The sequence below is a fragment of the Alkaliphilus sp. B6464 genome (assembly GCF_018141165.1).
Lineage (GTDB): Bacteria > Bacillota > Clostridia > Peptostreptococcales > Natronincolaceae > Alkaliphilus_B.
Genome location: NZ_CP058558.1, coordinates 285,170 through 342,840, shown reverse-complemented (window position 1 = coordinate 342,840; position 57,671 = coordinate 285,170). Strand labels below are relative to the sequence as shown.

The window sequence follows — 57,671 nt, the reverse complement described above, 5'->3', positions numbered from 1 at the left end:
TACTACATTTTTACCTACTAGTTCATCATTTGTAATGCTATTTAGTATTTTACCAATAGATTCATACCCTGTGTTATCACTATTCTTTATTTTATTAGTTTTTATATTATTATTCTGTCTTTGATTAGTTTCTTCTAATTTATGTGAATTTAGACCATTGTTCGCATTATTTCTATTAACCAAAATAGTTTTATTCTCGTAAGTATCAGAGTTATTTCTAGTTTCATTATCTTTGTTTCCATTATTATTTTTTACAAGTCCCTCGTATTCATTATCCTTAAAACTTCCTTGATATTCAATTTCGCCTTGTTCATTATAAAGTGTTCCATATCCATCATATTTCCCGTCTTTAAAAGAACCCTGATATTTAATTTTTCCATTTTCATAATATAATGTTCCATATTTATCAAATTGGTTATCTTTAAAATCCCCTTCATAAGCCAATCTGCCTGTGTTTGGATTATATACTTTTCCATATTTGTCATAGTTCCCTTTTTTAAAATTGCCTTCATAAATTAGTTCTCCTGTGTCATTATACCATTTTCCAAATCCATCAAATTTTCCATTCTTAATATTACCCTCATAAATTTTAATCCCATCTTCATTATAGAGTTTATGCCATCCATCAGATACATCGAGTGTCATATTTGGAGGTAATATAATTCCACTATTTGTGTTCTCTGAAGGTTCTTTTATATCAGTATCGTTATCATCTGAAGGAGGGTCTTTACTATCCACTGGTGGCTTTTCTTTATCTGTAGGAGGCAATTCATTATCTATGTCAGTGTCTTCATCTGTTGGGTTAGTAGGAGTATTTATATCTTTATCTGGATCGGTATCAATTTGCTCGTTATCTCCAGAATCATCTCTTGTGTTATTAATATCATCAAGAAATTTTTTAATATCACTTAAATTGTTTTTTCCCATATCTATATCTAAATAATCTCCTGAATTGGGTCCAGTTTGAATTCTAAAACAATTTTGTTCAAATATTTTTATTCTATTGAATTCTGTATGCTCTATAGTATGACTTATTTCTTTTATAAGTTCATAAGCCTCATTTTTAATACTTTCTTTTTCTTCTGCATTTATGTTGTTTGACTGATATTTCGTTGCTAATTCTCTCAAGTTATTCCCTAATTCCTCGATTCTCTCCAATGAATTATCTGCTACTTGAATCATCGAGATACTGTCTTGGATATTCTTTTGTGCTTGCTGACTTCCCCTTATTTGAGATTCATATCTGCTAATTTTAAGAATATCTGGCGGACTATCTGCTGCTCTATTTACTTGTTTACCAGTTGATATCTTTTCCATACTAGAGGATATTTGTTTCCCCTGCACTTTCATATTGTATGAAAACATCATCGCAGTGTTTGTTAAATCTCCAATTCTCATATATACCACTCCTTTATGTATCACTGTCTTATTGTTGTTGCATATTAATGAAAGATATTTTTCTATGTCAAGTATTTTTTGATGGGTAAGATATTTTATAAAATAAAAATTCAGGAGCATTTCTCCTGAATTTCATAAATAAAACTATTTTTTTGGAATTAGAATAACTTGACCGGGATAGATATTTCCAGAACTTAGGTTATTGTCCTCCTTAATTCTATCAATAATGGCTCTAGTATCTAATTCATTTTGAAATGAAGTATTTGAAGCAATAGTCCAAAGGGTATCCCCTTTTTTTACACAATACTCAACAAGTTTAGCATTTTGAAATTCATTTTGGTTTGCACGAACTTCAAATGATCTAAATGAAATTGCTGATATAGATGCAATTGTTAAGACAAGTATAACTATCGCTCTAAAAAATTTAAATTTGTTATGTAGTTTTATCCTTTTTTTCATAAATAAAAACCTCCAGTATATGTTATGGAAGTATATTAAAGAATCATATAAATACATTTCAAGTTTTTTAATAAAAATAAGGAGGCTTAATTAAGCCCCCTTATTTTAAATTGCAAGTGAAAAAACATCATAATTTATATCAGGATTTGAATTTTTCAATTGTTTTAGTAGTTTGTAAACATTGTTATTTATTATCTTTTGTTTATTTATAGCAACTAAATAAACATTATATGCATCTGTATAAAAATTTGTTTTATTTACATCAACAGGTTTTATTTCTTCAAACCTCAATGCTCTAGCATCTTGAGAATATAACATTAAATCATTATAGCCCGCTCCTTGTACAGCAAAATCAAGATCGTATCTATTAATTATATCTTCCACCATTTTAATATAAAGTTTAGTTATCTGATCATTAAATCTTGTATAATTTAGATGTATTTCGACATTATCTAGCACAAGACAATTATATTCTTCATTAATCCAAAGTACAGAATTTCCAATTATCCTGTCCTTATAATAAACATTAAATATTCCAAATCCCTTTTCCAATGCATAAGTTTTAGCATTACTCTCTCCAAATGACATACAACAAACTGATGCATCTCCTGCAATGAGAAACTCAGGAGAACACTTTCTCTCTATCTTCGCATATAATTTATCTAACTGAAATAATTCTCTAGGAACCTCTATATTCCTTTGATAAACTTCATTTAATATTTTTTCTACATTTTCAGCAGGAATATTTCCTGCGATTATATCTTGAACATTTTGAATTTTATTAAGTGCAGTAAATAGTTTAAATGGATTTTTAGCAAGAGCATTTTTACCCCTATTACCTAAACATTTCTTTGCAAAAACGCCTATTTCACTTCTATCCATATCATAATAGGTTTCTTCAAACAATCCCAAAGAATTACCTTTAATCATATCAATTGTTTTATTTCCAAATGTATTAAATAATGTTGGAATATTGATATTGTCATTATATCTTCTCATCCTTTCAATAAATTCATTAAGTTTTTTGTGTAATTTAACAGAAATTTTCTTTCTTTTTAGCCATTTTGTTTCAGCATTAAATACTGCTTCATTAACGATTTCATCAATTGAAAGATCCTTTCTGATATTTTTACTAATTGTCTTTCTAAGGTAATCAATATCAATATCTTTTTTGTTTTCAACCATTAAACTTTTAATCTTAGCATTAATCTTATTAATCTGGTTAAGAGATTTTGTAAGAATTACTCTATATGCACCTTCAGTTAAAATTTGTCTTGAGAAATTATTAAATAATTCATCAATTGGATAATACCAATCGTGAATTGTTTGTATCATTTCATGTTTTTTTCGATTTAAATCTCCTTCACATTTTTGAGAAGCCTCTCTAGCCTTTTGAGATACCCTATGGAAAAAATCTAAAGCCTCTTTTTCTCCAATAAATTTCCTAATTTTAATAAGGCCTTTAAACATAAAACTATCTTTAGCAGTGTATTCATCGAAATCATACTCATTAATTCCCATTTCAATTATTTTAGTACAAAATTTATGTTTATTTACATATGAATCAAATAAATTACTATATACTCTCGGAATAGCCTCATAAACATTGCCATCAGCATATAATTCAAATACTTTATCCCCATATTTATCATAAACATACATTTCGGTAGCATTGCTTTGTTTTTCTTTATAATATTCAATAATGTGCTTTTTAAGGATATGTCTAAAAAATGTTATAGTATTATCATAATATTTATCGTCAAGAGTAATATGTCTATACCATCTAATATTAATTCTATCATTGGATCTTTCATCTTTTATAAACCCATAGGTCTCATGTAATTGCCTTGCATCTTCAAGTGAGTCAAATTGTTTCCAATAATTAGTACTATCATCAATTATTCGTCCTTTGTATCCTGTCTTTTCTAATGATTCTTTAAACTTTTTAGGTTTTTTTCCAAATAAGGTTTTCTCATATACAACCAAAACATTGTATTCTCTCCCTAATGTATTTAAGAACTCAAGATTTTTCTCATTAATCCTTCTTAGCATCATATTTTTATGTGAAACTATACTATCAATACAAAAACTTCTTTTTTCTTCCCATCTTCCATCTAAGAGAAGATCATAGAAGATTTTGCGTAAATTAGCACATTCTTTTGTTCCTTCATATATCTGCACCATAATTCTATACTTTATATCGTATGGATATTTTTGATCAGTCCTTATACATAAATCAACATACAAATCATATAATCTCGTTTTTTTATTAAATTGTGCATCTATCTTAGTAATCACAGGATTTATCTGTTCTTCTATTTTCAAGCAAAGTTTATAAAGTTTTTCATTTACAGCAAACTTGATCCCTTTATAATTACCTGATTCTTTAACCTTATATGGAAACATAAGCATTAAAATAAACAATGCTCTCTTTGTCTTACAAGCCATATGTTTAACAATTAAATCTCTTTTTCTTTTATAATAAGTCTTTTTTTCTTTTTCTTTGTTTTTGTCTCCATTTGCAATAATAAAACCAACTAATTCTTTATTGCTATAGACTCCAAATGAGCAATTATCTTTATTATTTAACATAGTTAAATATTCTTCTTCAGTAAATTGCATATTTCCTCCTGAAATTTCTCGTTCTAACTTTATAACCTCTTGTAATTGTTTTTCATTTATATGTCTTAAAAACATTCATATTCAACTCCTTCTAATTTATGTAATTTAAATACCTTAATATGTTTTGTGATATTTTAAGTAATGTATATAATGGTTTCAAGAAAAACTTCTTTTAACATAACATTTATATATAAAACAAACCTCCTGCAAAAGCGGAGGTTTACTTTATATTTAATAGAGATAAATTAAAACTCAAAGAGTGTTTGAAAATAAAACTCTTATATCTTTCAATATCCTTTTGTGTAAAATTATACATTTTTTTAAGGTTTGAAAAAATAGTATCATAAGTTACAAAATCATTATTCTCATATATACATGTAAGTATTTTATATTTAGGATTTGATATTTTTTTAAAATTTAATCTAAATAAAACATCGTACCCATCTTCACCATGATAATATTTTGGCATTTTAATATCCTTAATAAAATTAATAGCCTCCTTGAATTTTCTACTAATATTTTTTAATAACTTATAACTATTACTTCTTAATTCTGCTGCAAATATAGAATCAGAATCTATATTATTAAATGCTACTAATAGCAATGTCATAAGTTCTAAAGGCTTCATACAGACTAAATCTGATATATAATAAGAACTACCGTCCTTATAGATAATAACATACCCTATTAATTTGTTGTCCTTGAATACTCCACAAGAATAGTTTTCATAAGTTTTAAAATCATGTAGATAATCATAATATCCCAGACGAAATTCTTCAGGGTAGATTTCACTCTCAAGTTTTGAAACACTATTTAAATCTTTTATATTTAGTTTTCTAACTTTCATTAAATAACCTCCTTTAAAGCAAATAATATCCCTAAGATTTGAGTTATATTTTAAATAAATTATTTTGCATGTTTCAAGAATAAACTACATTAAAGTATTTCTATTTTAATATAACTGTCTATCCGGTTTCACAATGTATACAAGAGCCTCCACAACATCTTCTTCTTCAAGCATATAAAATTCATTTTTTATATCTTCAAGTGTCTTTTCGCTTATCTCTTGACCATTAGAAAGTATTTTAAGGATATTTTTAGACAATATAGACATATACCACTCTCTATCCGTAAATCGTTCTTTGATTTCGTTTATGGCATCCATAGCATCTAAGTGGTGATAGAATTCATCTTCTTCACCCACAACTTCCCCGTTATGATTTTTAACTATTTCTTCATATAAATCTTCTATACCTAATTTTTTAACTAATATAGAAAAATCAACATTTCTATAGACGATATAATAAGTTACTGATTTAGGTAATAAATCTAATTTTTCATCATAATAACTTCTTTCTGCATCTACTTCATAATTGAATAAATCTATATTCATATAGCATCACCTACCATTTCTTATTATAGGGTACACCTCTTAAGCCTAAATCACTAATAACTTTATTGACTATCATGCCAACATGCCCCACACTTTTTTTATTAAAACCGATACTGTCGGTTAATGTTTAAAGAAAAATTAAAAATAATTAAAGTTGCTTTATAATAATTTAACCTTAGTTATTTGATATTTCAAATTATAAACCTATATTTTATATTAAATAAAGAGTAACATCTAATAAAAATATAACACCTACTATTTAATATATATGTTTATAGTAGACTTGCTCTATGTGCTGAGTTTACAAGCATCACACTAATTTCTAAACGACAAAAATAATTTTCTTGATATATAATTAAATGATTTTTTAATATCTATCTATATTTATTAGCATTGATTTATTCAAGGAGGTATTTAGATGTTAGATAGAATTAAATTTTTTAGCAATGGTAACAGGATGTCAGTAAAGATATCTTCAGATAAAATTAAAGGTGGTTATAAATATAGACAAGGGAAAGGAAGAAAAGTGAACAGAAATAAAGGTAATGACAAAGATGAATACCCTATTATTGTTACTTTTGATTTTCTTGAAACATTTTTAGATTTAAACAACATAGATTCTAAAACTGTTGAGATAGATCCTGACAGTATAGATGAATTCTATGGATTTGATAATTGGGGTAAATTAGTCACATTTAGAACTCCTACCCCTAAATGGATTGACCTGTGGTGGGGCTATGATTGCCCCACTTTGTACCGTTTCACAGTGAATAAAGAAAGAAGAAAAAACTGGGTTGGATTAAATCTTATATGTTTTCAAAATCAACTTTTAGAATGGTCTTATACAGGGACTTATGTTGATGAAGATATTACAAAAAAAGAAGTAGAATTTTTCACTAAAGGTCATGAACAAACTCATATTTCAAATGAAATGTGGAAAGTAATAGAGGCCAAAGAATTAAAAAAATCTGAAATAGAATTTTTAAAAAAGGAAGTTGCTGCTTATGAAGAAAAAATACAAAAGGTTATAGATGACCATACAGGAGAAATCATAACCTATGTAGGAGGCTTAAATAATGGTTTGTTTGGTTGGCTTGATATTCATACTCAAAATAAACAATACAATGATCAAAAGGGCCTATTAAAGAACACAGAGCATAGTAAAAATAGAAGCCCACATTTGAATCTTAAACTTCCGATCAATAGCCCCATATTAAGTGTACAAGAAAAACAGTTTAAAATAATTAGAACTCTTGTTCAAAGAGAATTAGGAGAAGAATTGTATCACAGCACTATACTAGATTAATCATATGTTATGTTTAAAAGACCGAGGAGAACTTCGGTCTTTTGTAACTATTCAAAGAGTGAAAATATTTAATAAAGGAGGAGGATTAAAATATGAAAATGAATATTACTAAGTTAAATGATATTGAGTTAGGTGAGATTACCAATTCTTGTGATAATGGATATAAGCCTGTCTTTGGAGAAGTAAGGGGAAGTGAAGTAAAAATTCTATTAGACCAAAGTTTGCAATCTACCTCTACAAAAATCTCAATAATGAGTTTAAATAATAAATTAAAAGCATTGGAGTCTTTTAAAAAGTCAAAACATAATGTGTAATAGAAGAATTTGTTTTATATATTTTGTTAAGGTCAAAATTTCTTATTAATAATTTGATTTATATTTTCATCAAGTTATAATGCAGATATTAAATTAAAAGGAGGAATACTTATGAAAATAAATTCAACTCAAATGACATCAAATACATATCAAAGTCAAATGATTTCAAAGAAAATAGACAAAAATGGTGATGATGCTATGAAGCCAGAACAAAACAATGTATCTACTAAAAATTCTAATTCTAATATTAAACAATCAAAAATTCAATCTAACGACAATAAGGTACAAGCCCAAAGAGAACATATTCAACAAAAGGTGGTTGATAAAAAAATCCAAGAGCATGTGAACCCTATAGCATCAGATCAAGTTCAAACTACTAAATCACAACCTGCTACATATAATAGACAGGCTCAAACTAAACCTATAGAACAAAAAACCAGCACATCTATTGATGTAACAGTATAAAGACCACACTCCCTTTAAACCGGGAGTCTTTTACTATCGAGTAAGGGAGGGTTATGTATGAATATATTATGTATGGCCGATCTACATGCTCCGAATAAGAATCAAATAGAATCAATTTGTTCATTTTCTAGTAGCGTAGATATGGTTCTTTGGTTAGGTGATAACGATGAATTTGCTATTGAGGAGATTTCAAAAAAATTTCGAGACAAACTTCATGTTGGTATATTAGGCAATCATGACTTATATGATAATTTAGAACCTAATGGTATAATTAATGCTAACAAAAATCATATTCAAAAAAATGAAATAAGCATAATTGGGTTAGAAGGTTCTATAAAGTATAAAGAAATTGACAATGATTCTAAATTTCCTAGTTATTCCCAAGGGGAGTCCTTAATTCTGTCAGAAAGACTACCTTATGCAGATATAATAATATCTCACACAAGTCCTTATGGAATCCATGAAATTGATTCAGATGTTCATAGAGGATTATATGGTATACTTAATTTTATACAAAGACATAACCCTAAGTACAGCATACATGGCCATCAACACATAAATAAGGTTTCCATTATGGAGAATAATACTATAGTCATTGGAATATATGGAGCATCAATTTTAAAATATAGGACTGGCGAGTTAATAAAAATCGTTTAAAAAAGACGAATGAATCTGATTAAAATGGAGGGGTTGAAATGTCTTTTGGACCTATTATGTCAATATTTAAATGCAAAAAATGTGAAAATGAGTATGAGGCAGATGTTCAAACATTAGCACCTAAAACCCATAAATGCCCTAAATGCGGAGAAATAAATGGTAGAGAACAAAATACACGTAGGAATAAGTATGGGTGGGAGACTCCATCAAAATAAAAAGACAGGGAAACCTGTCTTTTTATCATGCTGTTTTTATTAAAATATTTAATTCTTTCCCTGTTATCTTCTTCATTTTATCTTTTAAATCATCTATATCTAAATTATTTTTTTCTGATGCCATAATTATAAAGGCATCTTTTTTTGTATATATCGTGGCATTAACAAGTGCTTTTATTTTGTCATCATCGTCATAAGATTTAATAAGGTCAATTTTGTTAATCAGATAATCATTGTGGTCTATCTCATCAATATTAATAGAACTCTCTTTTTTTACTTCGCTACTTATTTTTTTAGAACCTTCTTCTTTAGTTTTAGATGGTTCATCAGTAGTTACTTCAGCATTTATTATCTGCGATAACTGTAGAACTGCAACATCCATCAGTATCTTTTGATTATCGGAATTCATCATTGATTTCTGAAGATTTGATAATTCATTGATAGCAGTATAACAGTCTATAGGATTTAATTTAACTCCTTTTAATTGTGTGATATCAATATCAAATAATATATTATTATCTGTAGTTTGAAGAATCATAACGTTTCTCATTACTTGCAACATATCTATTGCAAGTTGAAGCATATCCTTCCCTTTGTTATACAGATCAGTTATAGTCTCCATTGCTTCAAGAGGTTTTTTATTAAAAATATTCAACATTATATCTTGTACCGTATATATGTCTACCAAACCTAATACGTCACTAATATTCTTATAAGTAAGTTCACCATAAGAAATGCACTTTTCGAACATACTTAATGCATCCCTCATGCTGCCATTAACAATTTTAGAAATAAGTTTTAAACCTTCTTCCTCATATTTAAGGTCTTTTTCTAAACAGATAAAATCAAGATTTTCATATATCTCTTTCGTTGCTATTCTATTAAAGTCTAATCTAATACATCGTGATTTAATAGTTTTAGGAACTTTATCGACTTCTGTAGTACAAAGAATAAACATTACATATTTAGGAGTTTCCTCAATTGTTTTAAGCAGAGCATTGAAGGCTACTTTTGAAAGCATGTGAACCTCGTCTATAATATAAACCTTTTTCTTTCTTTGAGGTCCATATACAAGTTCTTCTTGAATTTTTCTTACGTCATCCACACTGTTATTACTTGCACCGTCTATTTCTTTAATATCATAATTATTGCCTTTCTCATAATCAATACAACTTTTACATTGATTGCAAGGATTTCCATCTTGGGGTGCCTCACAGTTTACGGCTTTTCCAACCACTCTTGCAGTTGTGGTTTTTCCTGAACCATGCAATCCTACCATTAATAAATTAGGCATTTTGCCATCATTATTTTGATACTTTACAACTAAATTCCTAGCAACCGTAACAGATACTTCTTGGCCTAAAATTTGATCAAATATCTGCGGTCTAAATTCATTATATATCATATTAAAATACCTCCCATTATTAACTAAATTAAACCTGACACATTTATGAAATCATGCTAATCAATTTCTACTATAAAAATCAAGTATTAAGATTTATGAGATACTTTACCCCTTGTGCAATTATTCTTCCTATTGCAGTCAGTATCATAAAATTAAAAAATATAGTAACAATCCAAAAATATAATAAATTTACATCTTCATATTTATGATATTGTGAAAATGATGTTATCATATGTACTATCATACCTAAAGTTGATGTTATTAATAAGCATACGGTCATACTACCTCCTCCTTATTGGAATCAACACTTTTATTTAACATAACACAAAAAACAAATATACCTTGCAGATTAACCTGCAAGGTATATTTCTTAGAATGCATCAAGTGAATCCTTATCATATTTTACTTCCCTTACTAGAAAATAATAAATAAGGTTTAAAAGGCTTTGTGGCTCTTTTACTTCCTCTAAAAATATTAAGTCATTATTCATTAAAAAACTAATATATTGTTCTTTATATGATAATTGTTTTCCATTGTAAATTGAGCAAGTTATAGGAATATTTTTATTCTTCCCTAAGTCATCAAACTCATGTAGCAAATCTACCAGTCTTTTTTGAGTAACCCATATGTCAAGTAAAATCATTGTTTTTTGAAATAAGGGTTCTTCAAATACTTCTGGCTTTATAGATCCTAATTTATCTAAAAAAATATCATGTAATAAAAATTTATAATTCATACGATCTCACCTACCTTATAATATTTAAAAAATATTTTATAGATGATAGATACGTGATTCAAGTATTTTTAATAAGATAAAATATTATTTGATTCATTATTGTGATTTATATGTAATTTTTTCAAAATTATATAGAAAATTTTTCTAGGATATGATACATTAATATAAGTTATATTGTAGAATCTTGTAGAATTGTCAAGCAATTTATATCTTAGAGGTGAGGCTATGGGGTTATCAATAGTGGAGCAAGATGTAATTTTGAAGTGTATAGATGAACTGGAAGAATTTGAAGTAAAAATAGATTTGTGTTGCATAACAATAGAAGAACTTCATCATGAAAACGATGCCATTCATGGTAACAAATTTGTTCGCTATAAAAGATTGTCAGAACTAATAAATTCATTTTTTGCAGTTTTAAATGATAAAGATATTAATACAGAAGAAAAAACAATAAACAAAATCTTCCTGTTCAGAAAAAAATATCTATAATTTAATATACTTCTTGTACAAAATTCTATTCATAAACATGAATAGAATTTTTACATTTAAAGAACCTCTATGCTACATAGAGGTTCTGAAATGATACCTTCTAATTATCTAAATCCAAGTTTTGAAACTTTTTGTTATATTTTTCAATAGTTTGATTTGCCTTAATTAATTTATCTGCCAGATCTTTCTTTTCAATTTCTAATTGCTTAATCGTATTTTGGAGTTTTGCAATTTCTTTATCTTTATCATCATACTGTTGGACTTCTTTTAATATGTTTAATATCTGCTCTGCCTTTGATAGATTTATTTTCCCAATTTGCTCCATAAGATTATCTGTTTCTTCAATTTCATCTTTTCTTTTATTTAGTTGATAATAGTGACTGGCTATTGCCTGTGGATTTCTATCTAATCTTGTTGCTAATTCTTCAAACAGATCAACCTTGTTTTTATCCTTTTCATTTTGAGAAATATAATTCATTAAATATTCATCTTCTTCAATGGTCCATGGTTTAAATCCATAATCTTTATTTTTGAATTTTTGGGTTTTTAAGATTTGATAATAGTGGGTCCTAACTTGTTCTTTATCATAAATTGGATATTTGCTTGAAAACTGTTCTGCCAAAAATGAAATCTGCATACCCTGTTTTTTGCCTTCATCCATAAAGTTTATTAATTCTTCATCTATTTCTTCAGACCATATTCTAACATTAGCCATAACAAACCTCCTTTATTTTTGTCAACATCTTATTCCAATTTATATGAATAATTAGAATTGAAAGTAATAAATCCGAAAACATACATAAATTAATTTCCTTAATATTTTAATATAACATATAAATATTAAAACATAAATTATATATTTGTATTTTTAATTTTTTTCATATATATATATACGTGAGTGTTAAATATTTTGAGGGATATTTTATTTTTTAATAAAAAATACTCTTGTTAAAGAATAAACCGTTTTTTTGTTTTTAATGTATTTTTTGTGTTTTTCTAAACTTAACTTAACATAAATATTGCTTATAGTCAAGATTGTTGTTTTTGTTTGATTAATTATTTTTGTTCTTAAACTAAAAATACAAATAATTTAGATTTTTTTTAAAAAAAATACATCTATCACAAAAGACATCCGCATTGTCATGATCAGATGTCTTTTGTATTTTTATTTTTTTAAAATGAAAAGAAACCTTTCTTCCATTGATTAATGTTTTCATCACATGATTTAAGAATATAATCTTCTCCATTGTCAGTATAAAGAAGTCCTTCTTCTACCAAAAGATTTAGGATTAAAAAAGGAATTCTTTTGGTAGCAACCTTTGTTTTATATATTTTATAAATATCCGAGAATAAAATTTCGATTATCTCTTTATGTGTTATTTCTCCCTCAATAGATACTATATCAAATATAATATCTACGTATTGTTTAAAAAGTTCTATTTTAATAACATAATTCAAAATCTTACCTTTTAAACTTATTGAGTTAATTAGGATATTCTCTCCTCCTGCAAAATCAAATGATGTGTTTTGCATCAAAGTAGTATGAAATCCTGTTATTTTTTGATGCCTTCTTCCCATTTGATCACCTCTTTACAATTGTCTTTTAAATATTTTATTAGGCAAGGTAATAAATGCTTACTAATACCGTTAATGTTTAAATAACCCTTGTTAGTAAAAATCACTTCATTTTCATTAGTAGAATCCCAAATAACATTAAATCCTTCTATATTAATGCTAGAAAATAATATGTTAAATTTGCCCTCTACCAATTCTCCTTCCGATCTTAACACAATTTCATTACCGTTAATTCTATTAATCTTAGAGATTATTTCGCCCTCTATTAATGAATGATTAAGATGGAGTACTCCATCAAATTCTGAAACTAACAAACTTGCATTTACTCCATTAAAATATAGATAATCATACTTTTCTTTAATGCCTATCTTATATTTCTGTTTTTGTGTAGGAATTACATTAATACAAATGTTTATTTCACTCTTCTTAGGTGAATAATCAGAAAAAACTCTTTCTATGAGGGATCTTAATCGTATATCTTTTATAGTTTTATATATAAGAAATATTTCTTCTATGTCCTCGATATTTTTTAATTCATACATTTCGTTTTCTAAACATTCGACAATTATATCAGGCATACCTTCAACAAACCATTCTTCAATAAAACCAATAATCTCTAGAATCCCATAGCGTTCAATGAAATACTTCGTTAAATGTTCCTTATATTTTTCATCGAAGAAATAAGATAAACAAGGATACAATTCCTGAAAATGTATCTTCTCTTTTTCTATTAAAGATATTGTGTTTGAATCTACTTTCGATAATTCCATGGATTTCTTGATTTCTTTTATAATTCCATTTCTTTTTTTTAGTGCTACTATTAAAGATATATTTGGCTTAAACATATCAAAACATAGGTTTTTATAATCAGATATAATATCTAAATTGTCTTTGTATAAAGTCTGAATATATCTCCTCTTAACGTTCGGACTGTAATAAGCAAAAGTTAAAAATATATAGAGATCTATTCTTCCTTTGATGGTCTTTTTCAAAATTTCATAGGATTTATCAGATAGTCCAATAGTGCAAAGCATATAAGATACTATAAAGATATTAGGCCTTGTTTTATATATCTCATCAAGAATTTCGTCATAATCTGCTAACTCTATTAATTTAGCCAATGGCTTTAGTGCTTCTATATATTCTTCTATTGTAGGCTGATTATAAGGAAAATACATTGTATTATTAAATATTCCATATCGAATATAGTTTTTAATTTCAATCTTCATGGCAATCCCCCCCATATTTTTATATATCTTAAAGTATACTTTTAGTTATTTTCAAGTGAAATTACGTATTAAAAATATGTGTTATATTAAAAACAATAATTATATGGGAGGCCAACTAAAAATGTTTGATGATATAAATAAAATCGTACTTACTGGTAGGCTTACGCATCCACCTAGAACTGGTATGGGAAAGATTAAGTATGCTTTTTACTCTATAGCAGTAAACAAACAATATAAAGACCATAAAAAGACAACATATGTTAATGTAGCAGCGTTTGGCAATAATGCTGATTATGTTGAACATAATTTAAATAAGGGAAATAAAGTTAAAATTGTAGGAGAACTATCTACTGATTCCAATGGAGAACTAATGGTTGTCGCAGAAAACCAAGAACTTAAAGAATGCCCTAAAAATGATGAACCTTTTTGATTGGTTGATTTTTATAATTTTATTAGTTAAAACAATAAAAGCATTGAGGATTACTCAATGCTTTATTTTTACATATATCTTTCTGCTAATTCTGCCAATGGGCTTCTTTCTACTTGTTTTAATGAAATATGCCCTGTTATATCAAAAGGTTTCATTTTATCTATTGTATATACTAGTCCGTTTGATTTTGAATCTACTAAAATATTATCTATCTGATTATCACTAGGATCTCCTGTGAATACAAATTTTGCATCATGACCTGCACGAGTCAACATTAATTTAGCAAGATGTGGGGTAGTTTGCTGTGATTCATCTACGATTACAAGAGCATTTGATAATGTTCTACCTCTCATATAATTAAAAGTTTTAGTCTCAATTATACCTTTTTCTCTATACATATCTATAAATGAATCTACTGTTTCATGTTTTTTATTGTTTTTATTCTTTGAATCAAATAAGTTATCAATTGCATCATAAAATGCTCCCATCCAAGGTTTTAGTTTTTCTTCTTCGGTCCCCGGTAAAAACCCAATATCATTACCTGCTGCAACTACAGGTCTTACAAAAATAATTTTACGATATACACCCATTTCAATTACTTTCTGTAGGGCAACACTTGTTGCTAAAATAGTTTTTCCACTACCCGCCCCACCAGAGATTGTTACTAGATGAATATCTGGATCCATTAGAAGTTCAAATGCCATCTTTTGTTCTCTGTTAATAGGTTTAAGCCCCCATGCAGTATCATTTATATATTTTAATGGAATAATTAAATCTCCATTAAATTTTGCTAACATCTCATGGCTTGGATTTTCAATATTTTTAATATGGAAAAAATGATTTGGATATACGCCCTCAGCGATTTCATCTGGCAATTCTAATCCTCCATTAAATATTTGCCCCATTTGTTCAGAAGTTAAGTATACTTCAGAATATCCTTTATACAAAGTCTCTACATCTACCTTGTCAGATTGATAATCCTCAACTTTAATATTAAGACTATCTGCTTTAATTGCCATGGATAAATCTTTTGTTACAAGAATTGTTTGATCTTTAGATATTTTTGCTAAGTTTTTTGTTACCGCAAGGATCTTGTTATCATTTTTATTCACATCCATTGCATCAGGCAATCCACTCAGGTCCATATGGTTTGTTTCAATCCTAAGTTTACCGCCTGTAGGAAGTAAAATCCCTTCATTTAGATACACCTTTTCATCTCTTAACTTTCCTATTATCCTTAATGCTTTTCTTGCTTGATAGCCAACTAAACCTTCTCTTTTCTTCAAGTTATCAAGTTCTTCAATGCATATCAAAGGAATAATTATATTATTCTCTTGAAAGTTATTTAAAAAGTTTGGATCATGAACAATTACATTTGTGTCTAATACAAAATTTTTTATCATAGAGATTCCCCCCTTAATTTTTAGGTGTAACACAATTTAATCAATCTCTAAGGAGAAATCAAGAATTTAGATTAAATAAAAATTTGTTTTGTATTTACTATTTAGATATACTGTTTTCGTTTAATTAAGGAGGCGATTGTATGAAAAAAATGATAGCAATATTTTTATGGGTTATAATGACCGCTATTATATTGTCAGGATGTTCCTATAGAAATAAGAATATTAAAATAATTGATATGGGTATTTCCTTAAAAATGCCTAAAGATTTTTTAGTTATATATAATAATCAAAAAACTTTTGACTATAACGGGAAAAAGGTTCCATCTTTATCAATCTATGCACTTTCAAATAAAGACAAAACTAATATTAATATTAAGACCTTTCCTTTTCCTGCATCAGATTATATGCAGCATTATAGGAGTGCTTTTAAGAGTACTAATATTAAGGAAATTAAATATGATTATAAACCTGTAAAAGTATCTAAGAACAGTCCATTAAAGACACTTCATAAATCCAAAGCAACAATTTCTACTGATGATGGAGATAAAACATCTTATTCATATGTAATTAGTTTTAAAAACAGAAATGGAACTCTTGTGGTGCAAATGACAGGAAATCAATCTAGTAAGATTAATTCCATCATAAACTCTATTAGATTATTAAAACCTATTAATCCCAAGATTAACTCTACTGGTGTTAAGCAAAAGTATTCTGATTTAAAATCAATACATCTATATAAAGATATAAATTTAAAGGTTCCAAATAATTTTGAAATTAAAGAGAGACCTTCCCCTATCGTAGAGGCTATGTATTATAACCTTTTTGGAAATAAAAATGATGCCTTATATATTTATGTATCTACTATCAAACCGATACCAATTGTCAAATCAAAATGGTCGATGGCCAATGCTACAGAGGTTGTTAAATTTTTAGATTCAGAAAAAGATATAGAGACATTTATTATTCATAACATAAACAACTCCCATTTTTACTATCTAAATTCCTTAACTAAAGAATTTACCCTTCAAAATGGTGAAAAAGTCTATGTTAGATTAGATTATACAGATAAAAATAATGATAAGGATTTTGCTAGAAAAGTTTTTGAATCAATTACTATAAAACAATAATAAAAAAGCAGGGTGGTTAAGCCCTGCCTTTTAAAATATCTACAACACTCATTCTAAAACTATCGCCAAACGCAAAAAGATTTTGAAGATTTGTTGTTTTTTCACTCTCGCTTTTTACAAGTTTATTTAATTTCTTTGATAATTCTATGTACTCAATATCTTTATTATATGTGGTTTTAATTTTTTTTCCATTTACCTCTATATCTGCAACACAATCACCTAAAATAACACAAATTTTGTGATCTTCAAAATTTACCATTAAATCTTTCATAAATAAAAAACCTCCTATATAATATATTGAAGGCATTATCTAAATATATACTAATATATTTCAAGTATTTTTTATAAATATTTATTTTCCAATTATGCCAAGTAAATTGTTGGCTAAACTGCCTTTGTTAATTATTAAATTGTTTTGATTCACACTAAAATCTACAATATGTTCCTCTATATCCTGTTTTAAACTTCTCATGCTATCTATTTCAGGATAATCTTTTCTAAGTTTCATAAATAAGTCTTTTAAAGGGTATACATTATTGGAATCAACAACCTTTATTATTTCGGTAATATAATCTGGGACCTGTTTTTGCATATTAATTCCTCCTTCTGAAAATGTTCATATTTATTTTAATCATTTATTCAAATAATTTATAGCAATGTGTTTTTAGCATAACACATAAATTACAGTTTTCTCTAAAACTCTTGTATATTATTTTAGAATTATGATATACTTTAATCTATCAATTAAGTATAGATAGGAGGTCTATCATGTGGGATTTTATGTTAGAATATTCTTTCGATAGTTTTAGGCTGAAAATGTACAATGATATCAAGAAAACTTACCAATATGCACAGTTAAATAAAAATATCATTCTTATTTATTGCAATAATATTGAGATATCCATATCAATTGAAGATGCATATGAAGAATATAAACTTTGTGAAAATTATAATATCATTTTAGATATTTTTCTAAAGAATATTGGAAACTATTTAAATCAATATAAATTTAATCTTAATTACAATAAAGTATATCCTATTATAAAGTCTGAAAACTTTGGAAAAGATGAAGAATATAATTTTCTAAGAGAAAACTATCTACTAGACTTAGATATACTTTATGTTCAAGACATGGATGAAACATTTAGGTTCTTATCCGTAGATGACATAGATGATTTTACATATTTAAAAAAGAGAGCATTTGAAAACTTGAATAAAATTAGAAATATTATAGTAAAATTAGATGAAGATTTGGAGATATATTCATTTAATTATTTAACAGATTATAGTTCTTCTTTCTTTCTTTTAGAAGAAGTGAGAAATCAAATAATTAAGAAACTTGGAAAAAAATTTTTAGTTGCTTTTTCTAGTTCCACTTCTTTAATAGTAGCCAAGGACTATCCTGAATACATTGACATTCTTAAATCATTAATTGATGTTGATACTGATCCACATAAGGTATCAGAACATATATATAAATATAATAATGGAACAATGACTTTTGCTGAAACTAAAAATATTCTAAAGATAATAAAATAAATAGGTAGAGTAATTTATTCTACCTATTTATTATTTTTTGCAATCTTATTCTCAATAATACAGTATGCAATTAATGTAACTATCATTGTTGCAAAAATAACTGGCATAGACTTTAAGGAACTAACTTTATATTTAGGCTTTGTTTCTGCATGTATTAGATTTGTATTTAATTTATTGTCTTTGGCAATTTTATCTGTCACTGCACTATAAGCATAATATAAACCGCCATTGATATCATCATGTTCGTTATACCCCTTTAAATTTGCATTGATTGTCTCAATTGTTGCATTATTAATTAAATTATTCGCATCCTGATAATATATTATATTTCCTGTATCTTGAAAGTACACTAATGTAAGTAACTTTTCTTGATTATTTAATTTACCCAACCACTCAAAATACAGATCTCTAGTTTTTTTGGAGTAATCTACGGCTGTTTTGCTAGTATGCAGCATGATATGTATTCCATTGTCCGATAATTCTTTTCCTAGTGTATATATTCTATCAGTGTTATATTGATCAATTAATTTTAAATTGTCCACAATATAAGGGACATCACTTGATTCATTTGCAAGTACATTTAAACTGAATATTGGCATTAGAAATAATAACATTATTGCAAACAGAACAATTGGTTTAAATATTTTTGTACTCATTCTTATCCCACCTCCATAGGTATAAAACAATTTTATGTCATAGTATTTTAAACAATATTATAGGTAAAATCAAATTTTAAACTTATTTTTAAAGCAAAAGACCATAAGTTATATTCTTATGGTCTTAAAACTAGTTTGCAAAATTTTCAACAAGTATCATCCGATTATATAGCAGTTCTATCATTTCAAATTTCAACGAATAGTTTTTCTTTTTCTCTATCTTATTTACATAGTCATCACAAAACCCACTAAAACAACTTGGGCCAATCTGATTTATTACTAATAAAGATAATCCTTGCACACCTATAATTTCATTTATAGTCTCTATATAATTTCCATCATCTATTTCCGAATTGATTATATTTTTTAAAATATTAAGTAGTATTTTTACTGCATATATATATTTTTTCATACGTCTACGTCCCTTCTGTAACTATTAAATCAAATATATTATTCAACATCTTTTATAATACAAAAACAATCTTATCTACTTCAATTTTATTTTAATATTTTATATGAAAAATATTAAATATTTTTATAAAACAAAAACCACCCGTAGGTGGCATGTTTTTATTGTGTAGCATTAGAAAAAATTGTCGATTCTTAATCCTAAATTTTCAAGTTTTTCTTTTAAAATAGTTATTGTTTTTTCTTCTATTCTTTTTACATCTTCTAAATCCATACTTATTTTTTTACTAATCTTATTAAATGACATGTTCTCTATGTGTCTTAGATGTATAACTTGCATTTCTAAATCCGATAAATCTTTTGTTGCAAGTCTAATTACATTTTTCATCTCTCCGTCAATAAACTCCTGCTCCACATCATGTTCGCTGCTGAAGAAATCGAGACCTTCAGACTCATTATCTTCTCCAAATGCTACATTAAGGCTATATAATTTCATATCAGCCTCCATAGCCTTTTGAACTCTCTTTAGAGGAAGTTGTGCATCTTCAGATATTTCTTCAAGAGTTGGCTCCCTCTCAAATTGTTTTTTGAGTCTATCAATTGATTTATTAACTTTGTTTTTAGTTTGTACCATATATGAAGGTAAGCGAATTGGTCTTGCAAAATTTTCTTCTTCTCTATACATGTAAGCCAAAATATAGTTTTTCGCATGAGTACTAAATTTATTATTTCTTGTGTAATCGTAGGTGTCTACTGCTCTGATAAGTCCCATATTTCCTGCCTGAATCAATTCCTCCATAGACAATGGTGATTGTCTGACTCTTTGTTTAGCATAATGAATCACCAATTTCAAATTATGAGAAACTAATATTTCTCTTGCTTCCTTATTACCATTTAATACAAGTTTCCCATAGTATTTTTCCTCTTGTAACGTTAAAGGATTAAACGGAATAATATCTTTTAAATATTGAGTAGTAGCGTCTACATATTGTATATCTTGATTATTAATATTCATTTCATCATAGTAATAATCACTTTCTTTATCTACATATTGAGAGGTTCTGTTACAGATATTATCTTTCAAATCTTTTTCATCAGGATCATAAGATAGAATATTATCATCAGGAGTACAACCTTTTTCTACTAATATCCCCAATCTATTTTCAATTGGCTCTATATTATTGTAATCGTAAATAGTCATTTGAACTCCATTTTTTCTATTGTTGATTTTTTTGTCCATATAGGATCGTATGGTGATCTTTGAATTACTCATTGAATTACCTCCGTATAGATAGTTTAATTTAAACAAAATACATTAAAATAATAGTTGTTTATTTACATAAGTTTCAAGTTTTATAATAAATATTTTATTATCTTATCTTAAAAAGTCTCTAATTTTCACACTCCTTGACGGGTGCCTTAATTTTCTTAGAGCCTTATTTTCGATCTGTCTAATTCTCTCTCGTGTAACATTAAATCTTTTACCTACATCCTCAAGTGTCTCTGCCTTATGTCCATAAAGACCAAATCTATAAATTAGAATCATTTTCTCTCTTTCTGTTAAGGTATCAAGTACTTCTTTAAGATGTTCATTTAACATACCCCTACAAACCATATCTTCAGGCATGTCTTCTCTATCGTCCTTAACTATATCTCCCAAAGTAAAACTATTGTCATCAGACAAAGGTGTTTCTAAAGATAAAGTATCCTTGGTCATCATAACTATATTGGCAATTTTTTCTTCTGGCATTTTCATTTCCATAGCAATTTCTTCTATAGATGGTTCCCTGCCTAATTCATTTGTAAGTCTTTTATGTACTTTTAAATAATTAGATGTAAGTTCAATTATGTGCATTGGAATTCGAATAGTTTTACTTTGATCAGCAATACTTCTGGTGATTGCTTGTCTGATCCACCAAGTTGCATAAGTACTAAATTTATACCCCTTTGTATAATCAAATTTTTCTACTGCTTTAATCAGTCCTAAACATCCCTCCTGAATCAGATCAATGAAAGGGAGTCCTCTATTCATATACCTTTTGGCAATTGATACTACAAGTCTTAAATTTGCACTTATTAATTCTTTCTTGGCTTCTTCATCACCTTTTTTAATTCTTTTAGCCAGTGCTATTTCTTCTTCCATGTTAACCATAGGAATTTGTCCCATTTCTCTTAAAAACCTACGAAGTGTATCTTCTTCTGATACATATTCCACATCAGTATAATTGTTCTTTTCAACCTCATTTGTATTAAAATCTGTCTCTGTATCTTCGCCCTCAAGAAATCCATCTGTATTATCATGTTCACTAGTATCTATGATCTCAATTTCAGCCTCACTAAAGAGATTATAAATCTGTTCCATTTGCTCATCCTCAAGAACTACACCTTCAAAAATTTTATCTACTTCTGTTTGAGTAATGAAACCATCTTTAATTCCTTGCTCAAGAAGTTTATTAATTGCACTAATTAATTTATCTGTTCTACTCATTAAGCATACCCCCTTGTTTTGTATTTTTAATTTGTGTCAGTTTTTATGTTTTGCTATAAGTATTGAAATTTTTGTCATTGGTGGGGGTTATGTATTTTGTATTTTTTATGTATTTTTAATTACAAACATAGAATAACACACTCCATGCTTTTGTGTCAATAATAAAAATACATAAAAAATACAGTTATAAAATAACCAATTTATATATTTCATTTTCAACATAACACATGTTTTTTGTTTTTAATGTTTTTAAAATACTTTTTATATAGTTCTATCATTTTTATTAAAATCTAGTTTAAAATCGCTAGATTCAGATTGTTCAAAGATGCTTTTGAAATCAATTTTAAACGCTAACCTTACAATCCTTATCTGTATATCTTCAATTAAAGCATTAAACAATTCATAACTTTGAGAAAAGAATTCTTGTACTGGATCTTTACCTGCTGCCCCATATAATCCTGCATCTCTTTGCAAATTTGATAGAACATCAATATGCTCACTCCATGCCTGATCTATGACATCGAACATCATGTGCTTTAATATGTCAGCAATTACTTCTTTTTTATAATCTTTTATTCGATTAGTAAAATTATCTTTTATTAATTGCACTATCCCATTATTACTTAATGGACTTATTATATCGTCACCAACCTTAATGCCTGTAAATTCATAGAGTTTACTTCTTATTTTTACAATATTCTTTTCTTCATAAGGTGAATTTCTTAATTTCTGTATTTCGATTAATAAAATACTATCTATTATTTTCAAAACTTCCTTTAAACCATCTTCTTCAAAGAGTCTGTTTCTATCTCTATAAATTGTCATTCTCTGTTTATTAATGATATTGTCAAACTCCATAACTGATTTTCTCGAACCATAGTTTCTGCTTTCAATAGACTTTTGTGCCTTTTCTACTGACTTAGTAATCAATGGATGCTTTATCTCATACCCTTGCTCTGTTCCTAATGATTTAAATAACGATATATATTTAGATGCACCAAATAAATTCATTAGATCATCTTCAAGAGATAAATAAAAAATTGTCTCTCCCGGATCTCCTTGTCTACCTGAACGACCTCTTAATTGATTATCAATTCTTCTTGATTCATGTCTTTCAGTACCAATAACTTTTAACCCACCAAGGTCAACAACATCTTTACCTAGTTTAATGTCTGTACCCCTACCTGCCATATTAGTTGCAACTGTTACACCATTCTTTTCTCCCGCTCTTGAGATAATTTCAGCCTCTTGCTCATGATGCTTTGCATTTAATACTGTATGTTTTACCCCCACCTTATTCAACATAGTGGATATCAATTCCGAAACTTCAATATTTGTTGTTCCAACCAATACAGGCCTGCCTTTTTCATAATTCTGTTTAATATCGCTGACGATTGCAGCATATTTTTCTTTTTCAGTTAAAAATACAACATCATCTTGGTCTATTCTTGTAATAGGCTTATTCGTTGGAATAACTACAACATCCATATTGTATAAATCTCTAAATTCAATTTCTTCTGTTTTTGCAGTGCCAGTCATACCAGAAATTTTTCGATATAACCTAAATAAATTTTGATATGTTATTGATGCTAATGTTTTCGATTCAGGTTGTAATACCACACCCTCTTTAACTTCTATTGCTTGATGTAAACCGTTTGAATACCTTCTGCCTTTTAGAATCCTGCCAGTAAATTCATCTACAATCTCTATTTTGCCATCTTGAATAATGTAATCTATATCCTTTTTAAATAAAGCATTGGCTTTTAATGCATTATCAATATAATGAATTATTTCTAAATTCTCTGGATCTGTATAGCATTTAAACTTAAAGAAATTTTCCGCTTTCGCTATCCCTTGACTTGTTAAATGGACCCTTTTTTCTTTTTTGTCTACAATATAATCACCAGTTTCTGTTATCTCTTGTTGGTTTCTTGTTAATGCTCTCTCTAATTTAGACGCATTTTCATCAGTTTCTATTTTTCTACCTTCTTTTAAGATATTAAAAAATATATCTGCTTTAACATAATATCCTTCATTTGGTTGGGATACACCTGATATAATTAGCGGAGTTCTAGCCTCATCTATCAAAATACTATCAACCTCATCTATGATACAGTAATTAAGACCCCTTAATACCTTGTGACTTCTATCCTTTGCCATGTTGTCTCTTAAATAATCGAAACCTAATTCGTTATTTGTGACATAAGTAATATCACAAGCATAAGCCTCTTGTCTTTCAGAAGGATTCATTTCGCCTTGTATAAGCCCAACTGTTAAACCTAAAAATTCAAAAATCGGGGCCATTGTTTCCTTATCTCTTTTGGCTAGATAATCATTAACTGTGACTATATGTACCCCTCTCCCTTCAATGGCATTTAAATATGCCGATATTGGTGCTACAAGGGTTTTCCCTTCTCCAGTACGCATTTCAGCAATATTTCCATCATTTAAGGTTAATCCACCAAGTAACTGAACCTTATATGGATATAAACCTATGGTTCTTTTTGCGACCTCTCTTACTGTAGCAAATGCTTCTATTGCAATATTATCTATTGGTTCACCCTCGATTAATCTCTTTTGAAATTCCTTAGTTTTGTCTTTTAATTGTTCATCAATCATACTGGAATATTTTTCACCTAGAGCATCAATCTGTGACGCCTTTCTCTCTAATTTTCTTAATTTATTAAAAAACATAATTCCACCTCCAAATTTAATTAAAATTGCAATGAATCATTATAGTAAAAAACATATAAATGTCCAATTCTTATCGAATTTTTTTACAATTAATGATAGAATATATATAACGAAAGCAAAGCAAAATAAAACGCAATAAAAACGTAGTTTCTTTTTTGTTTTTATATGTTTGTAACATTATATATTTAAAGATCAACATAACACATAAAAAGGAGGGGTGACGGTGAATGATGATGAAATCAACAATTTAGATATTGAGGAAAGAAATATCAATGGAAAGCCACTGACATATAAAACAGGAGACGTTGCATCAATTCTTGATGAAACACCTGCGATGATTCGTTATTATTGCAGAGAATTTCAGGAGTATATGACATTGGAGCATAATCCGGGAGAGCATAGAACATATACCGAAAAGAATATTGAAGAATTAAGGTATATTTTAGATTTACTTAAAGCAGATGGCTTAAGCGTAAAACAAGTGCATGAATTTTTATCTTCTCCTGAAGGGAAATTATCATCACCAATATTTGATCAACATGATAAGATGCAAGAACTTATTAATGCTATATCTTCAAAAATGGATGATAGGTTACAAGAAATAGTGAAGGCTGAACTACAATCCAATCTAATTCCAACCATTCAGGATATGTTACAAAACTCAATTAAACAACTTGCTACAACTAAAGATATCGAATACTCTTTTAAATCCATAAAAGATGAAGTAAAAAAAGATAACGAGAATACCAGAAATGCAATAAAAGAGATTAAAGAAGATAACAAAATAACAAGAGAGGCTATTGAACAATTTTCTATTAACAAAGATGAAATACGCAGAATCGAAGAAAATATGAGTAAAATGCATAATTTGGTGGAAGAAAAATTTAGAAATAAAGATAATTCTGCAAAACGAAAGGGTATTTTCGGTTTCTTTTCTAGATAATTAATTCGTGAATAAGTTGATAAGTGAAACGAAATTGAAATTACTGTTTACTTTCTTTTTAAATTAATTACCATAATCAGTTTACAAGTACTGTTATGGTTTTTTATTTATATAATAGCGTAACAAAAAAGAAATTTTGTTTTCCTTTCTTGTCCTTAGTTAAATAAGTACAAACGAAACCGTTATTGTGTTTTCTTTATCTCTGAGTTCGAATTATTATAGAAGAAATTTAGAGTTTAACATTTTTTTCTCTTTGAAAAACAATTTAATGGAATTTTGGAACATATGATAATTTGCATAAACTTTATGATAATATTCATATGTTATATGATGATTTACATACTATATGTGAGTTTTATCACATTTTTATGTTTTTTTACATATAATACATGTCATTTTACACATGGTTTGTGCATTTTATGAACTTTATCATAAATTCTATGTTATTTTTCATATATCAGATTGACAAATAATTTTATTAGTGTTATTTTATTGTTAGAAATATTTAACAAAAAGAACAAAAGGAGGACAAGTCTAAATGAGTAACTTTAATAAGTTAAATATCTTAAATATTGACGAAAAAAATTCTCACATAAATGTTGGGGGTATGGCAGCAGAAACAGAATATAATTTTAGAAATTTAAATATTCCTTTTATCACCGATATAAGAGAAATGATGCCAATAGGGCTAGATGTTGGCTTTTCTGCAACTAAAATATTTAGTATGTTTGGATATCATAAATATCCATCAGTAGTGAGAAAAATTAGAAAAAGAGATTTAGACAATATCAAATATTCTGATGACTGTTACATACTTTATAAGACAAGCGATAGAGATATTTGGTTGGTTGGCCATGCAGTTATAAATAGAACATTTGACCAATTAACTAATGAAGATACTTTGTATACAGAAAATAGGCTTAATAGTGAAGAAAATTTAGTTCTCAATCGAGTTGGTATTGCTTTAGCATTAATGAAAGATGATTTTTCATTTGTTAAAAACCCTGCCATTAGATTATGTGTAGGACTTCCTGAAAAACAAGTTGATTCACATGCTGATTCCTATATTGACTTATTAATGGGACATCATGAATTTGAAATAAAAATAGGGAGTAGAGACTGGCAGAAAATAAAGGTAGACGTTGAAGAAGAAAATATTAGTGTTCTTAGTCAACCATTCGGAACTCTTTTAAGTTTAGCGTCTGACAGAAAAGGGAAAATTATAAATGAAAATTTATTAAAAAAAGATAGAACTTTAATATATGATGGTGGTTTTGGAACAATTGATACGTTCCTTATTGAAAATGGAAATATTGTTAATTCTACAACTGATCCAACACTCGCTATGAAAGATATATTTAATGAGGCTAGAGATACAATAGCAGAAAAAACTGATATCATGCTTCAACTTCATCAGTTTAATTATTATTTAAGTAAAGATCAAGGTGAAAGATTTATTTGGTATAATGGCAATCAAAAATATGATTTAGACCCAGATATTAAATTAAGCACAATAAATTTTGCTGAAGATAATATTAAAATGCTAAATCAACAATATAGAGGATTTAATAATGTTGATTCCATAATTGTTACTGGAGGAACAGGCAAAGTATTTTTCCCATTTTTCCAATTAAACATTCCTAAAAATATTCAACTTGCAGAGGTAAAAGATTCAACAGATAAAAATGAAGATTTTGACTGTGTATATGCTAATAGCGTAGGTTTCTTTAATTACATTATAATTAACTATAGAGATGAAATTGGATATATCGAGGAAGCAAAAGAAGTAAAGGGATTGGAAAGCCTTAAGGATGAAGAAGTAGCAGCCACTTGTGAATCCGAAGAAATCACAGAATAGGTAATTTATACATGTCTAATTCGACTAAAGAGCAGGAAATAGATTTCTTGGATGGAAAACCGTCTAAGAATATCTATATTAATTTTGGAAAAAAAGACATAGACTTGTGGCATTGGGCTGATTCAATTCCTGACGGTAGATTTGCTCAGGTCATAAAAGATATGATTAGGGCATATGAAGGTCAGGATAACACATACCAGATACCAATTTATAAAATTAAAAATGAAGTTAAAAAGCCATTCCGTAAACCTATTAGCATAGGAAAAAGAGATTATGATGTATTTAGATATGTTACAGACATGGAGAATGATGGCAAGATAATCGGTTATGAATTAAAACAAATGATTCGATATTACTTAAATGGAAATAATGATATTTCTAAAATGGAAAGAGCATCAGACAGAAATAGATCAACTGATAAAATAATTACAATACCGGAAATTGGAAATAAAAAAATTCAAGTTGAAGAAAAGCAACAAAAACAAAAAGAGTTAGCAAATCAAATAAATTCTTTAGCAGGTGCTTTTGGTGTAAATAGAAGGAAAAAAACACAATAGAAAGTATCCTTAATAAAAACTATATTCTTTTATTTAATATTTTATACAATCGGCATACTTATCCTATATAATTAAAAAATGGGATAAGTGTGCCTTTTTTATTGATTTATTCTTTCATAATTTATATAATGCCTCTATGTAAATTAAGTGTTTAATTTATAGAAGTAAGTAGTTAAACATGATATGATCAATAATCAAGATCAGCAACATTATTATAAATCTCTTTATTTGATAGGGATAAAGTACCAGTTGTGCTTAAAATATCAAAGAACATAAAAACAAGGCGTATTAATCATAACGTTTTAATAGAAAAAGGAACAAATATTAAATTTTATTAAAATTACACATATAAAAAAGTACCGTTTGGTACTTTTTTTATATAATTTGTATTATAAGACTTCAACTTTTTATATGGTAATATCGTAACCTGCATTTTTTCTATTTTCCACAGACTTCAAATAAGAATCTAAACTTTTAACAAATTCATTATTTAAAGTCATTCTTGCAAAGTTTTCATACTCTTTTGATTCAGCACACTTTCTAAAGATTTCTCTAATGATTAACAATTCGGGATACTTATCTATATTTATCCTATCCATTTCAGCAATCATTATTGCCATTTCTTTATCTTCGTAAGGATAACCTTTGTACGCATTTTGTTTTATTTTATTCAAAATAGTATTATGAAGTTTATTTGATAGTTTACTTCCTACTTCATCATATTTACCAACTGAATATTCGCATCCTTCCTCCGATTTAGAACAACAAGCACAACATTCAAACCCTTCTAAAACAATACAACTTGCAATAAATTTATCACCATGAACTTTACACATAATAATTCCTCCTTAATTTCAATATCTTTATACTCCAAAATCTTGATATTGATATTTTTTATCTTTTAAATTTACCAAAAACTTTATCTTTGATAGTTATGGTAGTATTTTTTATTTCATTAACAGTTTTATCTATTTTCTGTTTGGTTTCAGAATCTTGGTTACTAAATTCATTATTGTCCTGTTTAATTGAGATCGTCTTATTGGTTTTTGCATATGCATCATAAAAAGGTTCTCCTACCATACTTGAAATTACAACAGCCATAGCCATTAAAGAAATAACAAAACTAATAGTAATCCTTTTGTTTAACTTGATTTTATTTAAATCAATAAAAAAAACTGTTTTACTAAATGGTGCAAATAACTGAAACTTAGCACCTCTAAAAATCTCTATTATGAAAAAAGTAGCGAACCCAATTGCAAATAGTTTGTAAGTATCACCAAATCCAACATAAGCAGTTATATTTATGGCCACGATACCTATTATGCTATAAGTTATTCTTTTGCTGCATAATACAGTGAACAATAAAAATATAATACCTAGTATAGTATGATTGTTTACATAAAATGCATCTTTGTGATAAGCATTTATCCAAAATGCAAGCCCAAATGCAAATGTAATAGTTCTAAAAAAAATGTTTGCATAGAGTAATAATTTTTTAGAATTTTTAGTTAGACAATGAGTAACATTTTCAGAATAAATGAAAGGACATAGCATACCAATTAAAGCAAATGGTATTTTTGATTTTGTCATGAATTCTGTTAAGTATTGAAGTAAAAATGCAATTCCGAGATATAGTGATACAATAATCACTTTCTTTTTATCCATTTTACTAAAAAAATCTTTAATTCTTTTCATTTTAAATCCCTCCTTGTGATATGTATTAAATCCAAATATAATATGTGCCTTAATTTTAAAAATTAATTTTAATATATTTCAAGTAAATAAAATAAAGTCTATGCACTATTAGTACATAGACCTTGTTTTATCAAAAAGTTAATTGTGTTTGGCTATCGACAGTAATTTCTTCTGAAGTATTCTCGGATTTAAACTCTAACTCATATCCTAAAATAACTTTTGTCTTTTTACCCCATGGCAGAATATTTTTTAGTTGGAATCTTTTATTATTTTCATTATCCTCAATATTCGTGGTAGACACTCTAATTTCTTGATCTTCTAATTTAAGTACAATGTTTTCTACTTCTTGTTTAATAAATACATTTTCTACGGTTTCATTACCCTCTAACTTCATTACTTTAATTCCCTTAGTGTTTCGTCCTGTAATATCTACATCCGATAATTTAACACAATTATAGTTTTGTAAAGATCCTATTGTCACAATAGATTGTTCCGTATTTTCTTCTCCTACTAAACAGTAAATTAATTCATCATCTTTCTCTAATTTAATAGCACTTGATTGAGTTCTATTTATATTATAATCACTCAAATAAGACCTCTTTATTTGGCCTTGTGACGTTATCAATGCGATTACCCTACTATCACCATTAAAGTCTGTTACAAAGGCTCCTATGATGTCTACAGGGACTTTTGGAGGTATCTTTTCGGCTTCATACTTAAAATAGTCTCCATTTTTAGTAATAAGAATTAAATCTTTAGTATTATCTGTGCTCAGAACAATGCCACCATCAGATTTAAAGTTTTTTGTTTGATAAGTTCTAATGTTTCTATCTTTTATAACAATATTAAATTCTACCACAGGTTTTTCTGCCTCAATAACATTTAGGTTTTTAACAATCTTAGTTCTTCTTTTGTCTCCATATCTCTTATCAATATCTTTAAGTACAGATTTTATATGGTCAAAAATGTTTTCATCACAGGAAATAAGGAGTTCTAGTCTTTTGATTTCATCTTTTAATTCTTTGATCTTATTCTTGGTTTCTGTTTTACCAAGAGAAGTTAGTTTAGACAATCTTAAATCTAATACTGCTTGTGCTTGTATTTCATCAAGTCCAAACTTTTTTATTAAATTATCTTTTGCTGTTTTAGGGTTTCTACTCTTTGCAATTGTTTCTACTATCGCAAAGATATCCTCCAAACAAATTAAGAATCCTTCCTGAATATGCAGATCATGTCTATGTTTTGTTAGTGAATAGTTTGTTTTTTTAATCAATACATCCTTTTGAAAACCTAGATACTCCTTAAAGTAGTCAACTAGAGATAGTGTTTTTAACTTTCCTTTAACTATCGCTCTCATACTAACACTTTGAGTAGACTCTAAATCAGTTTTCTTGAAGATTTTCTTTAAAACATAATTCGGATCTATATCCTTTTTAACTTCAATTACTATTCTAATGCCTTCTTCTAAATTAGATTCATCTCTTACATCAGTTACACCTTCTAATTTTTTATTAACATAAAGGTCTCCTAATTTAGCAAGAATAGTGCTTTTTTTAGTTTGATAAGGAATTTCGGTGATTACAATTAATTTTTTTCCACCTTTAAGATCTTCTATATGATGTTTTGCTCTAACTTTAAACTTTCCTTCCCCGGTTCTATAAATTTCATAAAAGTCTTTGCCTTCAGCAATTCCGCCAGTGGGAAGGTCTGGTCCTTTAATAATTTTAAGAAGTTGAGTTAATTCAATCTCTGGATTATTAATAAATGCTATAATGCCGTTTACCAGTTCACTTAAATTATGAGATGGAATATCACAAGCCACCCCAACAGCAATACCACTTCCACCATTTAATAAATAATTTGGTAGAATGGTAGGAAGTATTTCAGGTTCTTTCATAGTGTCATCAAAGTTATTTTTCCAATTAACTGTATTTTTTTTAAGGTCTTTTAAAAATTCTTCCACAATAGGAGCCATCCTTGCCTCTGTATACCTCATAGCAGCAGGGGAATCTCCGTCAATAGAGCCTCCATTGCCTTGCAAATCTACTAAAGGGTATCTTACTGACCACCATTGACTCATCCTAACCATTGCCTCATACACAGATGAATCACCATGAGGGTGCCATTTTCCTAAACAATCTCCGACTATACGAGCCGATTTACGATGTGGTTTGTCACATGTAAGGCCTAATTCCTCCATGGCATATAAGATTCTTCTTAGAACTGGTTTAAGTCCATCATATACACTGGGTATTGCTCTGTTTTCAATAACTTCCCCTGAATAGTTTAAAAAACTGACATGCATTTCATCTTCAAGAGCAACTTCAATAATATTATTATCTATAATTTCATTTTTGTTTAACATGCTCATACCTCCTTTGAGTAAGTTTTGTCGTTAAAATAAAACATTATTTCTTTAAAATATACTTGAATCATTTTAATATAATTAATTACAATATAATCGCACAAGTCAAAGGATTCTATTGATCATATTAGGGACTTGTAAAAATTAATTAAGGGGGTACTTGTAAGTGATAAATGCAATTTTGAAATCAAACTATATTGCAACACTTATTACAACATCAATAGCAATGAACACAAATTTAGATTTATTACTGGATAAATTAATAGTTTTAGCAATTGATAAAGTAGTGACTCCAGTAATTGAGACTACAACACCTCAAAACGTAGAAATATCTACCATGGCAACAGTGCCATACAAAATATATTAAAAATAAAAAAACCTTATGTTGTATGCGATGAAAGATGTTTGAATTAAAATTAATCACCAAGAACCCAAGACAACAAAAACAAGAGAAATATTTTAAATGTTCATGAACAAAAGGGGGAGGATAAATACCTCCCCCTTATATATTAAAAAATAAAAATTTATTCTAATTTATGAAACCCAATTATCTTGTAAATATTTCATTCTTAATTCACTCTTAGGACCCATGAAAGTAGTTACTAAAGTTTCTGCAACTGTATTTTCCTCTATATAAACTTTTTTAATTCTTCTAGTTTTAGGGTTCATGCAAGTTTCTTTTAATTGTTCTGGGTTCATTTCCCCAAGCCCCTTATATCGTTGAATATGCTTAATCTTTTCATCCTTGTTCAGTTTGATTTTAAATTCTTCTAATTCTTTATCAGTGTAAATATAGTAATCATTTTTATTTGTTGTTACATGATATAGTGGAGGCATACCTATATAAACCTTACCTAAATCTATTAAAGGTTTTTTGAAACGATATAAATATGTGAGAAGTAAGTTTTTAATATGCTCTCCATCTTTATCTGCGTCTGTCAAAATAATAATCTTTCCATATCTTGCTTTTTCAGCATCACATTCATTAGCAACACCAACTCCAAAAGCAGCATCCATAACTTGAATTTCTTTATTATTTAATATTTTTTCTATACTTTGCTTTTCAACATTAATGCTTTTTCCTCTAAGTGGAAGTACTCCTTGAGTTTTTCTATCTCTTGCCTGTTTTGCAGATCCACCTGCCGAATCTCCCTCTACTATATATATTTCACATTCACTTCTGTTTGGAGAAGTTGCATCTGCAAGTTTATCAAGATATTGCTTTGGATTAGATGTCTTTCGTGCAACATCCCTAGCCTTTTTAGATGCATCTCTAGCCCTTGCAGCCTGTTGTACTTTGTTGATGATTAAATCAGCAGTAGGTTTATTTATAGCAAAATATTCTTCTAAGTTCTTATTTACATAAGATTGAATGGCTCCTCTAACTTCTGGATTTCCTAACTTTGCCTTTGTTTGCCCTTCAAATTCTGGCCTATACTCAAGTTTTACAGATATAATGCCTGTTATTCCCTCTACTGTATCATTGCCAGTGAAATTCTGGTCTCTATCTTTTAGAATTCCTTCTCTACGACAGTAATCATTAATTGTTTTAGTTACTGCTGTTTTAAATCCCTGAAGATGAGTTCCACCATCAATAGTTGAGATATTATTTACAAATGAATATAGGTTTTCGTTATAATCATCCGTATATTGCACAGCAATATCAATATAAATATTTCGCTTTTCTTTTTTGCCTTTAATAATTATTTCTACTTCTGTTTCACCAGAAAAAGCAATGATGTCTTTATGTAGGGCATTTTTTCCTTCATTTATTGATTTGATGTATTCTTCAATACCTCCATCAAATTTAAATATTTCTTCTATCTGTTCATTTTTTCGTTCATCTTTTAAAATAAACTCTAGCCCTCTATTCAAAAAAGCAAGTTCCTTTAATCTATTTTTAATGGTTTGATATTTAAAAACGGTAGTAGTAAACATTGTTTCATCAGGTTTGAATGTAATGATAGTACCTGTTCGATTGGTATTTCCGAATTCCTTTAAATCCTCGACCACCTTTTGGTTACTGTATTTTATCTTGTACTTTTTTCCATTCCTGTACACGATACATTCAAGCCATTCAGAAAAAGCATTTACAACTGCTGCCCCTACTCCATGTAGTCCACCCGAAACTTTATATCCACCTTGTCCGAATTTTCCACCTGCATGTAACTGCTCAAATATCAATCTAACAGCAGATAATTTTGTTTTATTATTTATTTCAACTGGCATACCTCTACCATTATCTTCAATGGTGATAGAGCCATCTTTATTAATGGTTACTTTAATTTTAGTACAACCACCTGCCAAAGATTCATCAACAGAGTTTGCTACTATTTCTTCAACTAAGTGATGTAGTCCTTTTGATCCCGTTGAACCAATATACATGCCGGGGTTCATTCTAACAGGCTCTAGTCCTTCAAGAACTGTAATTGAATTCCCATCATATTTATTAATCATTGTATCCCACCTTTCATCAATGGTTTGCAGTTTTTATTATAGCATACACATATTTTTGAATAATATTTTTATTTAATTGTATTTTACATATAATTATAGAATTTTTATAATTACATTTTTTATTTTTGTCTAATATGTTAAAGTTAAAAGTTGGTTTTGTCAAATATTTTGAATAAAAAAGACTGCTAGGTATTAGCAGTCCTTAGATAAATCCTATATTATATTTAAAATCCCTGTAATAATTTTATAAAATCATCATGTCCTTCAACAAGTTTTATAGGATATCCTTCTTCTACTAGTTGTCTTGCTGTTGCTTCTTTAGATCCTGCATCTTCACCAATAAGGACAATAGTTGTTTTCTTTGATACTGATCCTGATACCTTTCCACCATTTTTTTCAATAATATCTTTATAATAGTTTCTACTCTCTTTAAGAGTACCGGTAATTACAAATATTTTCCCTTTGAAAATATCACTATCTTCTTTTGTATTATCTTGCATATTAAGCCCAATTAATTTTAATTGATTAATAAGAGCAATATTGCTAGGAGATTTAAAAAAGTGCACTATTTCTGTCGCTGCAACATCTCCTATATCTTTTATTTGGACTAACTCATCATATGTTGCCTTCATAAGAATATCTAACACTTTAAAATGTTTTGCAAGAGTTTTAGACATAGTTCTTCCAACTTCTCTAATACCAAGAGAATAGATTAATTGGTGAAGTTCTCTATTTTTAGTATCCTCTATAGCATTATATAGTTTAGTTAATTTTCTTTTGCCAAACCCTTTTATTGAGAGAATTTCTTCTTCATACATTGAAAGTATATAAATATCAGTTAAATCCTTTAAATATCCTCGATCTACAAACAATTCTACAATAGATGTTCCAAGACCATCTATATTCATTGCATCTCTTGAAGCGAAATGAAGTAATGATCCTTTTAATCTATCAGGACAATTTAAACTATTACAAAAGTGTAGAGGATACAATTCTTCTAAAGGTTCTCCGCAAGTAGGGCAATTTTCTGGCCACACTATATCTTTTTCATTGCCTGTTCTTTTTTCGTATCTAATACCGATAATTCTAGGAATTACATCGTTAGATCTTTCAAGAACTACGGTATCATTTAATTTTAGATGAAAATATTCTTCTGGCAAAATGACTTCAACTGTTTTTGAATCTCCATTAACATATAATTCAAATGCAACTTCAAGAATTTCACTTTTTCTAAGAATAAAAGTTTTATCTCCAAGGTTAATCTTATAAATTTCTTTTGATAAATCAATTGTTCTTAATTTCTCAATTGAGTCAACAACCATTTCTTCTCCCTTAATAATAACAACTAATTTATTTGTTACTTCAAGTAAATCATCAATTGAATCAATGGAATATTTTCCTGTATCTGTCACTAAGAATCTATGTTTCTCCAAAAACTTATCACTTTTATCAGGAGCAGGATAAAATTCCAAATCTATTTCTCCATATTCGCCATCATGTGTTTTAAAAACAATTGAATCTATATCATCATAAGGAGCAGGAGGTAATGTTCTGATGTAACCAAGATTATTTAAGGTGACTCTTTGAATATGAGTTCCTCCAATAAATCCATTTACACATCCAACAGGAGTGTGCTTACCTGTTCTTCCAACCTGTATTACTACATCTTCAACAACTGTTTCAACGGTAAGGCTCTTAAATTTAAAAGCAAATGCCCATTTAGGACCTCTTGCTGTCATGCCTAATTCATCCCTTTTACTTAATTCAGATACTTTTAGCACAAGCCCATCACAAAGAATATCTGTTACATTTCCATCTGTATTAAGAATATTAAAACCATTTTTTTCAGCAATTTTTCCATCAAAGTAACTCATACAAGTAGCAAGTAGATCATCAATATTATCAACTGTTTTGTAAGGTGTAACTTTAAATCCTAAAGATTTTAACCATTCTAATCTATCTTCATCATACTGAAATTCTTCTTTACATACTCCAATATCAAAAAAAACAATATCAGGTTTTCTTTCTGCTACCAACTTGGGATCTAATAATCCTAATGTTCCAGAGGCTAAGTTTCTTGGGTTACTATAGTCTCCTCCATTTTGTTTAGAATATTTCTCAAAGAAAGGTGTACAATACATAATTCCTTCTCCACGAACCTCCAATTGTTCATTATAAGAAATAGCCATGGGAACAGATCGTATAGTTTTTACATTTTCTGTAATCAAATCTCCAATATAACCATTGCCTCTTTTGACAGCATCTACATAAATCTGATCTTCATAACTTACATTTACTGTTGCACCATCAAATTTAGGTTGAATTAAAATCTTAGTTCCATTTCCTCCACAGTCTTCATACCACTTACGAATATCTCTCTCTGTTTTCCCTTTGTTTTCAATGGAAAGCAGGGGAGTGGTATGAGTTTTTTTAGGAACATTACTTAATGGGTCACTGCCAACCCTTTGGGTTGGAGAGTCAGATGTTTTAAGTTCAGGATGTTTCTTTTCAAGTTCTATATATTGTTCCATAAATCTATCGTATTCAGCATCCGATACTAATTGCTTATTTTCTACATAATAAGCATGATCATATGTTTTTATCTTTTCTTTTAATTCAATACCTAATTCTAATTCTAATTCTATTTTTTTATTCATTATTAATATCCTCCCTTAGAATGTAATAAAATACCCAAATACATGAAGGTATCTTAATTTAAAACTATATTTAAAATCAAAATTTTTTTAAACCACTTAAAAAATCATTAATCGCTTGATAGTTTTAACATAACATAATAAAAAATAATTTTTTTAAACTTTAATAAAAAATACTTGAAATTAGAATAAGTGACTATCAATAATTACACTTATGAAAAATATAATTATAAGGTATTTTTAATAATTTGATTAGGAGGGTTTTACAAAATGAATTTATTAGATATTTTACACAATTTAAGAGAACAATTAATAGAAGGTATAGAGACGAAATCAATAACTGTCATTGAAGCAGTATATGATGAAATTTTTGCAATAGATGAAAACAAGATTAACTGTGACGCAAAAAATAACTTCCAAGATGTTATAGATAATTTGAAATCTGCTTATAAAAATAAAGATTTTAATTATGCTAAAAATGGATTAAGAAATCTAAATTATGTAATATTCATAGTGGAAAATAACGATAATCTTAAAGATTATAGGAATAGAATTGCAAACGGCAAAGATTGTGGTACAGTTTACGGAGTGTTTTGTTAATTGTAAAACAGTCAATAATTCTGATTTATAATATAAGCAACCAATACGGCAGGTTGCTTTTTTACTTGATTTCTTTCTATTTCATTAGTAATATAACCTTACACCTATTTTGGGGCATTTTACTTATTTTTTAATAAGGAGGTAAAAGTATGAAACCAACTATAATCAAAAGTAAATTAATCGAGATAAGAAAAAGAAAAGACCGAAATTTTGGTACAGAATTTGTTCTGAAAGATCTTAAAACAGAAGAAACTACAATTATCCAAGTTGATGAAAATATTGATGGAATAAAATCACTGTTTAAAAAACAAATTGATGGAACTGACACTAGAGAAGGAATATATTTATCTAAAGGCATGAGAAACATAAATATCTTTTTAAAAAGGGATGAGTTTGATATGAATCAAGAAGATTTTAATTGGTACTTATTCTCTAAAGAGGACGTAATAAAATTAGTACAATAATAAAAGGACGGAAACCCGTCCTTTTTACTTTACTTTTACTATATAACTATCAGGTTTAACTTTTGGAATAGTAATTTTAAGCAATCCATCTTTATATTCAGCAACAATTTCTTCCTTTTCAATATCATCTTCAAGATTAATAATTTTAAAAAGTTCTCCAATAGCAATTTCTGTTTTACTAAAACCATTTGTTATACCAAAATCTCTTTTTGCCTTAATGCCCATAATTCTGCCTTTTACTTCTATATGTATATCTTCTTTATTAACACCACAAAGATCAGCATAGATAACATATTTGTCTTGATCGTTAGTAAAACTAACCATAAGTTCATTATTTGTAATAGGTTTCATGAGAATCACTCCTTTTCACTTTTTAATTATTATACAGACTCAAATAATCATTTCAAATTTTTTATTTAAAAATTTAAAAAGACTTGACTTCTTAAGAGTTGATTATGTATAACTTAAAGGTAATCCTCTAGGTATCACCAATATCTAGCAGATTGCTCGTCTTGTGACTTATATATATTCCTATTAAGCCGTACTTCTTAATAGGATATGTATAAGGGCTTGGTACGAAGCAACAGGACATATGATTTAATTTCTGAAAAGTTGGTCACTTAGTAAGAAATGTTTTGGAATGAAAAGTTGGTCACTTAGTAATTCCATTGTGTGTCGAAAAGTTGGTCACTTAGTAGACAGTTTACATAAAATAAGCACACCTTTTTATAATGAACGGATAATTAAAGGGAGTGTTTATTTTTTATGTTTTTAAAAATATTATATTTATTAAAATACTTGCAATGTATACCCAATATAATATATATGTTTATAGTTGTTTTCAGGAAAGTCTTAATAAGGCTATAGTCGCATTAGTATTTAGACGACAAAAAAGATTTTTATTTTTATCAAAGAATATCTGAAAAGACATGTTATGTTAAACCCATAGGACTAAATACAATAAACATTCAATAAAGGAGGGCTTTTTATGAATAAAAAGTTAGTGGCCGTTGGAGCCATATCGCTATTATCATTATCAATTTTAGTAGGGTGCAGCACAGGAAAAACCCCTACTGATTCAAAGGTGGATGACAATAAACAAGTAGAGCAAAATCCATCTGAGCAGCAGACAGGAATTACAGATATAACTAAGAAAATCGAAATAGTATCTGATGTTACTGTTTTACCAAAAGAAGTACAGGACTCAATTTCGCAAATGAGCAAGGAAAAAGGATATACTTTCTTTGAACTTGAAAACAATGAATATGTTGTTGCTATAGCGTCTGGTGAAAAAGATTCAGGCGGATACGATATCAAAGTTGAAAAAGCAGAAGAAAAGACCGGTATTGTTGAAATTACTGTTAAAGAAACTGCACCAGATAAAGATGCTGTAGTTACAGAAGTAATTACTTATCCTGTAACAGTATTCAAAATTAAAGATATGACTGCTGCTTTTGAAGTAAAAAATACAGAGGGCGAAACATTTGACTATATTTTAATAGATCAACAAGTTATCCCTAATGAACAAGAAACTTCTGAAGAAATACAGGCTAAAGAAGATAAATCTAACTAACAAAAACACCTTTACTGAATTTAGTAAAGGTGTTTTTATATGAAAATCTAAATATTACTTGTCTGTAGTATGGAATATGATAAAATGTTAATAAGGTCAATATATAAGGAGTGTAGATATGGATTTAAAAGTTGAGCCTATGATTATTCTTTTATATAACATTTTTAAAAAATATGATTCTTTTTTAGAAGTCATTTGGGAACACCATAAACAAAAAAATGTAGACTCATATTATGAATTCTACGAGTCAGAGATCTTTGGTGAAGAATCTAATAAAATGAAAAAAAAGACTAAAATCTATATTATTAATGCCTGTCTGTATATAGATAAAAAGATAATTCCTGTAATTATAAAAGAGAAAGATATAAATGCACTTTATATAAACACTAAAGTAAAAATAAATAAGTACAAAACAAGACTAAGAGAACAAGTTGAATCTTATCTTTCTACAGAAAATGATAAAAAATATATTCTTAAAGAATTGTTAGATGCTCCAAGTGATGTTAATAGGCAAGATTTTATACAGGTAAGAAAAAATAAAATAAACAAGTGGGAGTCTGATATAAATTGTTTGTTGTCGGATTTTTACTACTTAGATGAATTACGAAAAAATCAACTTAATATAATATTTGTTGATGAAGCAATTCATTTGTTGTTAAAAGATATATATGAAGAAGATAATATATCACTTTTAAACTTACTAACTTCTTTATCCGAAAATAAGAAAAAAAATAAAAAATCCGAAAAGAAAGGTGCAACTGTTCCAAATAGTATGCTAAACTATGATGGACTTTTTGGAGCAGGAAGAAAAAAGATTGAGGATGTAAAGTATGAGGAGATAGATGGTCAAATTTATGCAACTCCGAATCAAAATAATGAAAACATCCAAATAAGATTACCAAATTTGAAAGTTAAAGATGAAAATATAAATATTGAATTTGATTATAAACAAGATAATATAACTTTTAATGCCGATGATTTTAAGGTTTTAACAGCAATATTTGAAATAGGAGCAGAAATTCTTGCCAGTGGAAATGAAGCAGTTTGCTTCACCATGGAAGAAATGTGTGAACATTTACAATTAGAGCCATGTAGTAAAAACTACAATAAAATTGCTCGTTCAATCTTTTATTTCAAGACAAAAGAAGTTTATATAAAAATATCTGATACCCATATAAGAATTTTTAACATAATAAAAACAATAGACAAACCTATTTTTAATTCTGACAGAAAAAAACAGTGGACAATAAGATTTCATGAAGAATTAGTTAAAGAAATTGTAGCATCTAAATATAAAAGAATTCTCACTAAAACTATATCATCTTATAGATATGAATTATCTGTGCTTTTATTTAGAGTGTTTGTATATGATTTTTATAACGTTTCGGATGATATAATGTATATTCAATATTCTTGGCAAGATTTAGCAAATAAAACTGGATTAAACGACAAGCCAAGTATAATTAAAAGGAGAATAATAAGTGCTTTAAATGAAATGACTTCTTTAGAGAATTCTATCATTTCAAAGTATGAAACTGCTCCAGACAATTCTTATTTCTACATATATCCTAAAAGAGATAATATAAAAAAATTAAGCGATAAATAAATTATCGCTTTTTTTGTTCCGTAAAGAACTTTGGTACACCTTTGAGAATCGAATTTTACATTTTTTTTGTTCCATAAAGAACTTTGATACACCTTTAATATTCAAATTTATAAAACTATTTGTTACGTAAAGAACTTTAATACACCATAAAAAACTTCTATGCACCGTAAAGAACTCTGATGTACCGTAAAGAACTCTGATGCACTGTAAAGAACTCTGGTACACCTTTATATTTATCAAAATTTGTTTATTAATTGATTAATATAATAGTTTAAACACATTGATATAACAAAGACTTTGGTATGTTACTTAAATAAAAGTTTCCGTAAAGAACTCTGGTACACCATATCTAAACATGCATATGAAATTATATTCCTAGTTTCTTGTTGTAAACTTAGTTATTTCAACTATTCATATGACCTTTAAATCTTATTTCAACTTTTTATTAATTATAAAAAATTTAGTAATCTTCTAGTTTTTTTTGTTCTGTAAAGAACTTTGATGCACCGTAAAAAACTTCTATGCACCTTTCGTCATATTTTTTAAATTCTCCAATATTTGATAATAATATTCTCACTATGGTATACTTTGAAAGTAAGTAAATAAAAGAAAAATAGTGATATATATATCACTATTTAGACATTTGAGTTCTAATTTGCCGATTAAAACTCAAGTTGAAAATTATTTATCCCTAAACTTAAAAAAGAAATACAACTGAATATATCTTAACGGTTTTTATTGCTATTTGCCGTAGCATAAATTTCCAGTTAAGCAAATTCAATACCTTACGCACTTTTAAAAAAGTGGACATGAAAGGTCTAGTTTTCTATTACCTTTTTTAAGTTAATTATAGTTATATTATAACATAAGTAATAAAAATTAAACAGTCTAATAATTCGGTAAAGAAAGGAGTTTAAAATGGCTACGAAAATAAGCATAGATCATGCACTTCAAATTGTTAAGAATAACGATCATCACAAATTAATAGATGTGTTTAATGTACTTGCTAAAATTAGTAGCCAGTATAAAGAAGATGAAACACAAAGAGATTTCTTTATTATCTTTTCTCATACTGACTCCTTATATCATTTGAGCAAGATTATAAAAAAAGAGGCTCCGTATATAAAAAGTAGAACTACCATTACCAATTGTTTAAAGACTTTAATAAATATGAACATTTTATACTATAGTTATGGTGTAAATGGTTGGGTTATTCGTGGTATGGATAATATGTTAACTGAAGGTTATATTGAACTAAGAAAAATTTTCTTCACAGATATATTCTATAATATGAACATAACTGAAAAAAAGGCACTGTTTTACTCTGTATATATTATGAGTACAAAAGGCTATAAAAGCCTTAAACAAATCATTATAAATGTTAAGAATATAGATAGTGAATGGATGCAAATTTTTAAATCTGATAATATTTACTATATTAGAGAAAGAGTGCAGAACATATTAAATAGATTTTTTAAAGATATATCTGATATAAAGAGAGAACAAGAATTAGAAAAATTAGAAGATTATATCGGTGAAGAACAAATAAATAAAGCAAAAAAAGATTTAAAATTTAAGTTTTTCTTTATTCCAAATAAAATAATCAATGAAAAGTTAGCAACAAAGAAAACCGATAGAGAAGAACTTCAAAATTTTAGAAAATCTGACTCAAGTTTTTATTCTTATTTAATAAAACTTCGGGAAAGACAAGATGAACATATTCAGAAGAAGTTTACAGATAGAATCATGATTGCATTATTAAGATATTGCAAAGGGTTAAACTACTTGTATAAACAGGAGATAGCCTCAAGAATTCTTACTAAACTTTTCGATACAAAAGAAATATCATCACCAGATAGATATATTGGCACAGTAGTTCAGGCATATTTACAGGCTCTTTAAAATTAAACCTTGTAATATGCCTATTAGTATTGCCATGAAAAAATATTAATTGACAGTCAAAACACAAGAAAAGTTATGACTGTCTTTTTCTAATAAAAATCTGTGGGTAAACATGTGGATATGTTGTGGAAAAGGTGTGGATAAAATATTAATATTTTATCCACACTTATTATTATAGAAAATCCGTACAATAGTTTTTAAACTGTGGATTAATAAATTTTAATATAAGATTATTCGACATCAATAGTTTTAATCAAAAACATACTCTAGGTTAGATGTAATCAGGTGTTTCTTTTTCTATAAATTGTTTGATTTGTTTTATTAATTGTATGCTATGTATTTATCAATGTTCCACTGATCCCCTAAATATAAATTATTATAATATATTCTTGAAAAGAAAAAATATGACTAATTAAAATGTAATATAAAATTTTATAAAGGTATTTTAATTATTGAAAGGGGAGTCTTAATATGAAAATAAATAAAATTGGAATAAAAAATTTTAGAAATCATCAATTAACTACAATTACTATGGATAAGACTGTTAATCTTTTTTTAGGCAAAAATAATAATGGCAAATCAAGTATAAAGGCAGCACTAGAAATGGTTCTTACTGGTGGTTGTGAATTTACAGGAGATAAAGGGCAAGGGTATCAATATTTAATTAAAACAGGTACTAAACAGACTATTGTATCTGCTGATGTAGAAGGTGTTGGAGAAATTGAAAAAAGATTAGGAAAAAGCAAGTCCATTTATCTTAATGGAGATAAATCCACTCAAACAGAAATAGAGTCTTTAATTGAATCTCAAGGTGTTTCTATAAATGTTATTAAAGCAATTTTTTCATCTTCTAAATTTATAAATATGACAGCGAATGAAAAGAAAAATTTTATGTTTAATTTGCTTAATATTGATGTCGATATAGATTTAATAATAAATAATCTCTCAAAACAAAATACTGAAGCAATAGATAGAATAAAGTCGTCACTTCCATCTGAATTAGATATGACCGTATTTGATACACTTTATGATATATTTTATTCTGATAGAAGGAATTTAAATAAAGAGATAAAAGTTCTGCAAATGGAAGTTGAAAAACTGAAACAAGATACATTTGATTATGCTGACAGTACTTATGATGAAATTAAGACTGAAAAGATAGTAAAAGGAAAAGAATTTGAAGAAATACAAAAACAGATTGCTATTGTTGAAAATAGTAAGTTTATCTATGATAGTGCAACAAAAGAGAAAGAAGAAGTACTGGAAGAATCTGAAAAACTTAATAAACTTCTTATACAATATATGGATATAACAACATCAATAGATGATATCAATGATTCAATCAATCAATACAATGATAAAATTAAAAATTTAGAGGTTGAGAATAAGGAATTAGAAATTGAAATGGCATCAAGAACATCTAAAATTAATTTGACTAAGAATATCATCCAAAAACTAAAAGACACAGGTTGTCCTTTGTATTCAAAGTTGACTTGCAATCAAGATAAAAATGCTATGGTTGACGAATTAACTAATGATATGATTTCATTACAAGATGAACTATTTGATTTAGAAATGGATGCTGAATATGTTAAATCTCAAATAAATAAAGAAAACTTAAAATTGGAAGGGCTGAAAAATGATTTAAATACTACAAAAACAATTGATAGAATAAAATCTAGTTTAGATATTTTAAAAGTAAAATTATCAGAAATAGAAAAAAGACTTGTGCCTGTTGATGATAAAGAACTTCCGGTTCTAAAAGATAAAGAGTCATCTTTAAAATTAAGATTACAAGAAATTAACACTTATTTAAAAAACAAAACAGAGTATGATCAAACAGTTGTAAAATTAATGAATAAAGAAAAAGAACTTGTAATACTTGAATTTTTAGTTTCTGAATTCAATTCAGATGGAATTAAAAATAAAATACTTAAACATAAAGTTCAAGATATCAAGGATAAGGCTAATGAAAGATTATCTGTTCTGACAGGGAGCAAGTATAAATTGGATTTCGACTTAACCGAGGGATTTGATGTTATTGTTACTCATGAAACGGGAACTGTTAAAGTTCAAGGGTTATCGGATTCAGAAAAATTAAGAATAGGTATCATTCTTCAAGATATATTCAGTTACTTAACTAATAGTAAGATCCTTGTAATTGATAATCTTGAAATTCTCGATGAAGAAAATAGAACATTCTTTAATGATTTTATAAACAACATTAAAGACGAATATAATACTATTCTTCTTATTGGAACAGGTGATGAATCTCAATTTATGATTGATGATTCAAATTATTTCATTGTAGATAATGGTGAAGTATTTGATCTATTTGCATAATAAAAAAGACACTAGAAATTTTCTAGTGTCCTTTTTATTTAATTAAAACAACTAATGGTCATCTTGTTTGCGTTTAGGTTGGCTTATCTTGCTTTTTACGGGGTTTATATAGGGTAGGGATATGTTTATGTGTCTTTTGTATTTTAAGACCTGTAAAACGGCTATAAGCCCATCTGATTAAAATAAACTTGATAGTAATTCTTGATTCTTCAAATATAAATCCTATACACTGTTGGAGTATTGGTTGTTGAATCTGGGCATTGTTTTGATAATAAATGTACTGTTTCCATATTTAATTCTAAAGAAGAATATTTTAAATCTATTGAAAAAACAGATTGGATATTAACATCACTTCAAGAAGATTTCCCTGAAGTGTATAAAGAATTAATGGATGCTGTAGATCCTTCTGCATCTGCAATTATATCAGTAGAGTATATTTCAGTATGGGATGGAGATGAAATCGAAACAAATGCCAAGGTTGATTTAGAAACAGGAGAGATTGTATTTATTGAAACTGTAGATATATCCAATGAATATAATGCTTGTGAAAAAGAATTTATCAGATAGTCAGATGGAGTAATAACGGACGTTGTAGAATATAGTGGACGCTACTATGCTTTAGATATATTACCAAGATTATCTTATAAGTATAATAAAAATGAATCAAAGGAAGAAATTGAAGAAACAATTTACTTATTAGGTAAGAATAGAGTTCCATCTAGTTTACTTGTTATCTTTGATAGAGGTTTTTATTTTGATGTGTATGGTAATCCTCATGGCAAACATTCTAACATTCCTGATGGTGCATCATGTTTTATTTATATAGATAGACCTGTGTTGTATGGTGAAATATTAGATATGTGTTCTGATTTAGGAACACCAAGAAAAGATACGCTTACAATTAGAATTATACCATGTAAGGATGCAGCATATAGTGATGATAGAGATAATTGCGAAAATGTATCAGAATTATTACTTAGCAGTGAATATAGAAAAATAAATTAATTGAAAAAGCAGAGGACAAATCTTCTGCTTCTTTTATAAATATAAGATTATGTTTCATATAAAAAACAGTACCTATAGGTACTGTTTTTTATATTGCCTTATCATTAGATAGTAAATTAACTATTTAGATATCTATATATCCATTCTTTTAAGTTTCTATGTCTATTTTCATTTATCGTAGCGAACTCTTTATGATTCAAGGTTACTCTATGAATATGTCCAGTTCTGAAATCTAAGGTATGTGATATATATTTAATCATTTTACCTTTTAATTGCCGAAAACTGTGATTTTCATTAATGTATTTAACTAATTCCAAATACTCTTTAAGAGTCATATCTTCACCATGTTCCATTTTTACGATATTCAATTTAACAATTTTATCGCAATTTGGACACGTATAAGTTTTTAGATGTTTTTTCATGGGGATAATTGAACTATCTTCATATCCACATTCTTTGCATATAAATACATCTATTTTGCTCAAAATAATTCCTCCTTATGCTGCATTGAGTAGAATTTCTTCAACTTTAGAAATCACACCTTCAAGACTAAAAATGAACTTCTTATCTGCTACATTACTCATCTTATCAATATGGGTAATCATAATAATTTGTCGTCCAAATGCCTCTGAAATTTGTTTTAAGAATTCAGAAGTGTTATCTATATATTCTTTAGAAATTTCTTTAGCAGGTTCATCAAGAACAAGAGGTCCTTCCTGTCCAGACAACTCTAAAAGAGCAACATTAAGAGCAATTTTTACAATAGATGATACCCCATCACCTTTAGAGTCTTTTAAAGATGTATTTTCAAGAGGTTTTCTATTAACCACACCGTCTCTAACGGTTTTAACAAAAAACTTAGCCTCAGCACGACCTCTTTTTTCTTCTATATCTATTTCAAAAGAAATATCTTCATTTCGGATAAATTGAAGTGCATTAGTCACTATATTTTCAAATTCAACCTTGATTTTTTCACGCTGATATTCAGCACTCTGCATAAACATAACTCTTGTTTTATCTAATCTCTCATGTTTTTTTTCTAGTTTTTCTTTTTCTTTGCACTTGATGTCTTTAGACTCAACGTATGTTATATATTTTCCTTTTTTTTGATGAAATTCATCTTTTATCTTTTTAATTCTTTGTTCTAAACTCGCAACATCTATAACTATACTCATAATTTAACCTCCTAATAAAAAAGGGTAATAAGGGAGATAATTCCCTTATTAAGCCTCTAGTTTTTTAATTAAACCTTCTAATTTTGAGTCATAGTCAGCAAGAGTCTTATCCATTTCCTTGATTGCATCATCAATTTTTTCAGGATCAAAACCTAACATCTCTACTTCTTCATAATCCTTTTTAAGTCCTTTTTCATTTTCTTCAATTCTAGTTTCAGCACGAAGTCTTGCATCTTTCTTTTGTTTTAATTCCTTTTTCTTATCATCTAATAATTTTACAGCCTTTTCAACGTTATTATCTATTTGATTTACGATTGTTGACATTTTACATCTCCTCCAGTTCTTTTCTTATATTATCTAAATGGTTTTTATCTAAATTACTCATACATAGTGGACATCTTCCTAAATCTTTAACCAAAGAAATACATTCACTAATAAGTATTTCTATCGCTTGTTTGTTTTTATTTAAGAACTCGTTACCTTGCTTACGATTATCAAGTTTAGTATTAATGGATTCTTTTAGTTTAAGAAGTTTATTTTTGGTATTTTTTTCTTCTATAATCATGAATTTATATTCATCAACTTCAAAAGTTATATTGTTTAGTTCTTCTTCATTTTTATCAAGGTTTTTATATTGTTCTAAAATTTTCTTATCTTGGATAATGATATCTTTGTGATAATTTATACTCTTGTTAAGAGACTCAAGATTTTTTCGTGTTTCATTAGTGAAATTGACTTCCTTTTGGAGAGTATTAACTTCAATCTCTATTTTGAGTAATTGATTTTCTTTTTTATCAATGTCTTTAGTTTCTTCAAGAATCTTTGCAGCATCTTTTATTTCATTTTGTCTATCAACAATACGGGTTTTAATATTAGTTAATCTATTTCTCTTATCAATAATATCTTTAATTTCAAATCGAATATCGTTGACGGTTTGTTCCATTTTTAATATATCAAGTTCTTGCTTATCTATATTTTTACAAGATTCAATGAACCCTTTATCATCTTTAATAAAATTTATTTTTTCATTAATGGATTTCTCAAGTTCTAACAATTCACTTCTCATAAAATCTTCTTCGGATAAAGATAAGTAAAGGTTATCAATTTCTTGAATTGTCTTTTCCTTTTCATCCATATCGCCCATATCTTCAATTTTTTTATCAAAGTCTTTAATTTCTTTTTCGAGACTAGAAACTTTTATATTAATTCTTCCCATTTCAGCCTGAACATTTTTAATGGCCACATCAATAACATTAGCCTGTGCATATGCTCCAATGACTTGAGACTTTTCCCCACCTGTATAATCAATTATGCCAATGCCTCGTGATGGAACAATATTAAGGTTAAGTTTAAACTTTTCATTGATGGTTAATGGTGAAATACCTGAAAGTTTAGATACAAGTTCAGGAACATTATCCCTAAAGCCATCGAAAGCATGTAGTTCACCATTCTCATCTATAACTTCATAAATGTTTACGCCTTTATCATATTTTCTAGTAACTATAACACCATTTGAGTATTCATTTGTTACATAAGCCAAGTTTTCTTTTTTTATATTTCCATTTTTATCTACCGCTCCATCATCTCTGTCTCTAATAAGGTCACTACCTGATTCATTGTACAAATTCCAATTTAACCCTCTTTGAAACGCTGTTTTTCCACTATCACTAGGACCTACTACAACATTAAATCCTTTATGCCATTCAAAAATAGTTTTTTTGTGGGACTGTATATTGTAAAGTATAGTTCTAACAAGGTACACTTTTTCCTTTTCTTGACTCAATTCCATTCACCCCTATCTTGATAAACCTAAAACTTGTTTCGCATCTTCAATAAATGCTAGTCCAATTTTTTCAATTTCAATTTTTTCACCATCATCCATATTAGGCTCATTTTCACACATTGTTTTAAAAATCTCCTCAATATCGGTTACTAAATTGATGTCTTTTTTATCTCTCGTAAAGTCGACAATACCTTGAGTAAATTTGACTAGTTTTTCTTTATACTCTCTTTGCTCCATCATCTTTTGCCTATCTAAGACTTCTTCACCTTTTAAAGCAGATTTTAGAGGAATGTACTCAATATCTACACTTTTGTCGTCATATATGCAAATTAAAGCAACTTGTGGAGTTCTTTTAATTTCCTCAATAAAGTTATATTTTCTAACTAGAGCACCGGGATTAATAAAGTATTTAGTAAATCCCATAACTGAATCGAAATATTCACCAGTTTCAAAACCAAGATGATAGTGTCCTATAAGTGTTAAATTAGCCTTAGTCTCTTTTTGAATTTCACTAATTGGAATGTAAGTACCAACTTGTTTGTTTTCTTTTAACACCATGCTATGTAGCATGTATATAGAAAAATCAGCCTCTTTTTCTCTAAGGATTGCTAAATCTTTTTTTCTATCAATTAAAGTCTCGCTAGGCACACCAGTTATTTCTAACTTAAAACCTTCTTTTTCAGCAAAAACTCTTTCACCGAAATTTAATATCTTTACAATTCCTAATTTGCCAAACAGACCTAATTTAGTCTGTTCAATGGTCATTATGTTGTTGTGTCTTAGGTCATGCCCTCCGGGAAGAACAATTACTTTTTTATCAAATGCCTTTTTATAAACCTTTCCAACTTCTCCTGCAACAGCATCAGATATATCTGCACTATTAAAAAAGTCACCAGTATGAAGGTAAAAATCTACTTTATGATCTTTTCCAATTTGAGCGACTTCTTTGGTTTTTTTAATAGCAGCATCAAACATGATATCTTTTCTATTTTCAGGATTTTGTCGTGTATAATGTGTATCTGTAAAATGCAATATCTTAAACATTAATTTCTTAGCCACATTAAATTCACCTACCTTAGTCAATACCTCCATATAAGAGTTTGTAGTGATTTTATTTAATCTTATATGAAGAAATCAAATATTTTTAAAATCATTTTTAACATAACATATAAAAAATACTTGAAAAGAAACCATATGATTTATAAGAATATCTCCAACATATATATTTGGCTTTTATTTAATATAAAAATTTATAGGAGGTATTTAATAATTATGAAAAGTACATATAAGATTAATGCAAAAGAAGTTAAAGGTGTTACGCTATATACTAAGGATGGAGTTTTTGAAATTGAGAATTTATCTAATATAGAAAATTATCCTCAATTTGCTAAGGATAGGACAGAGAAGATTGTCTCTAATATTCTTAATAAAGTAGGGATTCTAAAATTTTTACAAGGAGATAAAGAAGTCAGGGTTGATTTAACGCACCAAAAATTTGCACCAAGATTTGAAACTTTTTCTAACCAAAGAAAAGCATAAAAAAAGACAGTAACCAACTGTCTTTTTATGTTTTTAATTTGTATAATATTTTATTTCTATATCATGGACTAATTTTGAAATTCAAAATCATATCTCGTAATCAAAATAATGAACAATTAAATCTGATTTTTTATTCCATCCTTTTATTTCTTTTAGTTTAATAGAATCTCCTATATTTATATCACTAGTTTTAATTTTGTTAAATAGATTTACATTATCTATTGACCAATTCTTATTGTCATATTTAAAATGAACTAAATGTTTTTCTGGAACAACAATAGTTTTATAATATCTTTCTGAAATAGGATAAAAATTAAATCCATCATGAAATAAAGGTGCTCTACTTTCAGTTTCAATTGGGATATATTCAGTGTCCATTATTTCAACGTCTATCCAATTATTATCCTCTTTAACCACTAAAAAATAATCACCAAAGTTAGTTAAGGTTTTTTTGTCATACTACTTGTTACAAAAGAGAATAACACTATAGAAATTAAAGAAAAGATTATAAATATTAAAATGTTCTCTTTATCCATTGTAAATTCCTCCATTTGTTTTTTAAACAATTAGCACTTTTTAATGCTTCCTATTTGTAAGAAGTGTTTTGTCGCTAGGAACTTCTTCAAATTTCAATTTTTTATATTCAGTACTAATTAATCCTCGCTTTAATAAGTCTAACAATTTTTTGTCTATCTTTTCTTTATCTTTTTGAATCTTGTCTTTTTCTATATGTTTTTCAAGACCATAGGTTTCTATTTTGTCAATTTTGCTCTTTATTTCAATAATTTTGCTTAATAAAAGAATATCGTGTTCTTTTGGGAATTCCCTAGCAAACTCTCTTACATCAATGGTTATATCTCCAAATCTATGTTGTATCCTGATCCCTAGATATTTGTATTCGTTATTATCAAGTCCTTCCCATTTAGGTATATCATCAAATTCTTTTACATTTGTAAAATAAGAAGGGAAGTTTTGATATAAAAACTCCATAGCATCTTGGAATCCAAATCCTTTATAATCCATCACAAGTTTTACAGGATACCAAGTTTCACCACAAGTAAAACAGTGGGCGTAGTTATTGCTGTCACCAGAATGTTCATCTTCATTTTTTAATCTTAGATTGCCTAAAATTTGATCTGTATGTTTACAGCACTCACCTGTAGATTTATTATTTGATTCTTGGAATCTAGGAATGACTAATCTTGCAACAGACTTTATTGGTATACTATTTGCCTCTTCACTATCTAGCCATAACATAGTTAACCTCCTAATATATATTTAAATACCTATATATTTAACATAACATCAAAACCTAGTATTCTAAGTTAGATGTATTTTATTAATAGATAAATTCTTATTTCAATTATTTGTTTAAAAATATATCTGTAGATTTGCAATCTTAAATTAAGTTTATATAATGTCTATAAATTTCTAATTATGAAAGGGAAGTGGTAAATATGCAAAATCATCAAGTTCAACCTTCGGTTTATTCTGATTTCGTTAATATAGGTTTTAATTTATATAATTTCACACTATATTTTGGCTCTATCGAAGAAAATTCCAATCAATTAATGGGAAAAGTTAAAATGAGTCCTGAAACAGCAAAGGCATTAAGAGATGCTTTAGATAAAAATATTAAAACTTATGAGGATACTTATGGATATATAAATACTTTTACTGAAGATGTAAAAATAAAAGAAATTGAATTAAGAGAAAGAAATATGACTAAAGCAGAAATGGACAGAAAACAAGGAGAGGAACTTCCGACAACTGTTCAAGAGAAGACTATTGAATAGAAAAAGGGTAGAACATAAAGATCTGTGTTCTACCCTTTTTTTATTCAAATAAATTATTATCCTCTTTAACTAAAATATTAGTTTGCATTTTATCACCATTGATACTAATTAAAGGAAATATTGAAATTCTTGGCTGCGTCATTCTAATTAACTCTAAGGACTTATTGAACTTTCAAATATAAGAACACTCCTCTGTATTAGTAATGGGTAAGAAAGTAATAAGGAAAAACACTCTTAAAACCTGTTGTTTTTTATATGTGCCAAACAGGTATTAATAATTCTTTCTGCATAATCTTTGGTAAGATGATCTTCGTCATATTTATTTCGATTTAAATAATCAATAATTTCTTGAACTTTTGGATTATCAGGATATTTATTAAATATTATTCTAATTTTATCCGCCTGTTCGTGAGTTCTATATTGATTCTTGTAAATTACTTGCTTTTCAGTTTCTGTTTTTATCATTAAAATCTTATCATTATATTTTTCAGCAAACTCGTATACATCTGCAACAACACTTATATTTTGTAAGTATTTTTCAATGTTTCTACTTTTTCCAATATATTTGTTCCAAAAGTCAATAATTGATTTCATATTAACCTGTTGACCTTCTTTTTTAATTTCAAAATTTACTAATTCTTTATTATTATTGTACCAAATAAGGTAATCTGAAATAGAACTTGATATCTCCATTTCCTGTTTTTCATTAAGTGATTTAAAACTTATTTTAAATCTTCTATCTATATTATTAGTCATATAATACACCTCTACTTATTTTATATTTCTCATCTTTTTAACCATATTTCTTGTTTTCTCAATTTCAAACGCCCTAATACCGATAATGATGGGTAAGAAAAAAACTGAAAATGATGCTATTTTAAATCCAATAAAATCAACCATCGTGAAATAAGAGATAACAGAAAATATTATTGATGAAATGCAATAGATTATGAAAAAGATTTGATAACCAATTTGAATATATTTTAAGTAGCAAAGACTACTAATAATCACAGTTATAATTATTAAAATTAAATTATAAATCATAAAACGAAATCTCCTTTCATTAAATCAAATTAAAAATCATTAAAAGTATTTCACTATAAATAAAAATAAAATTCCATACAAAAATTCTTTTTTATTTTCTATTAAAGAAACCTATTTCTAAAACAACATTTCAAGGTTTTTAGGTGGGAAAATAATTACAACTTTTTCAGGTGTTAATCTAAGGGCTGCTGTTATTTTATATGCAGTTTCTAATTCTAAATTCTTAGCGTTACAAAGATTATTAATACTTGTTCTCCCTACGCCTAATTTTCTGGCTAGGTGACTTTGACTTATTCCATGCTCATTTAAATAATCTTTTAATCTATTTTCAATAAAACATTTTGAAAAATTAATGGTTTTTGTTTTATCTGACTTAGTAAATGTATAATCATTTTTGTCAAGAAATTCTTCTACTTCGTTTAACTCCAGAATATGTATTTCATTAGAAAGATTAGGGTTTTCGGTAATGATTTCTAATATCCCGTTTGTAATTTTACCTTTTATAATTCCTTTTTTAAACTCTATCACTCTTTTCACCTCCAGAAGAATATCTATATTTTTAATATAACACAAAAGAATCTATGTGTCCATAGTTTGGTGGACAAATGTTCATTAGTTTATTAACCTTTTTTCAAGTAAGAGTTTAGAAACGAACTTCTTATATAGAAGCATAAAAAGATTTTTTTAATAGAAAGTATCTTAACTTTATAGTAAGTTCATTTTAAAATTATTAGATTTCATTTAATTCACATATGTCCATTTAATCCTCCATAACTTAATCTATATAATGTTCTCAAGATAAAAACAAAAGGTAGAATTTTTTTATTTTACAAACTTTCCATTATTGGAAAGGTCTATATTTATTATTTTTATATTTTCATTTCTTTCTTAAAAGTTAAGATCTTTTACTTTTTTCTTTATTTTTTACTATTTGCTTACCCATTATTTAAAATCTGGAATATCTCGAGATTTGTTTTGAGAAAAAGAAACGGCAAATGAGCCAAATCAGTCGTGTACATTAGAATTTATTTTGATTTTTATCTTACTCATTAAAAAGCATTGATATATAGTATAAGAAATTGAATAGTAGGAGGGATGCAATTGACATGTGGGAGTATAAAAAAATAAATTGTAGCAAATTAAAAGGGCAGGCCCATAGTGAGATTCTCAAAATAATATTTAAAGTTCAAATAATTTAATTGATAATAGCAAGAATGATTTGTTATAAGTATAAAAAGATACGTTATTTTATATATAAAGAAGGATTTTTACAAAAGGAGATGAAAGATATGGATATTTATTACGCTACATTTATTGATCCCAGTATTAAAAGACGAGGGGTTAGTTTTTTATTAAAAGGTTTAAGTTTTGATAGTTGTTATTTAGAAAAATGTATTTTAGTTCCGTATAAATATGATAGTAAAGAATTACAAGAGGCTTTTATTGAAGTATTTAAAGAGGTTTTAAATTTCATCGAAAACGAATTGATAAAGAACAAGGGGTATACCATTCGTTATTTAAATTTTATAGGATCTAATTGTGAGGTAGATTTCTTACAGTACAAATGGAAAAGAGAAGGGGGTTGCTTTCATACTTTTGAAGGATACCTGAAAGATCAGGACTTTAGAGAAATATGTAAAAATTTATTTGACGAAATGAAAAGAATAGAGAAAAAATACAAAGTTAAATTTGATTTCAAGGATTTCAGACATAGTAATGGAAAGATGTGGTCACACGATAAAATTGCTAAACAAAAATTGAGTAATATATTTGACAAAGGAAATGAGGCGGAAAGTAAATTATATCTTGAAAAAATACAAAAGAAAAGAGAAGAAGAATTATTAAAAGGGTATAGCAATAGAGAATATTTTAACATTGATGAAATAGAGGTTTTGTGGTCAATACACCCAGAATTAGTATTTGAGTCAAGGAATTTTACTTTAGCATTAATAGATGGTAAAGTAATAGATCTAAGAAGCGAAAAAGTAATAGAAATTCCTACGTTAAATAGAAATAGAAAGTGGAGACTACAGAAAAAATTTATACCAGAGATCAATCCACAAATTTCATTGAAGGTTAAGTGTATATCCAATAATCATAGTAACCTTATAGAAAATAAAGAATATATATTTGTATCTAGTTATGAAGGCGATATGGGAGAAGTATACGATATAGAAACTAAAAAAACAATAGGTGTTTTTAGTATTAAACATTTTGATATTTCCTTATTTGGTTACAACTGGTGCAAATTATAAACGAAAACTGTTATAATAGAGTAGGCTTTAAAATGTTAAACAAATAATGAGGAGATAAATACAATGAATTGGTTGGAAAACTTTAAAAAACAACTTACGGAAAATAAACTCTCCAATCTGAAAGTAACAAAAAATGATGGAGAAGTTAAGAGTGTTGATTTTGAATTCTCCAATGGAGAAAAGATTGAACTAGAAATAGGGAATAAAATCAATAAAAACAAAACCATTGAAAAATAGAATAATTTTAAAAAGTAACTCTGGAGGAGAATTCCAGAGTCTTTTTTTGTGTAAAATTATCTTATCCTCAACGCTTAAAATTATCAAACCGTTATTTGAAATGAAATAGTAAGCATTATATAATGCCACCACACTAAGGAAAAGAGGTGGTTATAATGTTTGAAAAGTTTTTTAATAAAAATAAGATTCAAAAGGAAGTAGATAATAAATTTATTGTTAAACAACTTTTTCATGAAATAAAATTTGAAAGTATAAAAAAAATTATTGGAGATAACCCAATATTGTTCAATATAGAATCAAATGAATTTGATAAATATGAAAGAATATACAATATTTTATTAAATACAGAACCTAAAAAAAATAAAAAAAGATGGTACATAAATGTTTATTATTACGGTATAGAGGTTATTAAAAAAAAGGATGATGTTGCAAGAAATTCAATTATAGAACATATCACTTGGAAAGAATGGTTGGGTTTTTATATAGATATGAATGTTTTTAAAGAATACACAAAAGAGGAAGTGGCATCTTTTATATTTGACGAAATGACTTATCATGGTGTTACAGAAGATGAAAGATTAGAATATATCAATAGTATAAAAAATAACACATCAAATGAAAATAAAATTACTGACATGAAGAAAATAAGGAGAATGCTTAAATTAACGAATTAAAATTAAAATTGAAAAATATAAAGATAATTTATTAGCATATGCGAAATTAACAATGTAGAAGGGAGGAAGTAATTATGAAATTAAAAAAAATTTTATTAATAGCAATAAGTTTGGTCTTAGTATTAGGAGTAACAGGAT

General features: G+C 27.5%; 61 protein-coding genes (2 of these 61 running past the window's edge). 27 read left to right on the top strand and 34 right to left on the bottom strand.

Annotated elements, in window-relative coordinates:
* The 5 genes from HYG84_RS19615 to HYG84_RS19595 all read right to left on the bottom strand — a co-directional run.
* Positions 1-1,398, bottom strand: partial view of a flagellin N-terminal helical domain-containing protein gene (locus HYG84_RS19615; RefSeq protein ID WP_212382623.1) — the 5' portion only. It extends 399 nt beyond the left edge of the window; only the first 1,398 of its 1,797 coding nucleotides appear in the window; its start codon is at positions 1,396-1,398; its stop codon lies off the left edge, out of view.
* A gap of 144 nt (positions 1,399-1,542) precedes the next feature.
* Positions 1,543-1,857, bottom strand: a complete 315-nt coding sequence (gene yneA, locus HYG84_RS19610; protein WP_212382621.1) for a cell division suppressor protein YneA — start codon at positions 1,855-1,857, stop codon at positions 1,543-1,545.
* A gap of 105 nt (positions 1,858-1,962) precedes the next feature.
* Positions 1,963-4,554 carry a hypothetical protein gene (locus HYG84_RS19605; protein WP_212382619.1) on the bottom strand — a complete coding sequence of 864 codons (2,592 nt, stop codon included), beginning with the start codon at positions 4,552-4,554 and terminating at the stop codon, positions 1,963-1,965.
* Positions 4,555-4,699: 145 nt separating this feature from the next.
* The gene (locus HYG84_RS19600) at positions 4,700-5,326 is read right to left on the bottom strand and encodes a hypothetical protein (RefSeq protein ID WP_212382617.1); all 627 of its coding nucleotides are present in this window, start codon (positions 5,324-5,326) and stop codon (positions 4,700-4,702) included.
* 105 nt (positions 5,327-5,431) lie between these two features.
* The gene (locus HYG84_RS19595) at positions 5,432-5,872 is read right to left on the bottom strand and encodes a hypothetical protein (protein ID WP_212382615.1); all 441 of its coding nucleotides are present in this window, start codon (positions 5,870-5,872) and stop codon (positions 5,432-5,434) included.
* 418 nt (positions 5,873-6,290) lie between these two features.
* On the opposite strand from HYG84_RS19595, the gene HYG84_RS19590 reads away from it, so the two are divergent.
* The 5 genes from HYG84_RS19590 to HYG84_RS19570 all read left to right on the top strand — a co-directional run bounded on the left by HYG84_RS19590 (position 6,291) and on the right by HYG84_RS19570 (position 8,829).
* The gene (locus tag HYG84_RS19590) at positions 6,291-7,178 is read left to right on the top strand and encodes a hypothetical protein (RefSeq protein WP_212382613.1); all 888 of its coding nucleotides are present in this window, start codon (positions 6,291-6,293) and stop codon (positions 7,176-7,178) included.
* A 92-nt stretch (positions 7,179-7,270) separates the two neighbouring features.
* On the top strand, positions 7,271-7,492 hold the full coding sequence (locus HYG84_RS19585) for a hypothetical protein (protein ID WP_212382611.1): 222 nt from the start codon (positions 7,271-7,273) through the stop codon (positions 7,490-7,492).
* A 111-nt stretch (positions 7,493-7,603) separates the two neighbouring features.
* On the top strand, positions 7,604-7,957 hold the full coding sequence (locus HYG84_RS19580; RefSeq protein ID WP_212382609.1) for a hypothetical protein: 354 nt from the start codon (positions 7,604-7,606) through the stop codon (positions 7,955-7,957).
* Positions 7,958-8,014: 57 nt separating this feature from the next.
* Positions 8,015-8,614 (top strand): metallophosphoesterase family protein, encoded by a 600-nt coding sequence (locus tag HYG84_RS19575; protein ID WP_212382608.1) that lies wholly within the window; start codon positions 8,015-8,017, stop codon positions 8,612-8,614.
* A gap of 56 nt (positions 8,615-8,670) precedes the next feature.
* Positions 8,671-8,829 carry a zinc-ribbon domain-containing protein gene (locus HYG84_RS19570; protein WP_212382607.1) on the top strand — a complete coding sequence of 53 codons (159 nt, stop codon included), beginning with the start codon at positions 8,671-8,673 and terminating at the stop codon, positions 8,827-8,829.
* Between the two features lie 25 nt (positions 8,830-8,854).
* On the opposite strand, the gene dnaX is transcribed toward HYG84_RS19570, so the two are convergent.
* From dnaX to HYG84_RS19555, 3 genes are all read right to left on the bottom strand, one after another.
* Positions 8,855-10,234, bottom strand: coding sequence for a DNA polymerase III subunit gamma/tau (gene dnaX / locus HYG84_RS19565; RefSeq protein WP_212382606.1), 1,380 nt, complete (start codon positions 10,232-10,234; stop codon positions 8,855-8,857).
* 79 nt (positions 10,235-10,313) lie between these two features.
* On the bottom strand, positions 10,314-10,514 hold the full coding sequence (locus HYG84_RS19560) for a hypothetical protein (RefSeq protein ID WP_212382605.1): 201 nt from the start codon (positions 10,512-10,514) through the stop codon (positions 10,314-10,316).
* A gap of 90 nt (positions 10,515-10,604) precedes the next feature.
* A complete protein-coding gene (locus tag HYG84_RS19555; protein ID WP_212382604.1) occupies positions 10,605-10,970 on the bottom strand; it encodes a hypothetical protein in 366 nt (121 codons plus the stop codon).
* 225 nt (positions 10,971-11,195) lie between these two features.
* On the opposite strand from HYG84_RS19555, the gene HYG84_RS19550 reads away from it, so the two are divergent.
* A complete protein-coding gene (locus HYG84_RS19550; protein ID WP_212382603.1) occupies positions 11,196-11,459 on the top strand; it encodes a hypothetical protein in 264 nt (87 codons plus the stop codon).
* A gap of 100 nt (positions 11,460-11,559) precedes the next feature.
* Here HYG84_RS19550 and HYG84_RS19545 read toward each other — a convergent pair whose 3' ends face one another.
* The 3 genes from HYG84_RS19545 to HYG84_RS19535 all read right to left on the bottom strand — a co-directional run bounded on the left by HYG84_RS19545 (position 11,560) and on the right by HYG84_RS19535 (position 14,263).
* Positions 11,560-12,174, bottom strand: coding sequence for a hypothetical protein (locus tag HYG84_RS19545; protein WP_212382602.1), 615 nt, complete (start codon positions 12,172-12,174; stop codon positions 11,560-11,562).
* Between the two features lie 458 nt (positions 12,175-12,632).
* Positions 12,633-13,037 carry a hypothetical protein gene (locus tag HYG84_RS19540; RefSeq protein ID WP_212382601.1) on the bottom strand — a complete coding sequence of 135 codons (405 nt, stop codon included), beginning with the start codon at positions 13,035-13,037 and terminating at the stop codon, positions 12,633-12,635.
* On the bottom strand, positions 13,013-14,263 hold the full coding sequence (locus HYG84_RS19535; RefSeq protein WP_212382599.1) for a hypothetical protein: 1,251 nt from the start codon (positions 14,261-14,263) through the stop codon (positions 13,013-13,015). Before HYG84_RS19535 ends, HYG84_RS19540 begins: the two co-directional genes overlap by 25 nt.
* Before the next feature lie 121 nt (positions 14,264-14,384).
* Here HYG84_RS19535 and HYG84_RS19530 point away from each other — a divergent pair, with 121 nt between their 5' ends.
* A complete protein-coding gene (locus HYG84_RS19530) occupies positions 14,385-14,693 on the top strand; it encodes a single-stranded DNA-binding protein (RefSeq protein WP_212382597.1) in 309 nt (102 codons plus the stop codon).
* A gap of 68 nt (positions 14,694-14,761) precedes the next feature.
* On the opposite strand, the gene HYG84_RS19525 is transcribed toward HYG84_RS19530, so the two are convergent.
* A complete protein-coding gene (locus tag HYG84_RS19525) occupies positions 14,762-16,096 on the bottom strand; it encodes a PhoH family protein (RefSeq protein WP_212382595.1) in 1,335 nt (444 codons plus the stop codon).
* 140 nt (positions 16,097-16,236) lie between these two features.
* Between HYG84_RS19525 and HYG84_RS19520 the strand changes: the two genes are divergently transcribed.
* Positions 16,237-17,223 carry a hypothetical protein gene (locus tag HYG84_RS19520; protein WP_212382593.1) on the top strand — a complete coding sequence of 329 codons (987 nt, stop codon included), beginning with the start codon at positions 16,237-16,239 and terminating at the stop codon, positions 17,221-17,223.
* A 16-nt stretch (positions 17,224-17,239) separates the two neighbouring features.
* Here HYG84_RS19520 and HYG84_RS19515 read toward each other — a convergent pair whose 3' ends face one another.
* Both HYG84_RS19515 and HYG84_RS19510 read right to left on the bottom strand, forming a co-directional pair.
* Positions 17,240-17,494: a hypothetical protein gene (locus HYG84_RS19515; protein ID WP_212382591.1), complete on the bottom strand. Its 255-nt coding sequence runs from the start codon at positions 17,492-17,494 to the stop codon at positions 17,240-17,242.
* A gap of 81 nt (positions 17,495-17,575) precedes the next feature.
* On the bottom strand, positions 17,576-17,815 hold the full coding sequence (locus HYG84_RS19510; protein ID WP_212382589.1) for a hypothetical protein: 240 nt from the start codon (positions 17,813-17,815) through the stop codon (positions 17,576-17,578).
* A gap of 176 nt (positions 17,816-17,991) precedes the next feature.
* Between HYG84_RS19510 and HYG84_RS19505 the strand changes: the two genes are divergently transcribed.
* Positions 17,992-18,762, top strand: coding sequence for a hypothetical protein (locus HYG84_RS19505; protein WP_212382587.1), 771 nt, complete (start codon positions 17,992-17,994; stop codon positions 18,760-18,762).
* Between the two features lie 23 nt (positions 18,763-18,785).
* On the opposite strand, the gene HYG84_RS19500 is transcribed toward HYG84_RS19505, so the two are convergent.
* The 5 genes from HYG84_RS19500 to secA all read right to left on the bottom strand — a co-directional run bounded on the left by HYG84_RS19500 (position 18,786) and on the right by secA (position 25,008).
* A complete protein-coding gene (locus HYG84_RS19500; RefSeq protein ID WP_212382585.1) occupies positions 18,786-19,418 on the bottom strand; it encodes a hypothetical protein in 633 nt (210 codons plus the stop codon).
* A 130-nt stretch (positions 19,419-19,548) separates the two neighbouring features.
* On the bottom strand, positions 19,549-19,830 hold the full coding sequence (locus HYG84_RS19495) for a hypothetical protein (protein WP_212382583.1): 282 nt from the start codon (positions 19,828-19,830) through the stop codon (positions 19,549-19,551).
* Between the two features lie 171 nt (positions 19,831-20,001).
* Positions 20,002-21,099, bottom strand: a complete 1,098-nt coding sequence (locus tag HYG84_RS19490; protein WP_212382581.1) for a sigma-70 family RNA polymerase sigma factor — start codon at positions 21,097-21,099, stop codon at positions 20,002-20,004.
* Between the two features lie 102 nt (positions 21,100-21,201).
* A complete protein-coding gene (locus tag HYG84_RS19485) occupies positions 21,202-22,314 on the bottom strand; it encodes a sigma-70 family RNA polymerase sigma factor (RefSeq protein WP_212382579.1) in 1,113 nt (370 codons plus the stop codon).
* A 261-nt stretch (positions 22,315-22,575) separates the two neighbouring features.
* On the bottom strand, positions 22,576-25,008 hold the full coding sequence (secA, locus tag HYG84_RS19480; RefSeq protein ID WP_212382577.1) for a preprotein translocase subunit SecA: 2,433 nt from the start codon (positions 25,006-25,008) through the stop codon (positions 22,576-22,578).
* Between the two features lie 217 nt (positions 25,009-25,225).
* On the opposite strand from secA, the gene HYG84_RS19475 reads away from it, so the two are divergent.
* The 3 genes from HYG84_RS19475 to HYG84_RS19465 all read left to right on the top strand — a co-directional run bounded on the left by HYG84_RS19475 (position 25,226) and on the right by HYG84_RS19465 (position 28,366).
* Complete coding sequence (locus HYG84_RS19475) at positions 25,226-25,951, top strand: helix-turn-helix domain-containing protein (protein WP_212382575.1); 726 nt, start codon at positions 25,226-25,228, stop codon at positions 25,949-25,951.
* A 538-nt stretch (positions 25,952-26,489) separates the two neighbouring features.
* Positions 26,490-27,809 (top strand): ParM/StbA family protein, encoded by a 1,320-nt coding sequence (locus HYG84_RS19470; protein WP_212382572.1) that lies wholly within the window; start codon positions 26,490-26,492, stop codon positions 27,807-27,809.
* An 11-nt stretch (positions 27,810-27,820) separates the two neighbouring features.
* Complete coding sequence (locus HYG84_RS19465) at positions 27,821-28,366, top strand: hypothetical protein (RefSeq protein ID WP_212382570.1); 546 nt, start codon at positions 27,821-27,823, stop codon at positions 28,364-28,366.
* Positions 28,367-28,773: 407 nt separating this feature from the next.
* On the opposite strand, the gene HYG84_RS19460 is transcribed toward HYG84_RS19465, so the two are convergent.
* The 3 genes from HYG84_RS19460 to HYG84_RS19450 form a co-directional block, all read right to left on the bottom strand.
* Entirely contained in the window at positions 28,774-29,202 is a 429-nt protein-coding gene (locus HYG84_RS19460) for a hypothetical protein (RefSeq protein WP_212382568.1), read from the bottom strand.
* Between the two features lie 58 nt (positions 29,203-29,260).
* Positions 29,261-30,061: a hypothetical protein gene (locus tag HYG84_RS19455; RefSeq protein ID WP_212382566.1), complete on the bottom strand. Its 801-nt coding sequence runs from the start codon at positions 30,059-30,061 to the stop codon at positions 29,261-29,263.
* 130 nt (positions 30,062-30,191) lie between these two features.
* Entirely contained in the window at positions 30,192-32,426 is a 2,235-nt protein-coding gene (locus HYG84_RS19450; RefSeq protein ID WP_212382564.1) for a DNA gyrase/topoisomerase IV subunit A, read from the bottom strand.
* A 166-nt stretch (positions 32,427-32,592) separates the two neighbouring features.
* Between HYG84_RS19450 and HYG84_RS19445 the strand changes: the two genes are divergently transcribed.
* Positions 32,593-32,793 carry a hypothetical protein gene (locus HYG84_RS19445; protein ID WP_212382562.1) on the top strand — a complete coding sequence of 67 codons (201 nt, stop codon included), beginning with the start codon at positions 32,593-32,595 and terminating at the stop codon, positions 32,791-32,793.
* A gap of 167 nt (positions 32,794-32,960) precedes the next feature.
* Here the strand turns inward: HYG84_RS19445 and HYG84_RS19440 are convergent, their stop codons facing one another.
* Positions 32,961-34,883, bottom strand: a complete 1,923-nt coding sequence (locus HYG84_RS19440) for a DNA gyrase/topoisomerase IV subunit B (protein WP_212382560.1) — start codon at positions 34,881-34,883, stop codon at positions 32,961-32,963.
* Between the two features lie 224 nt (positions 34,884-35,107).
* On the bottom strand, positions 35,108-37,540 hold the full coding sequence (locus HYG84_RS19435) for an NAD-dependent DNA ligase LigA (RefSeq protein ID WP_212382559.1): 2,433 nt from the start codon (positions 37,538-37,540) through the stop codon (positions 35,108-35,110).
* Positions 37,541-37,807: 267 nt separating this feature from the next.
* Here HYG84_RS19435 and HYG84_RS19430 point away from each other — a divergent pair, with 267 nt between their 5' ends.
* On the top strand, positions 37,808-38,137 hold the full coding sequence (locus HYG84_RS19430) for a hypothetical protein (RefSeq protein WP_212382557.1): 330 nt from the start codon (positions 37,808-37,810) through the stop codon (positions 38,135-38,137).
* Between the two features lie 149 nt (positions 38,138-38,286).
* Complete coding sequence (locus HYG84_RS19425) at positions 38,287-38,601, top strand: hypothetical protein (protein ID WP_212382555.1); 315 nt, start codon at positions 38,287-38,289, stop codon at positions 38,599-38,601.
* A gap of 24 nt (positions 38,602-38,625) precedes the next feature.
* On the opposite strand, the gene HYG84_RS19420 is transcribed toward HYG84_RS19425, so the two are convergent.
* Positions 38,626-38,952, bottom strand: a complete 327-nt coding sequence (locus tag HYG84_RS19420) for an Hsp20/alpha crystallin family protein (RefSeq protein WP_212382553.1) — start codon at positions 38,950-38,952, stop codon at positions 38,626-38,628.
* Between the two features lie 637 nt (positions 38,953-39,589).
* Here HYG84_RS19420 and HYG84_RS19415 point away from each other — a divergent pair.
* The 6 genes from HYG84_RS19415 to HYG84_RS19390 all read left to right on the top strand — a co-directional run bounded on the left by HYG84_RS19415 (position 39,590) and on the right by HYG84_RS19390 (position 47,030).
* Positions 39,590-40,174: a protease complex subunit PrcB family protein gene (locus HYG84_RS19415; protein ID WP_212382551.1), complete on the top strand. Its 585-nt coding sequence runs from the start codon at positions 39,590-39,592 to the stop codon at positions 40,172-40,174.
* A gap of 118 nt (positions 40,175-40,292) precedes the next feature.
* Complete coding sequence (locus HYG84_RS19410) at positions 40,293-41,780, top strand: hypothetical protein (RefSeq protein ID WP_212382549.1); 1,488 nt, start codon at positions 40,293-40,295, stop codon at positions 41,778-41,780.
* 918 nt (positions 41,781-42,698) lie between these two features.
* Complete coding sequence (locus tag HYG84_RS19405; RefSeq protein ID WP_212382547.1) at positions 42,699-43,682, top strand: hypothetical protein; 984 nt, start codon at positions 42,699-42,701, stop codon at positions 43,680-43,682.
* Positions 43,683-44,153: 471 nt separating this feature from the next.
* The gene (locus tag HYG84_RS19400; RefSeq protein WP_212382545.1) at positions 44,154-46,025 is read left to right on the top strand and encodes an AAA family ATPase; all 1,872 of its coding nucleotides are present in this window, start codon (positions 44,154-44,156) and stop codon (positions 46,023-46,025) included.
* 240 nt (positions 46,026-46,265) lie between these two features.
* Entirely contained in the window at positions 46,266-46,592 is a 327-nt protein-coding gene (locus tag HYG84_RS19395) for a hypothetical protein (RefSeq protein WP_212382544.1), read from the top strand.
* Between the two features lie 192 nt (positions 46,593-46,784).
* Entirely contained in the window at positions 46,785-47,030 is a 246-nt protein-coding gene (locus HYG84_RS19390; protein WP_212382543.1) for a hypothetical protein, read from the top strand.
* Positions 47,031-47,146: 116 nt separating this feature from the next.
* On the opposite strand, the gene HYG84_RS19385 is transcribed toward HYG84_RS19390, so the two are convergent.
* Genes HYG84_RS19385 through HYG84_RS19365 form a run of 5 tightly spaced genes read right to left on the bottom strand, consistent with a single transcriptional unit; the run spans position 47,147 to position 51,047 of the window.
* Positions 47,147-47,515 (bottom strand): hypothetical protein, encoded by a 369-nt coding sequence (locus tag HYG84_RS19385; protein ID WP_212382542.1) that lies wholly within the window; start codon positions 47,513-47,515, stop codon positions 47,147-47,149.
* A gap of 12 nt (positions 47,516-47,527) precedes the next feature.
* A complete protein-coding gene (locus HYG84_RS19380; protein WP_212382541.1) occupies positions 47,528-48,205 on the bottom strand; it encodes a hypothetical protein in 678 nt (225 codons plus the stop codon).
* A 48-nt stretch (positions 48,206-48,253) separates the two neighbouring features.
* Complete coding sequence (locus tag HYG84_RS19375; protein WP_212382540.1) at positions 48,254-48,529, bottom strand: hypothetical protein; 276 nt, start codon at positions 48,527-48,529, stop codon at positions 48,254-48,256.
* A gap of 1 nt (position 48,530) precedes the next feature.
* Entirely contained in the window at positions 48,531-49,988 is a 1,458-nt protein-coding gene (locus tag HYG84_RS19370; RefSeq protein ID WP_212382539.1) for an AAA family ATPase, read from the bottom strand.
* A 12-nt stretch (positions 49,989-50,000) separates the two neighbouring features.
* Positions 50,001-51,047 (bottom strand): metallophosphoesterase, encoded by a 1,047-nt coding sequence (locus HYG84_RS19365; RefSeq protein WP_212382537.1) that lies wholly within the window; start codon positions 51,045-51,047, stop codon positions 50,001-50,003.
* A 213-nt stretch (positions 51,048-51,260) separates the two neighbouring features.
* On the opposite strand from HYG84_RS19365, the gene HYG84_RS19360 reads away from it, so the two are divergent.
* Complete coding sequence (locus HYG84_RS19360; protein WP_212382535.1) at positions 51,261-51,527, top strand: hypothetical protein; 267 nt, start codon at positions 51,261-51,263, stop codon at positions 51,525-51,527.
* A gap of 87 nt (positions 51,528-51,614) precedes the next feature.
* On the opposite strand, the gene HYG84_RS19355 is transcribed toward HYG84_RS19360, so the two are convergent.
* Together HYG84_RS19355 and HYG84_RS19350 are read right to left on the bottom strand one after the other, a co-directional pair.
* Positions 51,615-51,944, bottom strand: coding sequence for a hypothetical protein (locus tag HYG84_RS19355; protein WP_212382533.1), 330 nt, complete (start codon positions 51,942-51,944; stop codon positions 51,615-51,617).
* 159 nt (positions 51,945-52,103) lie between these two features.
* The gene (locus HYG84_RS19350) at positions 52,104-52,784 is read right to left on the bottom strand and encodes a hypothetical protein (RefSeq protein ID WP_212382532.1); all 681 of its coding nucleotides are present in this window, start codon (positions 52,782-52,784) and stop codon (positions 52,104-52,106) included.
* A gap of 200 nt (positions 52,785-52,984) precedes the next feature.
* On the opposite strand from HYG84_RS19350, the gene HYG84_RS19345 reads away from it, so the two are divergent.
* Positions 52,985-53,323: a DUF3467 domain-containing protein gene (locus HYG84_RS19345; RefSeq protein ID WP_212382529.1), complete on the top strand. Its 339-nt coding sequence runs from the start codon at positions 52,985-52,987 to the stop codon at positions 53,321-53,323.
* 234 nt (positions 53,324-53,557) lie between these two features.
* On the opposite strand, the gene HYG84_RS19340 is transcribed toward HYG84_RS19345, so the two are convergent.
* Complete coding sequence (locus tag HYG84_RS19340) at positions 53,558-54,079, bottom strand: hypothetical protein (RefSeq protein ID WP_212382527.1); 522 nt, start codon at positions 54,077-54,079, stop codon at positions 53,558-53,560.
* 405 nt (positions 54,080-54,484) lie between these two features.
* Entirely contained in the window at positions 54,485-54,895 is a 411-nt protein-coding gene (locus HYG84_RS19335; RefSeq protein ID WP_212382525.1) for a helix-turn-helix transcriptional regulator, read from the bottom strand.
* A gap of 761 nt (positions 54,896-55,656) precedes the next feature.
* Here HYG84_RS19335 and HYG84_RS19330 point away from each other — a divergent pair.
* The 4 genes from HYG84_RS19330 to HYG84_RS19315 form a co-directional block, all read left to right on the top strand.
* A complete protein-coding gene (locus HYG84_RS19330; RefSeq protein WP_212382524.1) occupies positions 55,657-56,622 on the top strand; it encodes a hypothetical protein in 966 nt (321 codons plus the stop codon).
* Between the two features lie 63 nt (positions 56,623-56,685).
* Positions 56,686-56,859 (top strand): hypothetical protein, encoded by a 174-nt coding sequence (locus tag HYG84_RS19325; protein WP_212382522.1) that lies wholly within the window; start codon positions 56,686-56,688, stop codon positions 56,857-56,859.
* A gap of 155 nt (positions 56,860-57,014) precedes the next feature.
* Positions 57,015-57,533, top strand: coding sequence for a DUF6557 family protein (locus tag HYG84_RS19320; RefSeq protein WP_212382520.1), 519 nt, complete (start codon positions 57,015-57,017; stop codon positions 57,531-57,533).
* Positions 57,534-57,607: 74 nt separating this feature from the next.
* Positions 57,608-57,671: the beginning of a hypothetical protein gene (locus HYG84_RS19315; protein WP_212382518.1), read on the top strand. 437 nt of this gene lie beyond the right edge of the window; 64 of the gene's 501 nt are visible here — the first part of the coding sequence; it begins with the start codon at positions 57,608-57,610; its stop codon lies beyond the right edge, outside the window.

Bases quoted from the DNA above. Each gene is read 5' to 3' on its own strand.
- HYG84_RS19550 (WP_212382603.1), top strand. From the start codon at position 11,196: ATGGGGTTATCAATAGTGGAGCAAGATGTAATTTTGAAGTGTATAGAT.
- HYG84_RS19575 (WP_212382608.1), top strand. From the start codon at position 8,015: ATGAATATATTATGTATGGCCGATCTACATGCTCCGAATAAGAATCAA.
- HYG84_RS19405 (WP_212382547.1), top strand. From the start codon at position 42,699: ATGGCTACGAAAATAAGCATAGATCATGCACTTCAAATTGTTAAGAAT.
- secA (WP_212382577.1), bottom strand. From the start codon at position 25,008: ATGTTTTTTAATAAATTAAGAAAATTAGAGAGAAAGGCGTCACAGATT.
- HYG84_RS19340 (WP_212382527.1), bottom strand. From the start codon at position 54,079: ATGACTAATAATATAGATAGAAGATTTAAAATAAGTTTTAAATCACTT.
- HYG84_RS19375 (WP_212382540.1), bottom strand. From the start codon at position 48,529: ATGTCAACAATCGTAAATCAAATAGATAATAACGTTGAAAAGGCTGTA.
- HYG84_RS19505 (WP_212382587.1), top strand. From the start codon at position 17,992: ATGTGGGATTTTATGTTAGAATATTCTTTCGATAGTTTTAGGCTGAAA.
- HYG84_RS19430 (WP_212382557.1), top strand. From the start codon at position 37,808: ATGAATTTATTAGATATTTTACACAATTTAAGAGAACAATTAATAGAA.
- HYG84_RS19540 (WP_212382601.1), bottom strand. From the start codon at position 13,037: ATGGGAAGAAGGCATCAAAAAATAACAGGATTTCATACTACTTTGATG.
- HYG84_RS19585 (WP_212382611.1), top strand. From the start codon at position 7,271: ATGAAAATGAATATTACTAAGTTAAATGATATTGAGTTAGGTGAGATT.
- HYG84_RS19425 (WP_212382555.1), top strand. From the start codon at position 38,287: ATGAAACCAACTATAATCAAAAGTAAATTAATCGAGATAAGAAAAAGA.
- HYG84_RS19545 (WP_212382602.1), bottom strand. From the start codon at position 12,174: ATGGCTAATGTTAGAATATGGTCTGAAGAAATAGATGAAGAATTAATA.
- HYG84_RS19455 (WP_212382566.1), bottom strand. From the start codon at position 30,061: ATGAAAAGAATTAAAGATTTTTTTAGTAAAATGGATAAAAAGAAAGTG.
- HYG84_RS19380 (WP_212382541.1), bottom strand. From the start codon at position 48,205: ATGAGTATAGTTATAGATGTTGCGAGTTTAGAACAAAGAATTAAAAAG.
- HYG84_RS19590 (WP_212382613.1), top strand. From the start codon at position 6,291: ATGTTAGATAGAATTAAATTTTTTAGCAATGGTAACAGGATGTCAGTA.
- HYG84_RS19515 (WP_212382591.1), bottom strand. From the start codon at position 17,494: ATGAAAGATTTAATGGTAAATTTTGAAGATCACAAAATTTGTGTTATT.
- HYG84_RS19495 (WP_212382583.1), bottom strand. From the start codon at position 19,830: ATGAAAAAATATATATATGCAGTAAAAATACTACTTAATATTTTAAAA.
- HYG84_RS19605 (WP_212382619.1), bottom strand. From the start codon at position 4,554: ATGTTTTTAAGACATATAAATGAAAAACAATTACAAGAGGTTATAAAG.
- HYG84_RS19470 (WP_212382572.1), top strand. From the start codon at position 26,490: ATGAGTAACTTTAATAAGTTAAATATCTTAAATATTGACGAAAAAAAT.
- HYG84_RS19325 (WP_212382522.1), top strand. From the start codon at position 56,686: ATGAATTGGTTGGAAAACTTTAAAAAACAACTTACGGAAAATAAACTC.
- HYG84_RS19320 (WP_212382520.1), top strand. From the start codon at position 57,015: ATGTTTGAAAAGTTTTTTAATAAAAATAAGATTCAAAAGGAAGTAGAT.
- HYG84_RS19530 (WP_212382597.1), top strand. From the start codon at position 14,385: ATGTTTGATGATATAAATAAAATCGTACTTACTGGTAGGCTTACGCAT.
- HYG84_RS19485 (WP_212382579.1), bottom strand. From the start codon at position 22,314: ATGAGTAGAACAGATAAATTAATTAGTGCAATTAATAAACTTCTTGAG.
- HYG84_RS19570 (WP_212382607.1), top strand. From the start codon at position 8,671: ATGTCAATATTTAAATGCAAAAAATGTGAAAATGAGTATGAGGCAGAT.
- HYG84_RS19345 (WP_212382529.1), top strand. From the start codon at position 52,985: ATGCAAAATCATCAAGTTCAACCTTCGGTTTATTCTGATTTCGTTAAT.
- dnaX (WP_212382606.1), bottom strand. From the start codon at position 10,234: ATGATATATAATGAATTTAGACCGCAGATATTTGATCAAATTTTAGGC.
- HYG84_RS19330 (WP_212382524.1), top strand. From the start codon at position 55,657: ATGGATATTTATTACGCTACATTTATTGATCCCAGTATTAAAAGACGA.
- HYG84_RS19500 (WP_212382585.1), bottom strand. From the start codon at position 19,418: ATGAGTACAAAAATATTTAAACCAATTGTTCTGTTTGCAATAATGTTA.
- HYG84_RS19400 (WP_212382545.1), top strand. From the start codon at position 44,154: ATGAAAATAAATAAAATTGGAATAAAAAATTTTAGAAATCATCAATTA.
- HYG84_RS19555 (WP_212382604.1), bottom strand. From the start codon at position 10,970: ATGAATTATAAATTTTTATTACATGATATTTTTTTAGATAAATTAGGA.
- HYG84_RS19490 (WP_212382581.1), bottom strand. From the start codon at position 21,099: ATGAGTAATTCAAAGATCACCATACGATCCTATATGGACAAAAAAATC.
- HYG84_RS19415 (WP_212382551.1), top strand. From the start codon at position 39,590: ATGAATAAAAAGTTAGTGGCCGTTGGAGCCATATCGCTATTATCATTA.
- HYG84_RS19595 (WP_212382615.1), bottom strand. From the start codon at position 5,872: ATGAATATAGATTTATTCAATTATGAAGTAGATGCAGAAAGAAGTTAT.
- HYG84_RS19350 (WP_212382532.1), bottom strand. From the start codon at position 52,784: ATGTTATGGCTAGATAGTGAAGAGGCAAATAGTATACCAATAAAGTCT.
- HYG84_RS19560 (WP_212382605.1), bottom strand. From the start codon at position 10,514: ATGACCGTATGCTTATTAATAACATCAACTTTAGGTATGATAGTACAT.
- HYG84_RS19535 (WP_212382599.1), bottom strand. From the start codon at position 14,263: ATGAAGATTGAAATTAAAAACTATATTCGATATGGAATATTTAATAAT.
- HYG84_RS19600 (WP_212382617.1), bottom strand. From the start codon at position 5,326: ATGAAAGTTAGAAAACTAAATATAAAAGATTTAAATAGTGTTTCAAAA.
- HYG84_RS19360 (WP_212382535.1), top strand. From the start codon at position 51,261: ATGAAAAGTACATATAAGATTAATGCAAAAGAAGTTAAAGGTGTTACG.
- HYG84_RS19520 (WP_212382593.1), top strand. From the start codon at position 16,237: ATGAAAAAAATGATAGCAATATTTTTATGGGTTATAATGACCGCTATT.
- HYG84_RS19435 (WP_212382559.1), bottom strand. From the start codon at position 37,540: ATGAATAAAAAAATAGAATTAGAATTAGAATTAGGTATTGAATTAAAA.
- HYG84_RS19420 (WP_212382553.1), bottom strand. From the start codon at position 38,952: ATGAAACCTATTACAAATAATGAACTTATGGTTAGTTTTACTAACGAT.
- HYG84_RS19465 (WP_212382570.1), top strand. From the start codon at position 27,821: ATGTCTAATTCGACTAAAGAGCAGGAAATAGATTTCTTGGATGGAAAA.
- HYG84_RS19580 (WP_212382609.1), top strand. From the start codon at position 7,604: ATGAAAATAAATTCAACTCAAATGACATCAAATACATATCAAAGTCAA.
- HYG84_RS19525 (WP_212382595.1), bottom strand. From the start codon at position 16,096: ATGATAAAAAATTTTGTATTAGACACAAATGTAATTGTTCATGATCCA.
- yneA (WP_212382621.1), bottom strand. From the start codon at position 1,857: ATGAAAAAAAGGATAAAACTACATAACAAATTTAAATTTTTTAGAGCG.
- HYG84_RS19410 (WP_212382549.1), top strand. From the start codon at position 40,293: ATGGATTTAAAAGTTGAGCCTATGATTATTCTTTTATATAACATTTTT.
- HYG84_RS19460 (WP_212382568.1), bottom strand. From the start codon at position 29,202: ATGTGTAAAGTTCATGGTGATAAATTTATTGCAAGTTGTATTGTTTTA.
- HYG84_RS19440 (WP_212382560.1), bottom strand. From the start codon at position 34,883: ATGATTAATAAATATGATGGGAATTCAATTACAGTTCTTGAAGGACTA.
- HYG84_RS19510 (WP_212382589.1), bottom strand. From the start codon at position 17,815: ATGCAAAAACAGGTCCCAGATTATATTACCGAAATAATAAAGGTTGTT.
- HYG84_RS19450 (WP_212382564.1), bottom strand. From the start codon at position 32,426: ATGTTAAACAAAAATGAAATTATAGATAATAATATTATTGAAGTTGCT.